Consider the following 47,640-nt stretch of genomic DNA (forward strand, 5'->3'; position numbering starts at 1 on the left):
TTACCCGGTTTGGAAATGCGAAGGCTTTTATGGGGTACACAGGTTTGGTGCCGCGGGAATACTCAAGTGGTCAAAGCCGATGGCAGGGAAGTATTACGAAATCAGGGAATACCCACCTTCGCCGTTTACTGGTCGAATCCGCTTGGAGTTATCGCTATACACCTGCGTTGAAAGGAGAGTTAAAGAAACGTCAACAAGGAAAATCGCCTGAAATACAGGCCATATCCTGGAAGGCACAGCATCGGTTACATCGAAAATATACGAAAATGCTGTCAAAGGGGAAGCCAAGTGGCAAAGCAGTTGTGGCTGTGGCGCGAGAATTAAGTGGATTTATTTGGTCGATTGCCAGAGAACTTGAAGAAAAAAGAATACATGGATGAGTCGCCTCTTTAACAGGACGCTTGTTATACCAAAGTTCAATTTTGTTGATTCAAGGTAATCCCATGCCTCCATCCGAACCCGCGAATATCAGACTGCTCACCGTTGATAGCTTTTGCCTTCTAGTTCAGCTTGTTCACCCCTCTTGTATAAAAAGGGGCAAGGGAAAACCAAGGGGAGTTACAAACTGCCTATTGACAGTCTCGTTCATATCAGCGATTGGAGGATCAAATGGACGCCGCAGCGGCCTTGTTCACCGCTCTTTTGCGAGTCTGTCCGACGAAAGTTGCCATTGCGCAGCATAGCGACTGAATCATGACTGCATAATTGGCCGCTAACGCTGCTTAGTTTCGGTCATTTGCATAGATACCTTACAACATGTTTCATCGGACAGACTGTTAGTGAAGAGAGAAGGAAGCAAGTTTGCTGCGCCGATTATTTGAATCCGCTTACAAGTAGGCTGGGCGAACCAATAAATACAGGGGGAGAGGGATCTATGTTTCAAGGGAATATTACGGCCCGGTTCAAAATGATTTACGGAATCGTATTTTTGATGATCATATCCGCTACGGTATGGCTGTCGTACTTAAGCTCCAAGAGCAGTCTGGAGGATCAGCTGAAAAATACGAATATCGCTCTGCTCAGCCTGGTTCAGCAGAAGATCGAGATGATGCTGCGGGAGATCGACACGAACACGATTAACTTTATTCAGGAGCCGGAGGTTGCCTTCCTCCTGAACGGGCAGTATACGACCGACGAATTGCGGTTTAACCACTTCAATATTTTGAATGCGAAGTTCAAGACGCTGATGAATGCGAACAGCAATATTTCGTCCTTTTACCTGTATTCCATCCAGAACAAAAGCATGCTGACCGACAGCACGTACGCCGACGAGGCCGACTTCTACGATATGAGCTGGCTGCCCGCGTTTAACGGGATGACGAGGTACCAGCAATGGCTCGACACCCGCCCGATTACGCAAATTAGCAATGCATTTCAATTGGAAAAAAATGTGATATCCCTTGTGCGCCAATTTCCGTTAATCAGCAATCCGCAGTTCCGCAAAGGCGCCATTATCGTGAACGTCGACGAGAGGACGATAGCGGATCTGATGGAGGACGTGGACAAGCAGCGGCTCGGCCAAACGCTGGTCGTAAGCGAGCAGGGAACGATCATCTCCTCGCAAAATAAACAGCAGCTGTACGCACCGCTCGACAGTTTGCCGGCGGCGCCCGCTCTGGAGCAAATGCAGGGCACCGGCTATGCGATTGAAGACACCCCGGAAGGCAGCTTTACGACCTTCTACGTATCCAGCGCCTATAACGGCTGGAAGTATATCAGCATCGTGCCGAACCCGGTCATGAATCGGCCGCTGGAAATTACCCGCAACCTGCTGCTGGCGATCGCAGCGGGGATGTGCCTCGTGGCGATTGCGCTTGTCTATGCGGTAAGCAGCTACACGTTCCGTCCGCTGGACCGCTTCTTTCGTTCGTTTGCGGGTAAGAAAATGGAGCGTCCCGGCGATTTGACGTATATGGAGAAATTTTTCAAGCAGATGATGTCGGATAACGAATCGCTGCAAAAGCAGATGCACGAGAGCCTGCCCGCGCTCAAGTGGAGGCTCATCATGAGTCTTCTGATGGCCGATACGACAAGCTATAACCGCATGGTTCAATATTTCGACGTGCTGGGCATCCGCTTCTACGACTCCCGCTTTGTCGTTATGGTCATCGAGCTGGACCGGATTCAGGAGATCGCCTCCCCGCGCGATGTTTATCTGTTCACCTATGCGATCAGCAATGTCGCCCAGGAGCTGGTATCGGGCGTATGCAGCGGAGTGGCGGTCGAGATCAGCGACGGCAGCGCAGCCGCCATTATGAGCTTCGAGGAGGACGATCCCAAGGCCAACCAGATTCAGGCGCTGCAGGCGGCCGATCTGGTCAAGGATTACGTGGAGACTCATTTCAAGCAGACGGTGACGATCGGCGTCGGGAGCCCTCATCTTCATCTGAAAGGGATTCACCGGTCATATCAGGAAGCCCTCAACGCGCTGAAGTATAAACTGATCATGGGAGAGAATACGGTCATTTCCGTCGACGATATTACCGGCAATCACAACGATCAATTTTACCGGATATGGGCGCTCGGTGATTCGGTCGTCGGACATATTCGCAACCCGGACGAAACGAAGCTGGAGGAGCAGCTGGATGTGCTGTTCGGGCAGATTATCGCAAGCAGCGTGCCTCCGGAAATGATCAAGCAAATGTGCATCCAGCTGATCATGAAGTCGATCAAGGCGGTTTCGGAGAAAGGGCTCGATATTAAGCGATTTCTCGATCCGAACGAAAATATTTATTACCGGATCGATTCCTGCGGCAGCGTGGACGAAATCAAACGATATATCGCCTCGTTCCTGAAGCAGCTTATCGTTCTGGCCGGCGAGAAGCGGGAAGGAAAAGGCAGCGGCGATACGATCGGACAGGTGATCCGTTATTTGGAGCAGCATTATATGGACAGCGATTTGTCGCTTAATCTGATGGCTTCGCAGTTCGGCCTGAGCGTGCCTTATTTGAGCAAGCTGTTCAAAGAGACGACCGAGACGAACTTCATGGATCACCTGATCCGCATCCGGATGGAAAAGTCGAAGGAGCTGCTCGCCGATCCGAAGCTGAAAATCGGAGCGATCGCAGAGAGCGTAGGCTACAACAATCCGCAAAGCTTTATCCGCATTTTCAAAAAGTATACCGGCCTAACACCCGGAGAATACCGGGAAACGACGCTCCATAGCGGTGAAAATCAAGATTAGGTTAAAAAAGGTGAGCGGATTAAAAAATGAGAACGGCGGCTGAAGGACAGCAACTTAAAGTCATAGAAAAAAAATAATCCCAAAATCCGGGCAAGAGCGTTCGCCCCGGTCCGCGGTGTTCGGCCCGTTCAAGGGCAAAGCAACGACCGGGGACAGCTGCGCCGGGAAGAACGATGGACGCCGCAGCGGGCTTTTTCGCCTCATTTCTATAGCCAAGGCTTAAAAACGGTGCAAAGGATTAAAAAGTGAATATTTCCAAGTTGCGCCCTCAGCGTATACGATGACAATGTAATCCGAGAGCGCAGAGAGAGGAGGTGGAACGCATGAGTTCACCAATCGGCGATATCGCAGAGCAAAGCCGGACCGTATCGTCCGCGCAGGCCGGAAGATGGAAGGCGGCATGGAAATATATCAAACGCGACAAATATTTATACCTGCTGCTCGTTCCGGTGCTGGCGTATTATTTGATCTTTAAGTACGCGCCGATGTTCGGCGAAATTATCGCATTCAAAAACTACCGGTTCGCGGACGGGATTTGGGGGAGCCAGTGGGCCGGGCTCAAGCATTTCCAGCGGCTGTTTACCAGTCCGGATTTTTTCAATGTACTGAAAAATACGCTGCTGCTGAATGTATACAGCATCGTCTTCGCTTTTCCCGTCCCGATCTTGCTGGCGATTTTGCTCAACGAGGTGCGGGTCGAGTGGTACAAACGAATGATACAAAATCTGCTCTATATTCCGCATTTTATTTCCTGGGTCGTTCTGGGCGGTATCGTCATCGCGCTGCTGTCGCCGTCCACGGGCATCGTCAATACCGTGCTGAAGCTGCTTGGGCTGGAGCCGGTCTACTTCATGGCGAGCAACTTCTGGTGGCCGATCATGTTTATTGTGTCGGGCATATGGCAGAGCGCGGGCTGGGGGACGATTCTGTATTTGGCGGCTATGGCGGGCATCGACCCGCAGCTGTACGAAGCGGCCAAGATCGACGGAGCGAGCAAGCTTCGCCGCATTTGGCATGTAACGATTCCCGGCATCCGCAGCACGATTGCGATACTGCTCATTCTCCGGGTCGGGCAGATGATGGACGTCGGCTTCGAGCAAGTCTTTATTTTGCAAAATAAAGCGGTATACGAAGTTTCGAACGTTATCAGCACCTATGTATACCATGTCGGACTGGAAGGGGCGCAGTACAGCTACACGACGGCGCTCGGGTTGTTTCAATCGGTCATCGGGCTCATTCTGGTCGTCGGCGTGAACAAACTGATTAAGGCCATGGGGGAAAACGGGCTATGGTAAGGAGGGAAACGAATGTCCGGTCACTCATCACCAGCTTCTCGATTGCTTTATAGTTTACTGTATGTCATCCTTGCGTCTTTGGCCGTCATGACTTTGTTTCCTTTCGTCAACGTGCTGGCTACTTCCTTAAGCGGTTCCAGAGCGATCAGCTCCGGAGAAGTGTTCTTGTGGCCGAAGGATGTTACCTTCGCATCGTTCAGCAATCTGATTCAGGACGGCCAGCTGCTGGTCGCGATGAAAAACACCGTCGTCATTACGGTCGTCGGAACGGCGCTCAATATCGCGATGACGATCATAGCGGCCTATCCGCTCAGCCGTAAGCGGCTTAAGGGACGCAGCGCGTTCCTGATGATCATCACCTTCACGATGCTGTTCGGCGGCGGGTTAATTCCGAATTATATCCTGATTAAAACGCTGGGGATTATGAACACCTATTGGGCGCTATGGCTGCCGGGACTGCTCAGCACGTACAACTTTTTCGTGATGAAGACGTTTTTCGAGAATTTGCCGGCGGAGCTGGAGGAATCGGCGTCGATCGACGGCGCCAACGATCTGGTCATTATATGGCGCATTATTCTTCCGCTGTCGCTGCCGATTATCGCTGCGCTGACACTGTTCTATGCGGTGGGCTGGTGGAATTCGTACATGAACGTGCTGATGTACATTACGAGCTCCGGCAAGCAGTCGCTGATGGTCAAGCTGCTGCAGATGATCGATACGACGAGCCAGAGCTTGCTCAATGCCGGCGCGACGAACGGAGGCGAGGGCGCGGTCATGCAGACGCTGGTTTCGCCGGAAGGCATCCGGGCGGCGGCCATCATGATTTCGGTGACGCCGATCTTATGCGTCTATCCGTTCCTGCAAAAATATTTTGTCAAGGGCGTCTTAATCGGTTCGTTGAAAGGATAAAGCGATTGCAGGTTATATAAACAGGAGGCGAAGTTATCGATGATCCAACGTAAACGTATGGCCGTTTTGCTGGGCACGACTCTGCTTACGACGATGGTTGCAGCCTGCTCCTCGGGGAGCGAGGAAGGACAGAGCGGCGACGGAAAAAAGGACGACGGCTCGAAAAAGCCCGAGGTCAGCATCTCGATCCTCGATCGCGGGCAAATCGCCAGCGACGAAGGCACCTACGAAAGCAATCGCGTAACGAAGTATATTAACGAGAAATCGGGACTTAACGTTAAATGGGTGCCGATTTTGCGCACACAGTCGACGCAGAAGCTGAATACGCTTATTGCGGCGGGGGAAGCGCCGGACTTGATGTGGGAATACGGGCGCGATTATATGTCGACGCTCAAGGATCAAGGCGCGATTCAGCCGATCGACGAGTATATTGAGAAATACAGCACTTCGTACAAGGCGTATTTGCAAGCGCATCCGGAGTTGAAGCCGTATACGATGTTCGACGGCAAGACGTATATCGCCACCAGCGCGCGCGGAATCGATGCGATAGCGAACCATGCGATGTGGATTCGGCAGGATTGGCTCGACAAGCTCGGCTTGAAGATGCCGACGACGATGGATGAACTGATGACGGTGCTGCGCGCCTTCAAAGATAAGGACCCTGACGGCAACGGGAAAAACGATACGCTCGGCGCCGCCTTCAATTTTAACTATACCGGGATTATTCAGGCCTTGTATGCGGCCCACGGAGGGCTGTGGTATCTGGAAGGCGACAAAATTGTCAAAGGCAACTTTACGGACAGATACGCCGATGTTCTGGCCACGCTGAAAGCGATGTTTGACGAAGGGCTGGTCGATAAGGAATATATTACCGATAAAAACTATCAAAAGGAACGGCAGCTGTTTGTTACGGGCAAGGCGGGCGTTTATTTTGCAAGCTGGAATATTCCGGCGGAGTACCGCGAGCTGAAGCAAAACGTGCCGGATGCGAAGCTCGTTCCCTTCGAGCCCGTCTCCACGAAATACGGCAAGTTCGGTCTGTACCAAGAGCCGCCTGCCAACAAGCTGATCGTTTTCAACAAAAATATGAAGGACCCGCAAGCCGCCATCAAGCTGCTCGACTGGATGATCGACAAAAACTGGTTCGACGTCCGCTTCGGTCAAGAAGGCGTGCACTACAAGCTGGTGAACGGGGTTCCGCAAGCGATCGACGCCGAGAAGAACAAAAAGGAGATCATCTATGCTCCTGAGTACGCCGTGCTCGATCAATACAGTCCGAAGCCGGAAGATTTCGCGATTATGGCGGCCCAGGATACCATCTCGCAAGAGTACGCCAAGTTGCAGGGCGAATCGCTGACGGTAGCGATGAAAAATAAATTCCGTCGGGACATTCCGTTCAACCCTACGTTCCCTGAGTTGAGCGAAATTCAAACGTCGTTCGCTCCGCTGTCGGAAGAAATTGAGACGAAGGTCATTACCGGAGGAACGCAGTACACGCCGCAGTGGGGGATGGAGCAGCTGCGCAAGGAATGGAAGCGTCTTGGCGGGGATAATGTCGACAAGATGGCGCAGGAATGGTATCAGAAAAATTTGAAGGGTCAGTGATGCGGGAGAACAAAGGCGCTTGACGGCCCGGTTAAGGCCGAGGCCCAGCCCGCAAAAGCGATCATGAGGCGTTCCGACACGGCGGCAGGTCCGCTGCGGAGCGGATTACGGACGCCTCCCTCTAATGAATTAATGTCATTAAATATTAATGATATAAATAAGGAGTGGAAACCTATGACGATCGATCATCATCGCATGCTGCTTAAGGAGCTGGAGCGCTGGCATCCCGACTACAATCCCGAGCTGCAGATGGTTCGCAGGCCGTTCAGTTCTCCCGGCTACCATACGACGCTGAAGCGGGAGCAGGTGACGCATACGCATCCGACCTTGGCGGCGCTTGTCTACGCGCTGGGGCTGCTCGACTCGGAGGACGAAGCGCTTGCCGCCCGGGCGTCGGATATTATCGGCAAGGTCATCGGCCTCCAGGATCAAAACCGCGAGAACGCGACCTTCGGCATTTGGTCGTGGTTTCTGGAGGAGCCGCTGTCCATGATGGCGCCGCCCGACTGGAACTGGGCCGATTTCTGCGGCAAGCGGCTTGTGCTGGCGGAGCAGCGCCACGGACAGCGCTTTAGCGCGGAGCTGAGAGAGCGGCTGCGCCACGCCGTATACTGCGCATGCGATGCGATCATGAAGCGCAACGTCGGCCCCGGCTATACGAATATAGCCATTATGGGAGCGTTCGTGACGCTGATTGCCGGCGAAGTGTACGGGGAAGAGCGTTACCGGGACTACGGCTTGGAGCGTCTGCGCAAGTTCAGCGACTATACGAAGGAGCTCGGGACGTTTCAGGAATTCAACAGCCCGACCTATACGGTCGTCGCGATTCAGGAGCTGTCGAGCATCCATACGTCGACCGGTCTGGAGGAAGCGAAGCGGCTGAGCGCCGATATGCTCGATGTCGCCTGGAGAATGGCCGCCGAGCATTATCACGTGCCGACGGGCGAATGGTCCGGCCCGCACAGCCGCAGCTACAGCACGGCGACGACGGATGCGGTCCGCTCCTTCCTCGAGCTGGCGTGTCCGGGCTCGCTGTCTCTGCTGCCCGAAGAACGGTTCGCCTACAATCTCGATTGGTACGGCAGCGGGATTCGCTGCCCCGAAGCGTACATATCCGCTTTCCGCCAGGCGCAAACCGGGGAATTCAGGCAGGTCGTGCAGAGAAGCGCCGCCGGTGAGCCGGTGAATACGGCGACGACCTACAAGGACGAGCGGATCAGCCTCGGCACGTTCAGCAGGGACGTCATGTGGAATCAGCGGCGCAATCTGCTCGCCTATGTGCCGAACGGGGAAGGCTTTACCTATATGCATCTGCGTTTTTTGCACGACGGATACGATTATTCGTCGGCCGTCTTCTACGGCGAGCAGCTGCAAAACGACGTTCTGTTCGGCATCGGCTTCTGCACGGACGGCGGGGACACCCATATCGGGCTCGATCCGATCGACGGGACGATCGAGGCGTCCGACCTGCGGCTGCGGTTGGAATTCGGCGGCAGTCAGGAAGGCGTTGCGGCGGATTTGACCGACGCTTGGAGCGAAGCCGCCGCTGAAGCGGGCACCGCGCTTGAAGCCGCTAGCGGCAGCGCCGCCGCAACGCGCGGAGGGGCGGATCTGCGGACGGCGAACGTGCGGCTGGATCGCGGGCTTGCCGTGCAGGCGCAGGTTTTGTTCGCTGCCTTCGACGGCGAACGCCCCGAATGGAAGATAAGCGCGGACGAAGGCAAATTATGCGTAGACTATGTGATCTACGCCGGAGCCAGGAAGCGCTTCGATTTTCGCGGCATGGAGCAGGCGCTGCTCGTGTTCGCCCTGCGTCTGGGCAGCGCAGCGGAGCCGGCGGGGCTGAACGCGTCCGCCGTGCCGGAGCGCGCCGCCGCCGCTGTTTCGGCTTCGGCCGAGAGGAAGCCGGAGGGCCCCGGCGCTGCGGCTCCGGAGGCCGCCGAAGCGGCTGAGCGCCGTCCGCGCGTGCATGCCGAATGGCATACGGACGGCGGCGGGACGCTGCGGCTGAGCCTGCCGCTTAAACCCGCGCCGAAGCAGGAGATGCTTCAGCCATAGCAAACGCGAAGAAAGGGGAGCTTCATATGTCCAAAGGAACTGTGGTAACCAATGAGTTTGCCGAATATACGGACGCATACACCGGCCGCAAGGTAACCAGGCTCACGTCGCCGGAGTATATGAGCCACCACCCTTATTTTTATTATAAAATGGTGACGGACGATAGCCGTTATCTTATTTACGCCAGCGACAGAGAAGGCGATGGAGCGCGCCAGCTGTACAAGATGGATTTGCACGACGGCACGGCGGTGCAGCTGACCGAAGGCGGCGGCGTCCATGATTTCAGCTGCTCGCTTACGAGCGACGACAAGCATTTGATCTTTTGCCGGGATCAGCGCGTAATCCGGATGGATTTGGCTTCCTTGAGCGAGGAGACGATCTATGAGACGCCGGCCGGCTGGCAGGCGAACGCCAATCCGGGATTGAGCCCGGACGACCGTTACCTGGTGCTGACCGAGATGAACGAGCGGGATGTCGTGCCCGAACGGGGCGATTGGTCGACCTTCGAACCGCAGTGGGCGGCGAGGCCGCACTGCCGGATCGTCTATGTGGACATCGAGCGCCGCACTTCCCATGTCGTTCATGAAGAGCCGCATTGCTGGCTCGGTCATCCGCAGATTCGGCCGGGCGATCCGTCGACGATCCTGTTCTGCCACGAAGGGCCGTGGAACCGGATCGACGCGAGGCTGTGGCTGATTCAAGCCGACGGCTCGAATATGCGCTGCGCGAAGCCGCAAACGCATGAAGAGCTGATCACGCATGAATATTGGCTCGCCGACGGCTCCAGGTTTGCGTTTGTTTACCGCCATCACGAGCAGGGACTGAAGGAGAGCATCCGGTTTATCGATCCCGCGACGCTGAAGGAAGAGATTTGGATGGAATGCTCCAAGTACTGCCATTTTATTTCCAACCGGGATCATACGTTCATCGTCGGCGACGGCCAGCTGCCGGAGGAGCATTTCATTTATCTCGTCGATGTACAGAAGCGGACCGAGGAGAAGCTGTGCTCTCACGGCACCAGCTGGAAAGGCTACGGCAACACGCAGGACGCCCATCCTCACCCGTCGTTTGCTCCCGACAGCTCCTTCGTTATTTTTACGTCCGACCGGGAAGGGATGCCTTGCATTTACCGGGCCGAGCTGTAAAATAAGGATTGCTATTATCTGAATTTTCTGATATAAAAAGATTAATGAAAAACGGACTGCGCGCGACTGGCGGAGCATGGGGAACCATGAGGGAGCGCGCAGCGGATGAGCCGTACGCCTGGGCGAAGTATTCGGTCTATTATGGACCGGATACTTTTTTTCGTTTTCCCGGGCACGCAGGAGCAACGGTTCCCGAGAACGGCGGGGAACAGGTCGACGTTGCCGGGAGCAACGGGAATTTGCCGTTATTTAACTTTTACTGTGAATGAATAGGAGAAGGAGGAAATTCGAATGAACATTCGCTGGCTGCAAGCAGAAGACATCCGTGAGGTAGAGGCGATGATGGCGGACTATCCGCTGCAATATCCGAAGTTTGTGAGGGAGCGCTATCCGTCCCGCTGGGCGGACCATTTGCGTACGAAAAACCGAAACGCATGCGGCTATGCCGTCGCCGTGTCGGAGGGGGAGCGGCTGATTGTCGGCCATGCGGGCTATGTGTTCAATCAGGAAGCCGGGATGTACGAGATCGTCGGAGTGGTCGTTTCATCTCGGTATGGACGTCAAGGGACGGGAAGAGCGCTGCTGCGATTCGTCGAAGAGCGGCTTCGCAGCGAGGGAGCGGAGCAGGTGTTTCTGCATACGCTGGGGCATCCCGGCAATGAAGGGACGCTTTGTTTTTATCGCAGTATCGGTTATTTTCAAACAAGCCATGAAATCGATTTCTTCAGGTCCGGTTACCACCGGGTTACGTTCGTCAGACGGCTTGCCCGCGATGAGACGGCGGAATCGGCTCTGACGATCCGGCCCGCGGTGAGCGAAGAGGAGCGGGAGACATTCGCTTCGATCCTGGAGGAAGGGGCGTTCTGGCTCGCCGATCGGGGAGCGGCAATGTGGACGAAGCGGCAGGTGACGGCGGAGTCCATCGCTGCAGCCTACGGCCGGGAAGGGCTGTACGTCGCCTATGTGAATGGACAGGCGGCGGGTGCCGTGATTGTGCAAGCCGGCCTAGACGGGGGCCAGCCAGACGGTCCGCAGGCAGACGCGCTCCGGCTGCACAAGCTGTGCGTGCGCCGGGCCTATGCGGGAACGGGCTTGTCCAGAAGAATCGTCGGTTGGACTATCGCCTATGCCCGTGAGAAGGGCTTGCGGCGGGTACGGCTGGACTGTGCCGCAGACAGGCCCAAGCTTTGCGCGTTCTACGAAAGCTTGGGATTTCGCAAGGCTGGCGAGACGCTAGTATTGGGCAAATACCCGACGGCTTTTTACGAGTACGGCTGGGAATAAGAAGGCGTGGGATTATTTTACATTTGCGCGAGCGGCTAGGTCCGTAGTATATAATAAGTTTACTATGACCGCGCATAACAGCATAACGCCGCCTGGTCTCTATATCGTAGAAGGGAAGAAGCAGGGTGAAGATGAAGCTTCCGGCCAGCTCGTTTCAGAACAAGCTTATGCTATCGTATCTCGTCATTATTTTAATTCCCGTTTTGTCCGCGCTGTTTATATTGGGGCTCGATTTTTACAACCAAACGAAGCGCAGCTACGAAGATATTATGAATCAATTGAACAAGCGGACCAACCTGATCGTATCCGATTTTTTTTCCAACATATCGCGTTATTCTTATTTTTATTTGACGGATAACCGCTTGAAGCGGATTTTGGAGAAGAAGAACGTGCAGAGCAATCTGGAATTTATCGACGACGCCAACTATATGCAGCAAGCGATGGATCAGAACCTGCTGATGAACGGGCAGCTCGTCGGCATTTCGGTCACGGGCGTTAATGGAAGGGTTTACAGCAGCACCGGCGCCAATACCGGATACCTTGACAAGCTGCTCGGCGAACTGCCTGCGGATAAACTGCGGAAGGGCAAAATTATTGTCACCAACGCTTATGAAAGCAATATTGTCAGCAATCAAGGGAAGGTCGTTTCCGTGCTGCGTTACTTATCGGATTTGGATCATGTGAAGGGGCAGGACGTCTACGCGAAGCTGGACATCAAGTTTAAGGTCATCGAGAATCTGTTCGGGGGGATTTCGGGGTCCAACAGCGAGGTGGGGACGATTGTGTTTGCAGGCGATAAACTGATTTACAACACGGCGGAATATTCGTTCGACGGCGAGGCGGTCAGCAAGATTATGGCGCAGTTTACAAAAGGCGGGGAGCATGAGAACCGGCTGGTGCAATTGACGTTGGGCGGCGAGAAGTATATGTTTACGGCGACCTGGAACGACATTACCGGCTGGTCGATCATCCAGTTTATCCCGTCGCGAGTCATTGACAACGCATTCAGCAAAAACGTAGGAAGGTACGTATCGATCAGCGTGCTCTGCGTGGCCGCTGCCGTCGCTCTGGCAGTGTTATTCTCCCGGCGTCTGCTGCAGCCGATTCACAATTTGATCAAAGCGATGAAGATCGTCGATTCCGGGTCGCTGGATCAAATGCTTGCCGACGAGCAGCGCAAGGATGAGATCGGCAAGCTGATTCAGAGCTATAACGTGATGATCGCGAGATTGAAGGAGAGCCGGGAGAAGGAGCGCAGAGCCGGAGAGCTGCAAAAACAAGCGGAAATGGGGATGCTGCAGGCGCAAATTAACCCGCATTTTCTGTACAATACGCTGAACACGATGCATTCCATTGCGGAGCTGCACCGCTTCGAGCCGATTTCGGTTATGGCCCGCTCGTTATCCGGCATGTACCGTTACAATCTGAAGTCCAAGGACAGAGTGACGGTGCGCATGGAGCTTGAGCAAATTAACAACTATATACGCATCCAGCAAATCCGGTTCGTCGATAAATTCGACGTGAAATACGAGATCGATGAAGCGATAGCCGACTATCGCATGCTGAAATTTTTGCTGCAGCCGATCGTTGAAAATTCGTTTCATCACGGTCTTGAGCCCAAAGGGGGGAAAGGGACGCTGGTCTTGTCCGTCCGCAAGCAGGGCCATACGCTGCATATCAAGATTCAAGACGACGGCGTAGGGATGAGCGAGCGGCGGCTGGAGGAGCTGAACCGTTCGTTGCGGCAAGCCGATGGAGCGGAGCCTTCTCAGGGGAACCGCCATATCGGACTGAGCAATGTGAGCGCGAGGATCAAGAATTTTTACGGAGAAGATTACTGGCTGCGGATTACTTCCCGGCTGCATGAAGGGACCTGTGTGGAAATGCTGATTCCGGCGGATAAGGAGGAGGATACGAATGAGAATCCTAGTCGTTGACGACGAATATTACGCGCGCAAGGCGCTGCTGCAGACGATCCGGGATTGGGACCCCGAAGCGGCCTTGGACGAAGCCGAGGACGGGGAAGAGGCGCTGGGGAAATTGCGCGCGCAGCCGTACGAGCTGCTCTTCTCGGATATTCGCATGCCGAAGCTGGACGGGCTGCAGCTCGCTGCCGCCGTTCACAGCGAATTCCCGTCCGTATTCAATGTGATTATTAGCGGCTATGACGATTTTCAATACGCACAAAAAGCGATCGTATACCAAGTGAAGGATTATCTGCTTAAGCCGGCGGACAAGACGGCGATATGGTCCATACTGGAGAAAACGCGGGCCTGCACGGAGCAGGCTGAGCAGGAAGCGATCAGGCAGCGCTTGGGCGACCTGCTGTATACCGAAAATGCGGACGGGATTCATGCCGCTGATTTACCGCCGCTTGCCTGCTACCGGACGGTTATCGCTCAAGCGGACGATCTGCAAGAAGCGAGATTGGTCCGCTTTCTGCAGGAAATCTTCGGTGCGAAGGCGGCGCCCGTCTATGCATTCCGCGACCGGCGATACCCGGACCGGATCGTTGCGGTGTGGGCGGGCGAGACGCCGTCCGCCGATGCGAGCCCGGGCTGGCCGGCTAAATGCCAAGCGGCGTTCAGGAAGCTTGCGGGGGAAATCGGCGGCCCCGTATTCATCGGCATCAGCGCCGCGCACAGCGCCCCGGAAGAGCTGTGCGCCTCGTACCGGGAGGCCAAGTCTGCGGTTTTGTACAAGTTTTTTGGCGAGGACGGCCGCGGGATATTCATCTTCGAGGAGGTGTCCCGGAACAAGCGGTACAATTACGAGCTGCTGGACGAGCTGCTGCCGCCGCTGTACAACAAGTTAATACGGGGCCAACAGGACGAAGCTGCGGCGATTGTGGACCGGCTGTTATCGGCGGCCATCGAGTCCGGGATGTCGGTTCATGCGCTGGCAAGCACTTGCTCCAAAATCATCGCGGCGTTCAATTCGGTCATTGAGCATATCAACGAGAATCATTCCGAGTCTGTCCCTTATCTCGAACCGGCCGATTTGCATCAATTCCGCGATGCACGGGAGCTGCGGACCTATTTTGACCGGAAGCTGGTTCTGCTCGGGGAGCGGATCGCCTCGTTGCGGAAAAAAGAAGACGTGGTCGAGCTGATCAAAGACTATGTGGAACGAAATTACCGGTATAACATTATGCTGGACGATATGGCCAAAAACATGTTTTATACCGACGCTTCCTATCTCAGTCGGCTGTTTAAGAAAAAAAACGGGACGAGCTTCTCCCAGTTCCTTCTGTCGGTCAGAATGAGAAACGCCAAAAAGCTGCTGGAAACAAGCACCGCGCTCACGGTTGCGGAGGTCGCCAACGCCGTCGGCTTCAACGATTATTCGTATTTTATTCAAATGTATAAAAAGTTTTACGGGGAGACGCCCGGGCAAAGCAAGAAACGAGAGCAAAGCTGACAAGGGGAAGGAACATGACGCCAACGATACGTTGTATAATTGCACTTATTTTCGTTATGATGACGGCCGGCTGCTCGCCGTCTCCCGAGCCGCAGCAGCCGGCCGCTCCGCGCGTAACGCTGGAGCTGCTGTCCAATAAAGGCGATACGGCGGAGGCGGTAGATCAGATCATCGCCGCCTTCGAAGAGCGGCATCCTCTTGTCAAGATCGAGCAGGATGCGCCTCCGAATATGCTGAAAGTGTTATCCATGCGCTTTTCTACCGATACGGCTCCGGACCTGTTTACCGTGTATCCGTCGGCTCCGAGCATACGCCAGCCCATCAAGGAGGGGTATTTGGAGGATTTGACGGGAGATCCGTTATTGCAGCGCGTGAAGCCGGAATTTATCGAGTTCAGCCAGACGCAGGGACGAAATTACGCGATTCCTTATGCGCTGGAGGGCTACGGAATTATTTACAACACGGCGATATTCCGCGATTTGAACTTAAGCGTGCCGCAAACGTACGCGCAGCTGATTCAAACCGCCGAGACGCTGAAATCGGCCGGCATTACGCCGTTTCTGTTCCCGGATCAGGACTACGCTTACTTGCGAAAAGTATCGGCCGTATTGCTGGGCTTGGACGATCCGGACATCATTCCTTATTTCGAAGACGTTATTGCCGGCAAGCGGCATATAACGGACAGCCCGCAGCTGCTGCGGCTGGCCCAAAAAACGCTGCAGCTGCGACAGTATGGACAGCGAGATTCGCTGGGCACCTCCAACGAAACCGCCGTTCACGATTTTGCGGACGGCAAGGCGGCGATGTTCTTCACCGGGATGTGGGAAGTGAGCACGATCAAACGGCTGAATCCCGGCATCGATGTCGCCATGTTCCCGTTTCCCGCCGACAACCCGGACGATACGCGGGTCGCGATGCAGGTGGGAACGGCCTTCGGCATTCCTCGGAATTCGAGAACGGCGGTGCAGGCCAAGCAGTTTCTGGAGTTTATGACCACCCGGGAAATGGCGCAGCTGTTCGCCGACGAAACCGGGAATATCTCGATCATACAAGGAGTCGAGCACCGCGTGAAGGAGAACAAGGGCATCGCCGATTACGCGTTGGCGGGCAAATTGTTCCGTGCGGCCGATTCGCCGTGGACGCCGTCCATGCAGGACGATTTCGGCAAAGCGGTGCAGGGGCTTATAGCCGGAAACGATACGAAGACGCTGATGCAGAAGTCGGAAGATATTTTCTATAACGCCGATAAGTGAAGGAAAGGGTAGCGGACGAGCCGTTATCCTTTTTTTTGCTGAGATGACAGAGCTTAGCGATTTCAAGGCTAATTTGTCTATCCACATATTTCTCATATGCGCGAAGTCAGTTTATTCATATCCATGGAAAACGCAAATTGTTAGGATTGTAAGCGTAACCAAAACAATATAACCATGGGGGTAACGCAGATGAAACAAAGACGCGCATGGCAGCAAATCGCAGCTCTGGGAACCGTCGTAGCCTTATCGACGACCGCAGCCTGCTCGAACGGAGGAGAGCCGGCCAAAGGGGCGGCGGACGGCGGCGGACAAAAGGTCAAGCTGGAGCTGTTATCCAACAAATCGGACGTAACGGATACGCTGAACAAAATTATCGCCAAGTTTCACGAGCAAAATCCCGGCATTGAAATCGAGGTCAACGCGCCGCCGAATATGCTGAAGGTGCTGGCGATGCGGATCGCCAATAACGATGCTCCGCCGTTGTTCACGGTCTATCCGTCGGCTCCGAGCATGCGCCAGCCGGTGAAGGACGGCTACTACGCCGATCTGACGGGCGATGCCGAATTGTTCAAAAACGTCGTGCCGAGCTTCGTCGATTTCAGCAAGACGCTCGGGAAAAACTACACGGTGCCTTACGCGTTGGAAGGATACGGCGTAACGTATAACGTCGATATGTTCAAGGAGCTTGGACTGAGCATTCCCAAGACGTATGCGGAATTGATTCAGGTCGCGGAAAAAATCAAAGCGGCCGGCAAGACGCCGTTCCTGTTTCCGGATAAAGATTACGCGATCATACGCCAAACCTCGGCGGCTTTCCTCGGCCTGGACATTCCCGACGCCAGCCAATATTTCGACGATGTGATCAACGGCAAGAAGCATATCGCAGACAATCAGGAGGTTCGCAAGGTCGCTCAAAAAATAGTCGATCTCCGCAAATACGGGCAAAAGGATTTGCTCGGCACCTCCAGCGATAACGTCGTCAGGGATATGGCCGCAGGCAAAGGCGCGATGTTCTTCCACGGCATGTGGCAGGCTGTCGCGATTAAGAAAGCCAATCCGAATATGAACGTCGATATTTTCCCGTTCCCTGCGGAAAAAGCGGAGGATACGAAGGTTGCGATGCAGGTGGGCACGGCGCTCTCCATCCCGAAAGACGGCAAATACAATAACGAGGCCAAGAAATTTATGGAATTTTTTGCGACGACGGAGATGGCGCAGATGTACGCGGATGAAACGGGCAATATTTCGGTTATTAAAGACGTCAAGCCGAATTACAAGGAGAATAAAACGCTGGCCGAGTACGCTTTATCCGGCAAGCTGTACCGGGCTGCGGATTCCGCCTGGACGCCGGCGATGCAGGACGATTTCGGCAAGGCGACGCAGGAGCTGATCGGCGGGGGCACGATTGACGATTACATGAAGAGACTGGAAGAGATTTTCTACAATAAAGGAAACTGATGAGCGTCTTACATCATAGGTTTGGAGGATGACAGAATGGAAGCGATCCATAGGGCGCAGAGTCGGCCGGCAGGCTCCAAGAGCACGGGACTGCGATCGAAGAAGCTGACGGTTTATGTGTTGTTTACTTTGCCGGCGCTTCTCTTGTACATCGGATTCTTTTTTTACCCGACGCTGATGGGGTTCAACTACAGCCTGACGAATTGGGACGGCATGGCGCGAACGTATCGTTACATCGGCCTGGACAATTACGCCGCCATATTTCGGGACAGCCGTTTTCTCCATGCGCTGCAATTTACGTTCAAGTACACGCTGATCGTCGTTATCGTCAAGACGGCGATCGCTTTGGGCCTGGCCATGCTGTTAACGAGCGGCATCCGTATGCGGGGGTTTTTCCGCTCGATTTACTTTTTTCCCGCCGTGCTCAGCCTGATTACGATCGGCTTGATTTTTAACGAAATTTTCTTTACGATCCTGCCGAAGCTGGGCGAATCTCTGGGCATCGAAGTGTTATCGAGGAATATACTGGGCAATAAGGACACGGCGCTTTACGGCATCTTGATCGCTAACGTGTGGCACGGCGTCTCCGTTCCTATGGTCATTTTCATGGCCGGGCTGTCGAGCGTGCCGAAGGATTTGCACGAAGCGGCGACGATCGACGGAGCATCGCGTACACAGCGATTTTTCTCCATTACGTTTCCTTTTTTGATCCCGATGCTGAATGTAAATCTGGTGCTATTGATTAAAGGCGGGCTCACCGTATTCGACTCCATTGTCGCCATGACCGACGGGGGACCGGGAACGTCGACCGAATCGATCGGCTTTCTGATCTACAGGCACGGTCTGCTTGAAAATAAATTCGGCTACGCTACGGCGGAATCGATCTTTATTTTTGCCTTGATCGGATTGATCTCCTTCATTCAGATGAAATGGCTGGGGAAAAAGGAGGTCGGTCAGCAATGAAGGAAGGGCGTATCGTTCAGGCTATCCAATATACCGTCCTCGCGCTGGGCGCGATTCTCGTTCTGATTCCGATGTATTTGACGGTCAATCTATCGTTCAAGACGCAGATGGAGTCGGCCCAAAGCTTTTTTGCTCCGCCGTCCGGCCTGTTTCTCGGCAATTTTGCGGCGGTGATGAAAGGGAAGTTCTGGATTCATATGGGCAATTCCGTGATGATCACGCTGGTATCGATGCTGTTCATCATGATTCTCGTCCCGATGGTATCGTTCGCCATTTCCCGAAACTTCAAGCGCGGATATTTCAAGTTCGTCTTTTACTTTATTCTCTCCGGCATCTTCGTTCCGTTTCAGGTCATTATGCTGCCGGTGCTGAAGCATATGTCGAGCATGCATTTGTTAAACCAGATGGGGCTCATCATTATGTACGTCGCGCTTTCGTTTACGCAAGGCATTTTCTTAAGCGTTGGTTTTCTAAAAAATATCCCGCTCGAGCTGGACGAAGCTTCGACGATCGACGGCTGCGGCATCGTGCAAACGTTCGTCCGCATTATTTACCCGCTGATGCTGCCGATTATCGTGACGATCGTCACGCTGAACAGCCTGTGGATATGGAACGATTTCCAGCTGCCGCTCATTTTGCTGAATCGAAGTCCCAACTACTGGACGCTGCCGTTATTTATTTATAATTTCAAAACGGATTACGGCTTCGATTATAACGTCGCTTTTGCCGGATTTCTGATCACCATGCTGCCGATCATTGTGCTGTACGGATTTATGCAGCGCTATCTGATAAGCGGCTTGACGGAAGGAGCTTTGAAATGAGAGATGCCGGGAATGAAAGGCCGATCAATGCCGAACAGAAGCTGCCCCGGTCCACGCCGGAGGAGCAAGGGGTCGCCGCCTCCGGCATCGCCGGATTTCTGTCCGCTGTGGAAGCGAAACGGCTGGAGCTTCACGGTCTGATGATCGTTCGTCACGGGCATGTCGTAGCCGAAGGCTGGTGGGCTCCGTACAACTCGGAGCAGCCTCATATGCTGTTCTCCTTATCGAAGAGCTTTACCTCGACTGCGGTCGGATTCGCCGTCGCCGAAGGACTGCTGACGGTGGAGGACAAGGTTGCCTCCTTTTTTGCCGGGCAACTGCCGGAGCCTCTGGATGAACGGCTTGCGGCCATGCGCGTCAAAGATTTGCTGACGATGAGCGCCGGGCATGCAAGTCCGATTATGGGCGGAGAATGGCGCCGGACGGAAGGCGATTGGGCGCGGTATTTCCTATCGAGACCGATGGACCACGCGCCGGGCAGCCGGTTTATGTACAACAGCGGAGCGACGTATATGCTGTCGGCCATCGTTCAGAAGGCTGCAGGTCAAACGCTGCTCGATTATTTGCTGCCCCGGCTGTTTCAGCCGCTCGGCATCCGCGTATCCGGCTGGGATACTTGTCCCTCCGGCATTAATACGGGGGGCTGGGGATTGAGCCTGACCACGGAGGATTTGGCCAAGTTCGGACAGTTCTATTTGCAAAAAGGCGTATGGCGCGGTAAGCGGCTGCTGCCCGAAGCATGGATCGAACAAGCGACGTCCTGCCAAATTGCCAACAGCGCCGGAGAGCGGATCGATTCCAGGCAAGGTTACGGATACCAGTTTTGGCGCTCTCGCCATAATTCGTACCGTGCCGATGGGGCGTTCGGGCAATTTTGTATCGTCATGCCGGAGCAGGACGCCGTTATTGCGATCCATGGAGGGCTGTCGGACATGCAGGGAGTCATGGATTCGCTCTGGGAGCATCTGCTGCCGGCGATGTCGGAAGAGGGGCGCCTTCCCGGTGATCGAGTGGCCGAGGCGGCATTGCGCGATAAGCTTCAGCGGCTGGCATTGAGCTTGCCTCGGCTGCAGACGGATTCTCCGCTTGCGGCCCGAATATCGGGTAAGCGGTACGCGTTCGGCGCCAATCCGCAGCGAATCGAATCCGTTACGTTTGAATTCGGGGAGCACGGCTACCGGTTTCATCTAACGGATCACAGGGGAACGCACCGGATCGATTGCGGCTTGGGGCAGTGGCACACCGGAGTGACAACGATGACCGGGGGCGAGCTGCATCACCGGTATGAGCCGGATACGCTGCGGGTGGCGGCGAGCGCTGGGTGGCGGGACGATGCTGCGCTTGTCATGACATGGTGCTTCGTAGAGACGCCGTTCACCGATACGGTCGTCTGCCGGTTCGAAGGGGGCCGGCTTCGCTTGGAGCGCTCCGTTAATGTGAATAGCGGGGAGACGGAGCTGCCGGTCGTATGGGGCGAGCTGGTGTGAGAGACTGCGCTGCGGCGCCTTTGACGGCTGCCTCCCCGAGCTGTCGATGCCTGCGCTATTAGTAATGATTGTATCACCGAAGAAGAGCCGCCGGCTAAAGCCTGCGTCTGCATGTTTAGGGTGAGCCTAAGCATGGGGGTGCAGCTTAAGTCCGGCGGCTCTCTTATGTACGCAAATTCGAAGGTAAATGAAGGAATTTTGCTCATTGACGATTTGGGGGGAGAATTGCTATAATCAACTTAACGTTATATGGTCTGACGTTAAGATGAAATGAATATCCGAAAGTGGAGGGGATTTTAGTATGGCGGTATTCACGGAACATGTTAAAACCTACGAGCTGTATATTAACGGAGAATTCAGAGCTTCGACAAACCCGGAAATGTTAACGGTTACAAATCCGGCGACGGGAAACATCATCTCGCAAGTGCCGAACGCGACGATCGAGGAAACGCGTGAGGCGATAGCGGCGGCCGAGGCGGCGCAGCGGTCGTGGGAGAAGCTGCCGGCCGTCGAGCGGGGCAGGTATTTGCGGCAAATCTCGCAGAAAATACGGGAGAACGCGGAGGAGCTGGCGCTGACGATTTCGCGGGAGCAGGGGAAGATTCTTAGCCTGGCGACGGTGGAAGTTCATTTTACGGCGGATTATATCGACTACATGGCCGAATGGGCGAGACGGTACGAAGGGGAAATTATCCAGAGCGACCGGCCGAACGAGCAGATCTTTATGTTCAAGTCGCCGATCGGCGTCGTCAGCGGCATCCTGCCCTGGAACTTCCCGTTCTTCCTGATCGCGCGCAAGCTCGCGCCGGCGCTGATCACGGGCAATACGATCGTCGTCAAGCCGAGCGCGGAGACGCCGAACAACGCGTTCGAATTCGCGAAGCTGGTCGCGCAGACGGATTTGCCGAAGGGCGTGTTCAACCTCGTCTCGGGCAGAGGAAGCACGGTCGGGCAGGAGCTGTCGTCGAATCCGAAGATCGGGATGGTCAGCTTCACGGGAAGCGTGGAGACGGGGTCGCGGATTATGGCGGCGGCAGCGGAGAATATCATCAAGGTGTCGCTGGAGCTGGGGGGCAAGGCGCCGGCGATCGTGATGGACGACGCGGACTTGGATCTGGCGGTCGAAAGCGTCAAAAACTCGCGGATTATCAATACCGGGCAAGTATGCAACTGCGTGGAGCGGGTCTATGTGCACGAGCGCATCGCGGAGCAATTCATCGAACGGCTCGGGCGGGCGATGAGCGAGGTCACCTACGGCGATCCGATCGCGGAGAACGTCGATATGGGACCGCTGGTTAGCGAGCAAAGCCTGGCGTCGGTGGAAGCGATGGTCAACCGGGCGATCGCGGAAGGAGCGCAGGTCGTTACGGGAGGAAAACGGTCGTCGCGCGCCGAAGGTTATTATTACGAGCCGACCGTGCTGGTGAACGTGAAGCAGGATTCGGAGATCATGCAGAAGGAAATTTTCGGCCCGGTCGTTCCCGTAATGACGTTCCGCGATTTGGACGAAGCGATCGAGCTGGCGAACGATTCGGAATTCGGGCTAACTTCGTCGATCTATACGCAAAATCTGGACATTGCGATGAGGGCGTGCCGGGAGATCAAATTCGGGGAAACGTATATTAACCGGGAAAATTTCGAGGCGATCCAGGGCTTTCATAACGGCTGGAGAAAATCGGGCATCGGCGGAGCGGACGGCCGGCACGGACTGGAAGAGTTTTTGCAAACCCGGGTCGTCTATCTGCAGTACGATTTGAACAAGAAATAAGCTTTTATTTCGCTCTTGGTTGTAAGCGTTTCCCTTTATGTTGATCTGTAAAAACCGTGGAGGTGCCGGCAAAATGAAAGCTTCTCAGATGGAAGAATCTTTAGCGAAGAAATATAAACAGCCCAAAGGGGTAGAGCAGTTCGGGATTGAAGCCGTATCGGATGAGCTGAGGACGGTCCGCTGGTGGGACACCTTTCTTATCGTATTGAATTTTATCGTCAATCCGGGGACCATTGTCATCAGCGGCTCTTTGATCGCTGCGGGGATGTCGTTCTGGGAAGCGATTTTGACCGGCTTCTTCAGCATTGTCATCGGCTTCTCCGTCTATCTTGTCGCGGCGACGGTCGGGGTCGATTACGGCATCCCCGGATTGGTCAGCCTGCGCAGAGTGTTCGGAATTCGCGGTTCCTGGATCGCTTCCGGCTTAAGAGCGGTGTCCAGCGTCTACTGGTTCGCCTTCCAGACTATCGCCGGGTCGATCGGGCTGTCGGCCGTGCTGGAGGCGCTCATGCATCGGCCGGTCAATCTCGCCGTCATCAGCGTTGTGTTTGCTTTGTTCCAGGTAGCGGTGGCAACTGTAGGGTATAATTCGTTAAAAATTTTATCGCGATACACTTTCGTGCTGAAAATAGTATTTTCCATTATTTTGATGGTCGTGCTGATGAATTACCCGCAAGCTTCGTTCCATCCTTCCGCCGTATTCTCCTTCGCGACCGGAGAAGGGGCGAAGTGGGGGCTGATCGCGCTATGGTCTACGGGGATGGCGGCCGCCTGGTTTTCCAACTTTACGGATGCGGCCGACTTTTGCCGGTATTCCAAAACCCGCGTCGATATGTGGATCGGCACGTTTCTGGCGGCGGTGATCGGGCAGATTATTTGCTCCTTCGTAGGCGGCTACGCAGTGGCGGCAGTGCTCGGAAAAAGCAGCAACGCGTTCGATGTCATCGTTCAAACGGCCAACGGCGCCGTCTGGCTGCTAATTCTGATCTTCGTCTATATCGTCATGGATAACTGGACCATCAACGTGCAGAATCTGTACACGGGGGGCCTTGCGATCAGCAATATTTTTACCTCTTTAGGCCGATTCTGGGGTACAATTATCGTCAGCGGGTTCGGCGTGTTCTTATCGCTGCTGCCCCAGCTTGTCAACGGGTACATCGGATATATGTCGGTGCTCGGCGACTTATTCGCGCCGATGGGGGCCGTCTTCGTCGCCCATTACCTGATCTTCTCGCGGGGGAGAATCAATGTTCCTGCTTTATACGACAGGAGCGGACAATATTGGTATTGGAACGGCTTCAACTGGATAGCGTTCTTCTGGATGGTGGTCGGTTACTTCATTAACAAAAGTATTCCCCAAAGCATGTTGAACATCGTCTGCACGACGGTCATCGTCGGCTTTCTATATTGGCTGAGCGTCGCCATCATCCGCAAAAAATCCGCTGCGCTGCTTCATGCAATCGAGCATCAACCGAAAAGCCATCAAGAAAGCGGCGGTATCGGCAGCTCGACCAACATCCATTTGACTTAATTCGAAAGGCGCCCTTCATACCGCGGAGAACGGGTGAAGGGCTTTGTTAGTTTTACAAACGTGGTGAAAAATTCCGCTGCGGCGTCCATTTGATCGTCCATTCGTTAAATCCGTTTTCAGAGGCGAACGCTTACGCTTTTCCAGATTCAAATGGCCTCTCCGCTAGTTTTTCACCGGACTTTTAAAAGCATGTATTCGGAAAAGAAGGAGCGGCAATCGATGAACAATTCGCGTTTACTGTTCGCCAATGTGCGTTTGCCCGGAGGCGGCAATCTCAAAACGATTGAAGTGGATGACGGGAATATTATCCGAGTCAGCGATGCGGCTGCGGGGCCGCAGACGGATCAAGACGGTTATATGGATATGGGAGGAAGGCTGCTGCTGCCCGGAATGGTGGACATTCACATGCATTTGGACAAAGCGATGACTTGGCCCGCGCTCCCCAACGCATCGGGTACGCTGCTGGAAGCGATACGGCGATTTGCCGATGCGCAGCCGCTTATGGAGACGGAAGATTTGATCGAGCGGATGACGAGGACGATTCGCCTGGCTCTGCGCCACGGGACGACAACGATCCGGACGCATCTCGATTACGGTTCGCCGTCTTACTGCGCCAAGGCGGTGGAGGCTTATCATACGGTCAAAGAACGGTTCCGGCGCGAGCTGGACCTCCAGGCGGTATTGATGTGTCCGCCATGTATGGACGAAGAAGCCGAGGCGGTCATTCGGCGGGCCGCAGCCGACGGAGCAATAGACGCGATAGGCGGAGCGCCGCATTTGGCCGATGCGCCGGAGCGTCAGCTGGATCGGCTGTTCGACATGGCCGTTTCGCTGGATGTCGATCTGGACTTGCATATCGACGAGTCGGACGACCCGAAGGTGAATCATCTGCCGTATTTATGCCGCAAAACGGTCGAGGCTCATTATGAGGGCCGGGTCATTGCCGGTCACTGCACTTCCTTGTCCGCGATGGAAGAGAGCGAGGCGCTAGAGATTATGGCGGCCGTCAAGGAGGCGGGGATCGGCATTGTTACGCTGCCGGCTTGCAATTTATTTTTGCAAGGGAGGCAGGACAAGGGACTTGTCCGCCGGGGCTTGACGAGAGTGAAGCAGCTGGCCGGCATGGGCGTTCCCGTAGCCATAGGGTCGGATAATGTGCGAGATCCGTTTCATCCGTACGGTAACGCCGATTTGCTGCACAGCGCTCTGCTGGCCAGCTACGGGGCGCATATGACAACGGAGGAAGAGATGAACAAGCTGATCGCGATGATTACGTCGGTTCCGGCTGCGCTGCTCCGGCTGGAGCATTACGGGCTGCGCCCCGGCGGCCGGGCGGACTTCGTGCTTCTGGACTGTGAGGATGCTGGCAGCGCTTTGGCCGTGCAGCCTGCGGCGCGGGAGACGTGGAAGCGGGGGCGGCGGGTGTGCCGGGTGACGGAATCGGTGACATGGGAGGAGCCGTAAAATCGCGTGCGGGAAATGGGTAGTTTACAATTCGTCGCAAATTTTATATATTCATAGTATTATTTGATTGTCAGATATTAAGACTACTTTAAGATCGAGGGGAGTGAGAATGAGAATGTTGGAGGATAAGATCAATCCTATTAAGAAAACGACTCTTTCTCAAGATATCGTACAGAAATTAATCGAATTGATTGTCAACGGAACCATCGGGCCGGGCGAGAAGCTGCCTTCGGAGAAGCAGCTGATGGAGCTGTTCGGCGTCGGACGCAGCAGCCTGCGCGAATCGATACGCGCTCTGGTGGCTTTGGAGCTGGTGAAAGTGAAAGTTCCCGAAGGAACCTTTGTGTCCAAATCGTTCGGTAATTTTTTTACCAAGCACCTCGAGCTTATGTCGAAGATTAGCTTTGATAACATCGTCGAACTGGTGGAAGCAAGGCTCAAGCTGGAAGTCGATTTGGCGGAGCTGGCGGCGCTGAAGGCTTCCGACGAAGAGCTGCGGCATCTGGATGCGATCATCGCCACGATGAAGCAGGCCAAGGATAACGAGGAGTTTCTGAACGCCGACCTTGAATTTCATATTCATATCGCTCAGATGGCGCATAATTCGTTTATGTTTCAAGTGCTGTCCATATTGCGCGATATTACGAGAGAGTGGATCTACCGAGTGCTGCAGTCCGAATCGGCCAGAGAGATCAGCCTCGCTCAGCATGAGCGGATTGCCCGCGCCATTCAGCGGAGAGATCCTGCCGAAGCCGGCGAGAAAATGCGCGAGCACTTGGAGACGGTCGGCGAAATTCTGCTGAACATTTCCAATGCGTCGGCGGAATCATCGAATGAGTGACAAGAGCCTGGATACAGAGCCCGTTTTGAAGACGAGCCGCTGTCCGGGCTTTTTTTCTTTTTATGGATTGACGTTCCATTGGTTCGTTGCTATAATCAACTTAACGTTAGATGGTCTGACGTTAAGATGAAATGAATATCCGAAAGTGGAGGGGATTTTAGTATGGCGGTATTCACGGAACATGTTAAAACCTACGAGCTGTATATTAACGGAGAATTCAGAGCTTCGACAAACCCGGAAATGTTAACGGTTACAAATCCGGCGACGGGAAACATCATCTCGCAGGTGCCGAACGCGACGATCGAGGAAACGCGGGAGGCGATAGCGGCGGCCGAGGCGGCGCAGCGGTCGTGGGAGAAGCTGCCGGCCGTCGAGCGGGGCAAATATTTGCGGCAAATCTCGCAGAAAATACGAGAAAACGCGGAGGAGCTGGCGCTGACGATTTCGCGGGAGCAGGGGAAGATTCTTAGCCTCGCGACGGTGGAAGTTCATTTTACGGCGGATTACATCGACTACATGGCCGAATGGGCGAGACGGTACGAAGGGGAGATTATTCAGAGCGACCGGCCGAACGAGCAGATCTTTATGTTCAAGTCGCCGATCGGCGTCGTCAGCGGCATCCTGCCCTGGAACTTCCCGTTCTTCCTGATTGCGCGGAAGCTCGCGCCGGCGCTGATCACAGGCAATACGATCGTCGTCAAGCCGAGCGCGGAGACGCCGAACAACGCGTTTGAATTCGCGAAGCTGGTCGCGCAGACGGATTTGCCGAAGGGCGTGTTCAACCTCGTCTCGGGCCGGGGGAGCACGGTCGGCCAGGAGCTGTCTTCGAATCCGAAGATCGGGATGGTCAGCTTCACGGGGAGCGTGGAGACCGGCTCGCGGATTATGGCGGCGGCAGCGGAGAATATCATCAAGGTGTCGCTGGAGCTGGGGGGCAAGGCGCCGGCGATCGTGATGGACGACGCGGACTTGGATCTGGCGGTCGAAAGCGTCAAAAACTCGCGGATTATCAATACCGGCCAAGTATGCAACTGCGTGGAGCGGGTCTATGTGCACGAGCGCATAGCGGAGCAATTCATCGAACGGCTCGGGCGGGCGATGAGCGAGGTTACCTACGGCGATCCGATCGCGGAGAACGTCGATATGGGGCCGCTGGTCAGCGAGCAAAGTCTGGCGTCGGTGGAAGCGATGGTCAACCGGGCGATTGCGGAAGGAGCGCAGGTCGTTACAGGGGGCAAACGGTCGTCGCGCGCCGAAGGCTATTATTACGAGCCGACCGTGCTGGTGAACGTGAAGCAGGATTCGGAGATCATGCAGAAGGAAATTTTCGGTCCGGTCATTCCCGTAATGACGTTCCGCGATTTGGACGAAGCGATCGAGCTGGCGAACGATTCGGAATTCGGGCTAACTTCGTCGATCTATACGCAAAATCTGGACATTGCGATGCGGGCGTGCCGGGAGATCAAATTCGGGGAAACGTACATTAACCGGGAAAACTTCGAGGCGATCCAGGGCTTCCATAACGGCTGGAGAAAATCGGGCATCGGCGGGGCGGACGGCCGTCACGGACTGGAGGAATTTTTACAAACCCGCGTCGTCTACCTGCAGTTCGATTTGAACAAGAAATAGAGCAATTTTCCTTTCATAACTATACAGAATGGAGCATGCGTCATGGAAAAGACGGTTTATCAGCCGGTAGTCAGCAAATATAAAGATGTGAAGCCTTTTGAAATGGACCAAGGGGTGCTGTTTCATGATATGATGATACAAGAGATGGGGCCAAAAACGATCATCGTCGGACTTGCCACCTTCGAGCCCGGCAAGAGCTTGCCGTGCCATATCCATAATGTCGAGGAGTCGGTGACGATTTTGAAGGGCAATGCCTTTTGCGATGTGGAAGGGGTGCGCACGGCTCTGGAGCCTTACGACACATCGTTCATTCCGGCATTCATTCCGCACCGTTTCGTCAATGCCAGCGATACGGAGGAACTCATTATTTTATGGGCGTATTCGCAAGTGGACGAATCGCTCAAGCATGTCGACGTGGAACGCATCATCGTGGAGACGGACCGCTGCATGCTGCCCAAGAACCGGCCTTAATCGGCCCTAAACGTCCGGTGGACACGAAATCACCACACTTCTAAAAGCGTGGTGAAAAAAGAGCGAAGGGGCCGTTTGAATCTGGAAAAGCGATAGCGTTCGCCTTTGAAAGCGGATTCTCTCAAATGGGCACCGCAGCGGACTTTTTCACCACCCTTCTAAACCGTACGAAAAAGGAGAACGTCGTCGATGGAGAGAAGATATAACGGGAGCGCATGGCATGACAGATTTTTACCGAGACTAACTTCTTCGGAAGTGCAAGCGCTTCCGAAGGAGGAGGCGCTGGTCGTGCTGCCGATCGGCGCCGTGGAGCAGCATGGTTCCCACCTGCCGGTGTATACCGACACTTTGCTGGCCGAGACCGTACTGGACGAAGCCTGCAAGTGTTTGCCGGAACAGTACGCGGTTTGGCTGCTTGCGCCGATGCCATACGGCATTAGCAGCGAGCATAGCGGAAGAGCGGGGACGATTTCCTTGTCGATTCCGACGCTTCAAGGGGTGCTGATGGATATTGCCCAGGGCGTTCGCGAGAGCGGATTCAGACGGCTGCTGCTCTTCAACGGGCACGGCGGGAACAGCGCGCTGCTCAATCTAATGGCGCGGGAAGTGCGGCTTAAGACAGGCTTGATGGTATTTTGCCTGAATGTCGGGGGCTTGACCATTGAGGAGGGCTTGATTACGGAAAAAGAACGGCTGCTCGGCATCCACGGAGGCGATTATGAAACGTCGCTGATTATGGCGTCATACCCCGAATGGGTGCGCGAGGAGCGGCTTGGGGCCGAATATCCGCGGCTGGAGGAGCATTCGCGCTACCTCCGGTTTCAAAACGCAGGCTTCGCATGGACGATCGACGACGTGTCGGAGAGCGGCATTCTCGGCGATGCGCGAACCGCATCCGCAGACAAGGGCAAGCTGCTGTACGAGCGGCAGGGCAGGCAGGTGGCTGATATATTGATGGAGCTGACCTCTTTCGAAATCGGCAAGCTAAGGCAGCAATGAACCGTTACAAGCTCCGGCCGATCGCCGGAGACAGCAATCTGAAGGGACTGAGGCAGAATGAATCGTTTGTTCGGCGAATTAATCGCGTTACTGGGCGACGACCGTGTGGTGCTGGAGCTGGCCTCCAGAGAACAATTGTCCAAGGACTTTTATTGGTATTCTCCGATTTTAACGGAATTGCTCGACGGCAAGACGGCGGATGTCATCGTCTATCCTCTGAACGAGGAGGAAGTGAAGCGGGTGTTGTCACTGGCTGTCCAGCATGAAGTGCCTGTCACGGTCAGAGGAGCGGGCACCGGCAATTACGGCCAGATCGTACCGCTGCAGGGCGGCGTTCTGGTCGACGTGAGCAGGATGAACCGGATATTGGATATAGGGGAAGGGTATGTCCGGGTCGAGCCGGGGGTCAAAATATCGACGCTGGAGAAGACGCTCCGCGAACAGCGGCAGGAATTATGCATCATTCCGAGCACTTACGCCAAATCGACGGCGGCCGGCTTCGTCAGCGGCGGCTCGGGAGGCATCGGCTCCATCAGCTGGGGTCTTCTATGGGACGGCAATGTCATTGAAGCGACGATTATTACGGCGGAAGCGGAGCCTCGCGTTATCCGATCCCGCGGAGACGATCTGCTGAACTATATTCACAGCTACGGGACGACCGGCGTCATTACCGAAGTGATCTACCGGGCGGTGCCCAGAGTCGAATGGGCGCAATGCATCGCCTCGTTCGCGGATTTGGAGGATTCGCTGCGCTTCTCCGAGACGCTCGCCCAGGACGAATCGATTCCGAAGCGCTCCGTTTCGACCTGCGAATGGCCGATTCCGTCCTATTTTCGCCCGTTGAAGAAAGTGATCCAAGATCAGAAGCATGTCGTCATCCTGGAAGTGGACGAAGCCTCGCTGGAACGGCTGCAGCCGCTGCTGGAGAGGTATAACGGGACGATTACGCACGCGATCCCGGCCGCCAATTATATGAAAGGTCAAGGATTGGCCGAGTATACGTGGAATCATACGACCTTGTGGGCGCTCAAGGCGGACGAGAGCATGACGTACCTGCAAGGAAGCTTCTCGCTGGACCGCTATATGGAGCAGATCGGGCTGATTAAAGCGAAGTTCCCGGATGAGTTCTACAATCACTTCGACTGGATGCGCAGCGGCGGCGAGCTGATCCCGCAGCAAATCCCGCTTGTGCGCTTTACGACCAAGGAGCGGCTGTACGAAATGATCGATTTCTGCGAATCCATCGGCGTCAAAATTTTTAATCCGCATACGTATTTGCTAGAGGAAGGCGGATGGGAAGCGCATATTCAGCGGGTGATTCGAACGAAAAATCAAAATGACCCCAAAGGGCTGCTGAACCCGGGTAAGATCGGCTTGCCGTTAAAAGCCCCTTCGGTATAGGAGTCTGTCCGATGAAACATTTTCAACGATTATGTATCCGCCATGACTGAACAAAACGTGATTTACGCTGCATGAAAGGGTCCATTGGGGATAAATATTCGTAAATTTCAATCCGTCGGACAGATATCTAGCAGCCCGGTCATCACCGTCCTATAGAAATGCGGCGAACAGAGCAGACGAAACAAGCGGGAACAATCTGCAAAAAGCTGAAAAAATGTCCTAAAGGAGGAATACGCCCATGCTGGAACAAGTAACGGTGATCGGCGCCGGAGTCATGGGGCATGGCATTGCCCAAACGGTGGCGGCAGGCGGGATTCCCGTGAAGCTGTACGATCTTGCGGCGGATACGCTGCGGCGCGCCGAAGCTTCCATTAACGATAATTTGAACCTGTATGTGCAGCAAAAGGCCCTATCCGCGGAGCAAAAGCAGCAGATTTGCAAGCGCATTCAATATACGACGGATCTGGACGATAGCCTGCTCGGCTCCGGTATGATTCTCGAGGCGATTCCCGAAGTGCCGGATTTGAAGCGGCAGCTGTTCGCGAAGCTGGAGGAGCGGTGCGGACCCGAGGTTATCATCGCTTCCAATACGTCCACATTGCCTCTATCGACGCTGATTCGGCATGCCGTTCATCCCGAACGGTATATCATCGCCCACTTCATTAACCCGGCGCCGCTCATCCCGCTGGTGGAGGTGGTCAAGCACGAGCTGACTTCCGAATCGGCGCTGCAAGCGACCGTAAATCTGCTGAATCGGATCGGCAAATCGCCCGTCGTGCTGAAAAGAGAGGTTCCCGGCTTCATCGCTAATCGTCTACAGGCAGCATTGCTGCGAGAAGCGATGGCGTTGATCGAGCAGGGCGTCGCCGACGCTCCGGATATCGACCGGGTCATCAAGGACGGTCCGGGCTTCCGCTGGGCGTTCATCGGACCGGTGGAGACGGCCGATTACGGCGGGCTCGACACCTGGAAGCGCGTGCTCGATAACTTGCTGCCCGATCTGGACAAGGGGGAGAAAGCGCCGGAAACGATCAACCGTCTTGTGGCCCGCAACGATCTGGGCGCCAAAACGGGCAGGGGCTTATGCTCTTACGAAGGCGTGTCGGTAGAGGAACAATTGCAAGCGCGCGATACGTCGTTCATCAAGCTGCTGCAAATGAAGCAAGCGTTAGCGCGATCGCAAGGATCGTGAAGCCGGGTATAGCAAGTTCATGTTGGTAGGCCGCACAGCGTTTGCGGTCTTTTTTGTTGTTTAGGAAATGATGCGCAGCAAATTCCTGTGGATATCCGGGGGCTCCCCCGAAAGGAATGTCTACCCATAGAACGATCCCAGAGGAAGGGTTAGACGCCGATCCAGCCTAGGCTGGATGCGGACGGAATAAGCTTCAGAGCATCACGTCACTTTTGGGGGATTTGTTCCGTTTCGGTGAAGGCGGTGAATCGGATTGCGTCGCTAACGGACGCTACGGCAGTTAATGGGACTGAATGCAGCGGTTTTAAATGGTAACGGACAGGACGGCGCTTAATTAGCTCCGAATCCGCTGTCTAACGGGGCTTTTCGGCAATTAGACGACGAGGCGCAGCTATGTCCATTAAAGCTCCGGAAAGCGATATGGATCTGAATAAGGGATTTGGCGTCCGGTAAAGTTATGTAAAACGAAATCTTCCGGTAACGTTGGCCGCCGTTTATGGTAAAATCGGGAAACAGGCGAGAGCTCGCGAGTTGTGCCGGTTGGCCCGACAAAAGGCCCGCGCATCGCGCATACTGAATGCTGGACGCACGCATCCGCATTCTTGTCGCATCCGCCGGCTTGGCACGTCGTCAGGGCTGCCGATAGCTCGCCGACGCTTTCCGCCGAAACCGAATGAGGTGAACCCTATGAACGACTTGAACCGCGCGATCGAGCGGCAAATCGGCTCGGCTTATTTTGAACCGCCTGCGGCGGTAAGCACCAGCCCGGTCGCCTACGGAGTCAACAATCAAACCTGCTATGCCGATTGCAACGGCCATCGTTACGTCTTCAGAGTATATATGAATAAACGCGATTCGGAGCTGATCCGTTACGAGCTGGATGTGCTGTCCGAGCTGCAGAAGCAGCCGCTTTCGTTTCAAATTCCCGCCGTCGTGCCGAATTTGCGAGGGGAACCGGTGACGCTGACGGACAACGGACGATGGGGAGTGCTGTTTCACTATATCGAAGGAGAGCGGCCCGGCAGCGGCGATGCGTACGAGGTAGGCCGTGCGACGGGGGAGCTGTCGAAGGCGCTTGCCCGGCTGAACGTCGGGCGGACGGGGCCTTACCGAGGGTCTTATCATCTGTATGAGATTCACCCTCATGCGACCAGGGAGCGTCTTCATTCCTTCTTATCCGGCCCGCCTGAAGGCGCGGACGTCCGGATGGCCGAAGCGCTTCTGCATGAACTGGACGCTATGGAAAGGAAGCGGCTGCAATGGGCTGAGCTGCCTCATCAGCTCGTTCACGGCGATTTGCTGTTCAGCAACTGGCTGGTGAATAACGGGCGGATCAGCGGCGTGCTGGACTTTGAATTCGTCTCGCCCGACCTTAGAGCGATGGAGCTCGCCATTGGCTTGACACAGCTGATCGACGACGGAGCGCTGCAGGAGGAACATGCGGAGCGGCTGATCGCAGGATATAGCTCGGAGACGGAGCTGACCGATGAGGAAATACGGGCGATGCCGGATTTGCTGAAGCTGCGCTATATGGGATCGTTCATTCATCATTTCGGCCGTTACATGGCGGGCGTCGGTACGCTGGAAGGCGTGCAGAGACGGCTCCGAGCGCTGGGCAGGCTGGAGGAGGGAATGGCGCAAACAAGCCGCAAACTAAGCGGCCTCTGCTATCGTTATTTTCACAAACGGTAATACGGAAAATGAAGAGGAATCCCGCCTTGAACCGGCGGAAAACACACAGACCGGCTGCCTTAACAGGAGGCCGGTCTGCTGCCGTTAATATGAAGTTTGCCGCATGATGAAGCGGAGCCAGCCGGGCTACCGCACCGCCACCTGTCGGCTCGGCTTGCTGTCCGCCCGGAAGCTCATCATCGCGCCGAGCAGGCCGAGTACGGCGAGAACGGCGGACAGCCACGGAACCGAAGTGAGTTCCGAGTAGGTAATCGTCAGGCCGCCGAGATAGGCGCCCGCCGCATTGCCGAGGTTCAGCGCCGAGTGGCTGGATGTGGCGGCGAGCATCGGCGCTTCATGCGCCAGGTTCATAATGCGCAGCTGAATGCCGGGCATGATGCCGAAAGCGGCGACGCCCCAGCAGAAGACGGTAATGACGGCGAGAACCGGATGATGGATCGTCACCGTGAGCAAGGAAAGAATGACCGCCAGCAAGGCAAAATTCACCATAAGCGACGGCATCAGCTTCCAGTCGGCCAGCTTGCCGCCCAGTATATTGCCGATCGTTACCCCGAAGCCGAACAGGACGAGAATCCAGGTGACGCTATGCTCGGCAAATCCGCTAAGATTCTCCAGCATCGGCGTAATGTAGGTGAAGACGGAAAATAAGCTGCCGCAGCCGAGCGCTCCGGTAAGCAAAATCAGCAAAACCTGCGGATGGAACAGCCCTTTGACCTCTTGCATGAGACTGGACGCCTTGTCCTGCCCGATAACCGGGATGAAGCGAATAATGCCGAATAAAGAGACAATGCCTAGAATCGTGATCGCGCCGAAGGAAGCTCTCCAGCCAAGCTGCTGGCCGATGAACGTGCCGAAGGGAACGCCGATAATATTGGCGACGGTGAGTCCGGCGAGCACCATGGAAACGGCGCCGGCCCGTTTCTCCGGTCTCACGAGCCGGGCTGCGATCAAGGAGCCTACGCCGAGGAACGTCCCGTGAGCGAAGGCTGTCAATATTCTGGCGGCGATCAGCAAGCCGTATGTCGGCGCGATCGTGGACAAGGCGTTGCCGAGGATGAAAATGGCCATGAGCAGCACGAGCAGTTTCTTTTTCGGAATGCTGTGGGTGAACAGCGTCAGCACAGGCGCGCCGACGGCTACGCCGAGCGCATAGCTGGTAATCAGCTGGCCGGCCTGCGGGATGGTGACATTCAAGTCGGCTGCGACATTCGGCAGCAGTCCCATAATAATAAATTCGGTCATGCCGATGGCAAACGCGCCGACGGTGAGACACAACAGAGACAGCGGAAAGCGGTCGCTCTGGTGCGGCGATGCTGTCTTGTTCTTGGATGAATTCATAACGAAGTTCCTCTTCCTATCCTGACTTGATTTTGCGTGCACGGTTTATTTATGTTAAGCACACACAGCAGGTTCTCTAAGCATGAGTATATCACCCTTGCCGCGAGAGGGGAATATAGGGGTTTACGATAATAAACCGGAAGGGCGCGAAGGCGCACCCGTCAGGAGGCGAGGATAGAACAGGCGGCGTCGGGCCGCCTGCGAAGAACGCCGGAGGAATGACTGATGAATTAGTAAGCTTGGGCCTGTACCGGAACTGTCTTGGACGGGCCATATTGCAGTTACTTTCCGTTAACGGGTAATTGTTTGTACGCTCAGGGATGGCGGAAAGCCTATTATTCGTCCCGCGGTATGGGGCGAAACTGTAAAGGTTGCCTTTGCATTGTAATGCGAGGGGGGAGCGCAAGCGGCTTGCAAAGCGGCCGAGGGAAGGATGCGCAGAAAAAGCTCCCGGTCCGCATTTGACCGGGAACCTTCGAGGCGGCTATCCGCTGCTGTTGATTTTGGCACAGTGTCAGAAGCATTCGCCGCTTGTTTTCAGCTCCCATGCGGTGTTGACGATTCCGCTGCCGCTGCGCGGCACCGCGCGGAACGCCTTGTCGGCCGCAGACTTCAAGCTTTGCGTTTGCGGCTGCCGCCGATCAGAGCGTAAGCTCCGAGAGCCATAAGGACGATGCCGAAGATCGGGCCTTTGACAACCAGTTGATTATAGAGCGCGCCGAGTGTAAACACGGCAAAGAACAGCAGGGACAACGCTGCCAAAATGTTGATCGGAATCAGCAGGTAGCGGTTTCTTGCGCTGAACCAGTAAAATTCCAAAAGCCCGACGGCGACGGCCATAATGAATCCGGGCCAAGTCACGTCCCAGCTGTCGAACAGCATAGAAACTTGGCAGACGATCCCCGCCGTAAACAGAATGCCTCCCGGTATCAACAGCCCTGCGGCTCTGGGGGCCGTCATACTGAAGTAGAGCCAGTGGAAAAATAAGCCGAGCGGAATGACGAACAGGCTGGGCCAGTAGTACCCGAACAGCTCTCCCAACCCGACGGGATGTCCCTGATTCAAGTACAATCCCCCTCCAAGTAAAATGAACACGATGCCGATAATGATTCGATTCATAGGTATGTAAGCTCCTTTATTAGGTTTCTTGTGAGGCAATTGTAGCACGGATCGGAAACGGATTACGCCCTTCCTTGGGGCAGTCCGAGCACTGGACTTAAGTCCAGTGTTACACGTTCACCCGGTAAAATAATGAGAAAGGACCATGTGTTCGCATAAATGAGCCGGTATAATAGAAGGTAGCCTTTACCGTCATATCGGAGGAGTGAGGAGGATCAGGCAGGTGTAACGTCTCCATCGGAAGGGCAAGGGGCTTGAGCGCCGATTCTATTTGAAAGTCTATTTTCCAGCTTTTATAATACATAGTAGGTTATAGAAAATGATAGGAGGAAGAGTTATGTCCGAATTAAAATTATCGATAGATTACGATCAGTATGAGGGTGGCGTCAAAATGGTAGATTTGATTGAGAAGGCCGCGGACAGCGAGGAGGGCCGGCAGCTCGAAAGCTTGATTATCGGCGATTGGGGAGGCGCCTATGAGAACGACTCCGGCGAAGTCGTGGAGGCCTTGGTCCGTCTCAGCGGCAAATTCCCTAAGCTGCGCAAGCTGTTTATCGGCGATATGTCGTTCGAGGAATGCGAAGTGTCCTGGATTAACCAGACGAATCTGGCGCCTTTGCTTACGGCTTACCCGGAACTGACTTCGCTGACGATCAAAGGCAGCACCGGGCTGGAGCTTGACCCCGCCCGCCACGAGAAGCTGGAGGAGCTGACGATTATTTGCGGCGGTTTGGGCAAGAATGTGCTCGCCAGCATTCGTGAGGGAAGCTTCCCCGAGCTGCGCAAGCTGGAGCTGTACTTGGGCGTGGATGAATACGGCTTTGACGGCGGTCTGGAAGACGTTCTTCCGCTCATCGAACCGGGCAAATTTCCGAAACTGAAGTATTTGGGATTAAAAGACAGCGAAATCCAAGACGAAATCGCCATCGCCGTAGCGGACGCTCCGATTGTGAGCCAGCTGGAAACGCTGGATTTGTCGATGGGAACGCTGACGGACAAAGGCGGCGAGGCGCTATTGCGGAGCGATAAAATAAAAGGGCTCAAGCTGCTTGATCTCGGCTACCATTATATGTCGGACGATATGATGAATCGTTTGAAGCGATTGGACATTCAGGTCGACGTCAGCGAGCAGCAGGACGGCGACGACGATGAGGACTTCCGTTATCCGGCTCTGACCGAATAACGATGGAACGAATGATTCTGATCGGCAACCCGGGAAACCGGCGCACCTCGGGGCTGCAGGCGGCCAGGCTCAAGATGGGCCTGCCTCCGGCGCTGGAGCTAAGCTATCTGGAGCTGCTCGAAGGGGAAGCCTCCTTGGCCCGAGCCGCCGAGCGGGCGGGGTACGCCGGCATAAGCGAGCCGCCGCTGCTGCGGCTTGATGCGCCGGGAGAGCTCTTTGAGGTCGAGCGGGCGCTGATCGCGCTGGGCGCGCCGGACGCGTGTTCCGCAGAGGAAGCCGATCGGCTGCTGCCATACGGCGGCGAGGATTGGCGGCCGCTGTCGAGGAATAATGCGCTGCGCATGCAAGAGCAGCATGGAAGGCTGTACCATCCTTCGCAGTGGTTTCGCGGCTACTGCCGTCTGCTGGCGGGGCTGGAGCAGGAGGCGCGCCGGCTATGGGCGGCGCCGCGGTGGGTGAATGCGCCGGGCGATATCGCCGTCATGTTCGACAAGCGGGCGACGCACCGCCTGCTGACGGACGCGGGCATTCCGATGCCGCGGCTGCTGGCTGCTCCCGAAGAGCTGCCCGATTACGAAGCGCTGCGCGAGAAGATGGCGGCGAAGCGGATGCACCGGATTTTTCTGAAGCTGGCTACCGGCTCGGGGGCGTGCGGAGTGATCGCTTATCAGACGCATCCGGCGACCGGAGCCGAAGTGGCGGTCACCACGATGGGCATGGAGCATTATACGGCGCGCCCTCCTTCGATATTCAGCGTGAAAAAGCCGTATCGCTATACGGACGCGAAGGTGATTAAACCGCTGGTCGATTGGCTGTTGAAGCACGGGGCGCATGCCGAGCAATGGATACCGAAGGCTTCTTACAAAGAGCGGACCTTCGATATCCGCCAGCTCGTCGTGCGGGGAGAGGCCTGCCATCAAGTGGCGAGAGTGAGCGGCACTCCCATTACGAATCTGCATATAAGGAACGAGCGGATGACGGCGGAGGAGGTCGGGCTGTCCGAAGCCGACCGGCGGGCTGCCAGGGAGTGTGCGGAAAGCGCGCTTGCCGCATTTCCCGCTTCCTCGGTCGCCGGCATCGATATTGCGCTCAGCAACGGAGCCCGTCGCCCCTATGTGCTGGATGTCAATCCGTTCGGAGATTTGCTGTATCGAGTGCAGTATCGGGGATATGATCCTTATGAATGGCAATATAAGAAAATTTAGCGTAAGAACCGTCATGACAGCCGAGAGCAGAGAGGAGAGAAATGACAGTGACGGATATGAATCAAATCGTCGGCAGCCACGACATTCTGATGATTACGCTCGATACGCTGCGGTACGACGCGGCGGTTCTCGAAGAGGAGAACTGCCCGAATTTATGCGGCGGCGGGCATTGGGAGAAGCGGCATACGCCGGGCAGCTTTACCTATGCCGCGCATCATGCGTTCTTCGGCGGCTTCCTCCCGACGCCGGCGACGACGAACAAGTCGGAGCACGTCCGGCTGTTTCATTCGAGGAATACGGGGCTGAAGACCCATCCCCATACATGGCTGTTCGATACGCCGGATATCGTCTCCGGCTTGCAGGCGGAAGGCTACCGGACGATATGCATCGGCGGCGTTATTTTTTTTACTAAGAAAGTGCCTTTGGCCAAAGTGCTTCCCGGCTATTTTCAGGAAAGCTACTGGAGAATGACGTTCGGCGTGACGAACCCGCGTTCTACGGAGCACCAGGTGAATCACGCGCTGAAGCTGCTGGAGCGGTCGAGTCGGGAGGAACGCTTATTTCTGTTCATCAACGTGTCGGCCATTCACGGTCCGAATCATTACTTCGTCCCCGGCGCCAAACAGGATTCCGTACAGACGCAGCGGGCCGCGCTGCGCTATGTCGACGGGGAGCTGGGTAGATTGTTCGAGGCGTTTCGCAGGCGGCAGCGTCCAACCTTTTGTATGGCGTTCTCCGACCATGGTACTGCCTACGGAGAAGACGGCTATATGGGCCACAGGCTGGCGCATGAGGTCGTCTGGAACGTGCCGTACCGGGAATTTATTATACGGCCGGAGCATGAGGACAGAGCCGGAGAGGAGAGTTCACCATCATGAACCGAACTGACATTCCCCCGTACCGGGAGGATATGCTCGGCGATGCGGCCGCCCTCCGCGACTGGAAAGCGGCGCTGACCGCGGAGCCGTACCGCTCTTATTTATATTCGTACCCGCATAAAACATCGTATCGGCCGCTGGAGCGGAAGCTTCCGCTTGCGGAGCTGTGGAGCGGCGAGCCGGCGGAAACGTTCTTTTTGTATATGCATATTCCGTTCTGCGGAGCGCGCTGCGGATTTTGCAATTTGTTCACGCTGCCCGACAAACGAGCCGACGTGCATCAGCGGTACGTCGACGCGCTGGAGCGGCAGGCGGAGCAGTGGGCGCCGTTTTTGCGCAGCAAGCCGATAGCCCGGTTCGCGATCGGCGGAGGGACGCCTACGCTGCTGGAAGCGGAGCAGCTGGACCGGCTGTTCCGGATCGCGGAGGAGACGATCGGGCTGGACCCGCAGACCGCCTCGATTTCGGTCGAGACGTCGCCCGAGACGGTGACGGAAGAGAGGCTGGCCGTTCTCGGGCAGCATCGCACCGACCGCGTCAGCATGGGCATCCAAAGCTTTATCGAAGCGGAGGCAGCGGCGATTTACCGGCCGCAAAAGCCCGATGAGGTGGAGCGGGCGCTGGGCGTTCTGAAACGGTTTCGCTTTCCGATTCTCAACTTGGATCTGATTTACGGCCTTCCCGGGCAGTCGGTCTCGTCGTGGCTGTACTCTCTGAACCGGGCGCTGGAATACGAGCCGGAGGAGCTGTTCATTTATCCGCTGTATACGCGGGATCATACGATCGTGAAGCCGGAGACGGTCCGGCAGAGCGGCGAAGATTTGCGGCTCGCCATGTACAAGGCGGCGCGCGATCGGCTGCTGGACCGAGGCTATGTCCAGTACTCCATGCGCAGATTCGCCAAACCCGAGGCGGGCTCCGGCAAGCCGCTGCTTCCTTACGGCTGTCAGGAGGAAGGGATGATCGGCCTCGGCTGCGGCGCCCGCTCTTATACGCGAAGCGTTCACTACGCCTCGCGTTATGGCGTGAGCCGGCAAGCGACCGAGAGCATTATCGCCGACTATGTAGGCACGGAGGACTATACGGCGGCGGATTACGGCATCGTGCTGAGCGAGGCGGAGCAGCGGCGGCGTTTTATCATCAAAGCTATTTTGCACGCGGAGGGACTGGAGCTTAGCTCGTACTTCGGCCGTTTCGGCCGTCAGGCTGCAGAGGATCATCCGGAGCTGGATTTGCTGCTGCATACCGGACTGGCCGAGCTGAAGGAGGGCGTTCTGCGGCTCACCGGCGAAGGGCTGGCTTATTCGGACGCGATCGGGGACTGGCTGATTTCGCCGGATGTGCGGGAACGCATGGAAAGCTATGTGCTGACATGAAAGCGACGCTCTATTACCGGGGAAGTCTGACCTCCTGCAATTATGACTGCCCTTATTGCCCGTTCAGCAAAAACAAAGACTCCGCCGCGACATTGGCTAAGGACAAAGCCTATATCGGGAAATTCGTCGATTGGGTCCGGCGGCAGGGCGAGGAAGGACACCGGCTTTCCGTCTTTTTCAACCCGTACGGCGAAGGGCTCGTACACCGGTGGTACCGCGCGGCGATGATAGAGCTCTCCCGCATGGAGCATGTGGATAAAGTGGCGATTCAGACGAATTTGTCCGTCAAGCTGGACTGGACGGCGGACTTGAATCCGCAGAAAGCGGCTTTCTGGGCGACGTATCATCCGGGGCAGACGGAAGAAGCCGCCTTCCTGCGGCAGTGCGGCGAGCTGTACCGCCGGGGCATCCGCTTCAGCGTCGGTTCCGTCGGACTTAAGAGCGCGTTCCAAGCGCTGCGGTCGCTTCGCAAGGCGCTGCCGCCCGATGCGTACATGTGGGTCAATGCGTACAAGGATCGCCCGGATTATTATGCGCAGGACGATTTGGAGCTGTTGCAGAGCATCGATCCGCATTTTATGCTGAATGCGGCCGACTACGAGAGCCTCGGCCGGCCATGCAAAGCCGGCTGCGACGTTTTCTACGTGCAGGGCGACGGCCGCGTGAAGCGCTGCTACAAAGACCGGCAAATTATCGGCAATTTGTACCGCGACGGTCTGGAAGGGCTCTCCCGGCAGCGCGCTTGCCGGATGGCATGCTGCGACTGTTATATCGGCTATATTCATATGCCGGAGCTGAAGCTGGATTCGGTATACGGCAATGGATTGCTGGAGAGGATCGCGCCAATGGCGGAACGGGAGGGAGGAGATGAAGGTGCAGCCGAAGCGGCATCCTTATGCGATATGGTTGACCGGACTGCCCAGTTCCGGTAAGACGACGACGGCTCTGGCCCTCGCCGGCGCGCTTCGCAGCGAGGGTATCCCCGTGGAATGTCTGGACGGAGACGAGCTTCGCAAGCATATCGGCGGAGGACTCGGCTTCAGCCGCGGGGACCGGATGGAGAATGTGCGCCGAGCGGCATATGTAAGCGGTCTGCTGAACCGCAACCAAGTGACGACCGTCGTCTCGATGATTACTCCTTATGAGGAAATGAGGGAGTATCTCCGCCGCGAGCTGCCTCATTATATTGAAGTTTACGTGGAGTGCCAGCTTGAAGAATGCGTCCGCCGCGATGTGAAAGGGCTGTATGCCAAGGCGCAGCGCGGGGAAATTCCGGCCTTCACCGGTATATCCGACGTCTACGAGCCTCCGCGCCGGCCGGATGTGGTCATACGAACCGACCGCAGCGGCAAGGAAGACAACGTGCGCATCATCATGGATTATATCGCTCTTTGTTCACCCTCCGTTTAAGGCGTTTCGATAATATGGCCGGTCAGCGCATGTACCATCACGATATCGACGTACCGCGACGTTGAATCGGGTCCCGCCGAACCGCCTTCAAACCGGACGACATAGACGAGAGGATTGCCTTTGCGCGAGGGCAAATACATCAGGCTGACTGTGGCAGGCAGATTGCGCGAAGCCGGATTGGACAATGCCGCCCGCGCGGTTTGCACCGCCTGCTTGTCCGAAACGGCGGCATGAAGCGGACGATAAAAATGTTTCTTCTCCAGGTCGGAGTGGAAGGTGCCGTATATTCGGCGGACGATGCCGCTTGGGTCGATCTCTGCGACAAGCTCGTCGCCGTAAACCGGCTTTCCGTAAAGAAGATGCCGGAAGATGACGTAGCTGCCGCCGGACGGCAGCGTCCCGCTCCCGGCGATGACCAAATCCTGCTCCGGCCGGCGAATGCCGTACACATTCTTCAAGTTGTTCATCGTCTGCCTGGCGATCCAGGGATGCGAATGCGCGGAAGGGGGCGATAGCGTGCCCTCGATCCGCGAGGGCGTTTGCAGAGCTTCATTCCATTGGATTTTCGTTTCCTCGCCGAAGCTCGCGGAAAGCCTGTTCCAGGCGTCCAGGCGCTCCTTCGGCCCGTGCGCCGCCGCGATGACGGCGAGACACAGCGACAGCTTGGCTAATAGAGTGTACATCGGCTCGGCCTCCTGTTTTTACCATCGTAATAGCTTACTAGCAGTATGGGGTATAACGGGCGCCGGTTATACGCCGCTTTACTTTTTTTCCCGGAACCAGTATTATTATCGTTGTATAAATTACATAAGGGAAACACTTAGGAGGAGCCTGTCAACAAGGGCTCCTCTTTGTCTTTTTTCTCATGCGAGCTTACTTATCGGGAGGATGTTATGGAACAGCAGGCGATTTGGGCAATCATCATCTTTATTGTGATTTACGGACTTATTGTTTCCGAGAAAATTCATCGGACGATTCTGGCCATGATCGGGGCCGTTCTGATGATCGTGTTTGGCATCGTCAGTCAGGAGACGGCGATTCACCATATTGATTTCAATACGCTCGGACTGCTCATCGGCATGATGATAATTGTGGGCATTACGGCAGATACCGGACTGTTCAAATATGTGGCGATCAAGGCGGCCAAAGGAGCCAAAGGTCATCCGCGGAGAATTCTGATCGCTCTGACGGTTCTAACGGCTATCGGTTCGGCATTTCTGGATAACGTCACAACGGTGCTGCTGATGGTGCCGGTAACCTTCAGCATAACCAAACAGCTGCGCGTAAACCCGGTTCCCTTCCTTATTGCGCAGATCATCGCTTCCAATGTCGGAGGGACGGCCACGCTGATCGGCGACCCGCCGAACATTATGATCGGCAGCGCCGTGAAGGAATTGACCTTCATGTCCTTTATAAGCAATTTAACGCCGATCGCAGTTATCATTATGCTCGTCTATGTGCCGCTGTTTCTTCTTATGTTCGGCAAGCAAATCAAGTCGACGCCCGAACTTCAGCGCAGCATTATGGAGATGGACGAGAGGAGCGTCATCACGGATCGGAAGCTGCTCCGCAAATGCCTTCTGGCGCTCGGTCTGACCATCCTCGGATTTTTCCTGCATCAGTCGCTGCATTTGGAATCGGCGACGGTTGCGTTGGCGGGGGCATGTCTGCTTCTGCTGCTGACGGGGGAACCGATGCTGGAAAAAGCGTTCCACAGCGTGGAATGGATTACGTTATTTTTCTTTATCGGGCTGTTCGTCCTCGTATCCGGTCTGGTGGAAACCGGCGTGATCGCCAAGCTGGCAGCCGAAGCCGTCGATCTGACCGGAGGCAATATGGTGGCGGCTTCGATGTTGATCTTATGGCTTAGCGCGCTGGCCTCTGCTTTTCTCGACAACATCCCTTTCGTAGCGACGATGATTCCGATGATTCAGGAAATGGGCAATATGGGGGTTGCCAATCTGGAGCCGCTGTGGTGGAGCCTGGCTCTGGGGGCGTGTCTCGGCGGCAACGGAACCTTGATCGGAGCGAGCGCAAATTTGATCGTAGCGGGTCTTGCCGGCAAGGAAGGGCATCCGATCACGTTTGTTCGTTATTTGCGATACGGCTTTCCGTTAATGATTTTGTCGATCATTTTGGCTAGCGTGTATATTTATGTAAGATATCTCATTTGAACAGGGAGGACGGCTCCGTGCTAACTTATGCTTATGATGTGCAGAACGTAGAGCTTCAGGAATCGGTCAACGGAGAGGACGTCGAGTTTCGAATTCGGTTGATTGGAGATGCGTCGTTGGACGAGCGGATGCGGAATATCCAGAAAGACTTTGAACAAAATGACGTCTTGACCGATGTCATGTCCTACGCCTTCAAAAATCGCACCTACCAATTCATAGTAAGGAAAGATTTCTACGTCGATTTCGTTTTATCCTTGATGAAATACCGGATACTGCTTCGGGTGGAATGGGATCAATAAGGATGGCATACAGCCGCAGGCTCTATTTGCGAGGCCCGTTTTAAGCCGCTCCGGCGGTTTGAAGCGGGCTTTTCGCTCGCTCCGGTAATCGGCCACCCGAGGTGGTAGGAGTGTGAACTTCACCTGAAAGTTATTTACATGCAGCCTATATTGTGTTACTTTCTAAAATAAATGTGACACGATTTTACCTGATTTAGGATGAATGCTAGACAAGAGGAGAGAGCCTATGAACCAGCTGTCAGATGATTTTGTTATCAGGGAGATTGAATGGGAAGAGGTACCTGCGGCGATCGATTTCGTCATGGACATTATCCGGGAAGTATTCCCGATGCTCGATCCGAATGCGCTGCCGCCCGATATGGTTTCATTTCGGGAAGTGTATTACCGGTCGGACCGAGCGGCGTTTCTGGCCGCCTTCGACAAAGAGGGAGCTATTGCGGCGACGGCCGCCTTTCTCGGCTATGATGACCGGATTCGAGAGATAAAGGGACGTTACCCCCGGCAAACGACGGCCGAGCTGGTCAAATGCTACGTAAAGCCGGAGCTCCGTCATCAGGGGATCGGGACGCGGATGGTTGAGCGATTGCTTCCGCTTGCGCTGGGCAAAGGCTACGAGACGATGTATTTGCATACGCACCGGTTTTTGCCGGGAGCGGTGCGGTTCTGGGAGAAGCAGGGCTTTTGCTTCCGGCTGGAGCCGTTCGATTCTTTTGAAACGGTACATATGGACAAGCTTTTGCTGCGGGCTTGAGGGCATTTCCAAGGATCAAATGTTCGATGCCGAACAGCAAGAAGAGGCAGAGGGAGCGGACGCGATGTCTACAAAATCGATGAAAGAAAGAATTATAGAAGATTGGAACTGGAGATCCCGCGAGTACACAGGGCGCAGCGACATGTATTTACAGACGGAGCGGCAGCAGCGATTATGGAAGGAGACGTTAACCGGATTGCTGCCGGCCCGCGGCGAAGAACGGCTTGATGTGCTGGACGTAGGGACGGGACCGGGATTTTTGGCGCTTCAATTCGCGAGTATGGGGCATACGGTAACAGGGCTCGATCTGTCGCCGAGCATGCTGGAGATCGCTGCCGAGAAGGCTGCCGTCTTGGAGCTGCCGTGCAGCTTTATTGAAGGGGATGCGGAGTCGCTCCCGTTCCCGGATCATTCCTTCGATGTCGTAGCCAATCGGCATTTGCTGTGGACGCTGCCGAATCCGGGGAGGGCGATTCGCGAATGGGTCCGCGTGCTCAAGCCGGGCGGCAGGGTGCTTGTTATGGACGGAGATTGGACTAATAAGCAGCTGACCTATAAGCAAAAAATGCGCATTTTTATGGGGCATTCGCTTACCTTTTTCACCAAAGGGAAGATTCCGTGGAAAGGAAAGGGCAGAGGATACGACGATTTAGCCCATATGCTGCCGTTCAGCGGGGTCGATCCGGGCAAAGTGATTGCGCTCATGGAAGCGGCGGGGTTAAACGGCGTACGGGAGCATGATGTGCAGCATTTGCTCGACGCGGATGCGGAATCGTTTCCCCTCGCTTACCGGTGGAGCTTTATCGACAGCCACAGGCGGTTTATCGTCGCCGGGAATAAGACGGGTTCGATTTAGCGCGAACGAGTCATCCGCGTGCCCGGTTCGGGCGGGATGAGCCACGCCCACGATCCGGACGCTTCTCCGAAGCTTATCGGGACACCGTTGCGGCAAAGCGCCGATAAATCCGGGCACGCCCAAAAACGGCTCGCTTCCCGGTTTTCCGGGTAACGAGCCGCAATAGTTCCGGTGCAATCCTTGATGGCGAGTCAGTTCCTCAGCCGGCCATATTATTGATCGAATCTTGAGGCGAGAATACTGAGATATGATCCACTTTACCGGTCGATTTCGGAATGATGAATTTCAGTTGAAACTGATCGTTCGCTTTATAAATGTAAATCATGTCCTCCCCGTTAACCTTCGTATCCTGAGGCTTGCCTAACGTCTTCTCGATTTGATCGAGCTTAAGCTTCTGCAGCTCGGGATCATCCGAGCGGACATCGAAGATTTGGCTGCCTTTATTAAAGCCGAAGACGGCGTGCTTCTTGCTGTAAGTGGCGTAGAGACCTTTGCCTGCGCTGTCGGTCTTGTCCGCCTTGCCCCACGATTTCTCCACTTCGTCGATCAGGCCCGTATGCGCGGCATATTCAATGTGAGGGACTTTGCCTTGTTTGGCGAGCTTCAGCAGCTCCTGCAGCTGTTTCTCGGCTTCCGCAGCCTCTTTGGTTTCCGAAGAGCCGGCTGCCGTACCCGCCGTACCGCTAGAACCGGATGCGCCCTTATTGCCCGACGAATCTGCAGCGGCCGGCGTTTTGCCGGGGGCTGTGCTCGCGCCGGTATCGGAAGCATTAGGCGCCGGCGGGGTTTGCGCCGCGTCCCGGTTGTCGGAGCTGCATGCTCCTAACGCCAGCATGGCGCCGAGGACGACGACGCAAGGGATGATCTTAGCCTTAACGTTCATGGAAGTATTCATGATGATGTTCATCTCCTTGATTCACTCGTTGTCCGCAGGAGTTACGCCCGGCGGAACGTTCATCCAGCGCTGCGTGCCGGAAGAGGCGGCTCCGCCTTGCTCCTCCTCGATTTGTTTAGCTATCTGTTCCTGCTTCTCATAAAGCGCGATAGCCTTATATAGGGCTTGCTGAACAAATCAAAAATTCAACAGTAACAAGGGTTTGGCGCCTCTTTTGTCGAATTTAGGTGCAAGGAAAACGAAGGCTAACCCGTGAAAAACCTTGCACTTGGAGGCGTCCGAATTG

39 protein-coding genes and 1 riboswitch are annotated in these 47,640 nt (G+C 55.4%); of the genes, 35 read left to right on the forward strand and 4 right to left on the reverse strand.

Annotation, left to right across the window (positions count from 1 at the left end; translation table 11 throughout):
- From N0M98_RS27980 to N0M98_RS28100, 25 genes are all read left to right on the forward strand, one after another.
- On the forward strand, positions 1-380 hold a 380-nt coding region (locus N0M98_RS27980), incomplete at its 5' end, for a transposase (protein WP_259618533.1).
- A 494-nt stretch (positions 381-874) separates the two neighbouring features.
- Positions 875-3,184, forward strand: a complete 2,310-nt coding sequence (locus N0M98_RS27985) for a helix-turn-helix domain-containing protein (protein ID WP_249863663.1) — start codon at positions 875-877, stop codon at positions 3,182-3,184.
- 323 nt (positions 3,185-3,507) lie between these two features.
- The gene (locus N0M98_RS27990) at positions 3,508-4,479 is read left to right on the forward strand and encodes an ABC transporter permease (RefSeq protein WP_249863662.1); all 972 of its coding nucleotides are present in this window, start codon (positions 3,508-3,510) and stop codon (positions 4,477-4,479) included.
- 12 nt (positions 4,480-4,491) lie between these two features.
- Positions 4,492-5,388 carry a carbohydrate ABC transporter permease gene (locus N0M98_RS27995; RefSeq protein ID WP_259619816.1) on the forward strand — a complete coding sequence of 299 codons (897 nt, stop codon included), beginning with the start codon at positions 4,492-4,494 and terminating at the stop codon, positions 5,386-5,388.
- Positions 5,389-5,427: 39 nt separating this feature from the next.
- A complete protein-coding gene (locus tag N0M98_RS28000) occupies positions 5,428-6,993 on the forward strand; it encodes an extracellular solute-binding protein (RefSeq protein WP_259619817.1) in 1,566 nt (521 codons plus the stop codon).
- A 174-nt stretch (positions 6,994-7,167) separates the two neighbouring features.
- Positions 7,168-9,051 carry a DUF8769 domain-containing protein gene (locus N0M98_RS28005; protein ID WP_259619818.1) on the forward strand — a complete coding sequence of 628 codons (1,884 nt, stop codon included), beginning with the start codon at positions 7,168-7,170 and terminating at the stop codon, positions 9,049-9,051.
- Positions 9,052-9,077: 26 nt separating this feature from the next.
- Positions 9,078-10,196: an oligogalacturonate lyase family protein gene (locus tag N0M98_RS28010; protein WP_249863658.1), complete on the forward strand. Its 1,119-nt coding sequence runs from the start codon at positions 9,078-9,080 to the stop codon at positions 10,194-10,196.
- Positions 10,197-10,248: 52 nt separating this feature from the next.
- Positions 10,249-10,327: riboswitch (ZMP/ZTP riboswitch) on the forward strand.
- 160 nt (positions 10,328-10,487) lie between these two features.
- Positions 10,488-11,480, forward strand: coding sequence for a GNAT family N-acetyltransferase (locus N0M98_RS28015; RefSeq protein WP_259619819.1), 993 nt, complete (start codon positions 10,488-10,490; stop codon positions 11,478-11,480).
- A gap of 131 nt (positions 11,481-11,611) precedes the next feature.
- On the forward strand, positions 11,612-13,417 hold the full coding sequence (locus tag N0M98_RS28020; protein WP_249866155.1) for a sensor histidine kinase: 1,806 nt from the start codon (positions 11,612-11,614) through the stop codon (positions 13,415-13,417).
- Positions 13,398-14,900, forward strand: a complete 1,503-nt coding sequence (locus tag N0M98_RS28025; RefSeq protein WP_249863656.1) for a response regulator — start codon at positions 13,398-13,400, stop codon at positions 14,898-14,900. Before N0M98_RS28020 ends, N0M98_RS28025 begins: the two co-directional genes overlap by 20 nt.
- Positions 14,901-14,914: 14 nt before the next feature.
- Positions 14,915-16,153, forward strand: coding sequence for an ABC transporter substrate-binding protein (locus N0M98_RS28030; RefSeq protein ID WP_249863655.1), 1,239 nt, complete (start codon positions 14,915-14,917; stop codon positions 16,151-16,153).
- A 189-nt stretch (positions 16,154-16,342) separates the two neighbouring features.
- Positions 16,343-17,611 (forward strand): ABC transporter substrate-binding protein, encoded by a 1,269-nt coding sequence (locus N0M98_RS28035; RefSeq protein WP_249863654.1) that lies wholly within the window; start codon positions 16,343-16,345, stop codon positions 17,609-17,611.
- Positions 17,612-17,647: 36 nt separating this feature from the next.
- Positions 17,648-18,574, forward strand: a complete 927-nt coding sequence (locus N0M98_RS28040) for a carbohydrate ABC transporter permease (RefSeq protein WP_249863653.1) — start codon at positions 17,648-17,650, stop codon at positions 18,572-18,574.
- Entirely contained in the window at positions 18,571-19,395 is an 825-nt protein-coding gene (locus N0M98_RS28045) for a carbohydrate ABC transporter permease (RefSeq protein ID WP_249863652.1), read from the forward strand. Before N0M98_RS28040 ends, N0M98_RS28045 begins: the two co-directional genes overlap by 4 nt.
- Positions 19,392-20,882, forward strand: coding sequence for a serine hydrolase domain-containing protein (locus N0M98_RS28050; protein ID WP_249863651.1), 1,491 nt, complete (start codon positions 19,392-19,394; stop codon positions 20,880-20,882). The genes N0M98_RS28045 and N0M98_RS28050 overlap by 4 nt, the downstream gene beginning before the upstream one ends.
- Positions 20,883-21,183: 301 nt before the next feature.
- Positions 21,184-22,650: an aldehyde dehydrogenase gene (gene aldA / locus N0M98_RS28055; RefSeq protein WP_249863650.1), complete on the forward strand. Its 1,467-nt coding sequence runs from the start codon at positions 21,184-21,186 to the stop codon at positions 22,648-22,650.
- A gap of 73 nt (positions 22,651-22,723) precedes the next feature.
- Positions 22,724-24,181 (forward strand): purine-cytosine permease family protein, encoded by a 1,458-nt coding sequence (locus N0M98_RS28060; RefSeq protein ID WP_259619820.1) that lies wholly within the window; start codon positions 22,724-22,726, stop codon positions 24,179-24,181.
- Between the two features lie 219 nt (positions 24,182-24,400).
- Positions 24,401-25,645, forward strand: a complete 1,245-nt coding sequence (locus N0M98_RS28065; protein ID WP_259619821.1) for an amidohydrolase family protein — start codon at positions 24,401-24,403, stop codon at positions 25,643-25,645.
- 109 nt (positions 25,646-25,754) lie between these two features.
- Positions 25,755-26,486, forward strand: coding sequence for a FadR/GntR family transcriptional regulator (locus tag N0M98_RS28070; RefSeq protein ID WP_259619822.1), 732 nt, complete (start codon positions 25,755-25,757; stop codon positions 26,484-26,486).
- Between the two features lie 162 nt (positions 26,487-26,648).
- The gene (gene aldA, locus N0M98_RS28075) at positions 26,649-28,115 is read left to right on the forward strand and encodes an aldehyde dehydrogenase (RefSeq protein WP_259619823.1); all 1,467 of its coding nucleotides are present in this window, start codon (positions 26,649-26,651) and stop codon (positions 28,113-28,115) included.
- Positions 28,116-28,157: 42 nt separating this feature from the next.
- Complete coding sequence (locus tag N0M98_RS28080; protein ID WP_249863645.1) at positions 28,158-28,586, forward strand: cupin domain-containing protein; 429 nt, start codon at positions 28,158-28,160, stop codon at positions 28,584-28,586.
- Positions 28,587-28,775: 189 nt separating this feature from the next.
- Entirely contained in the window at positions 28,776-29,585 is an 810-nt protein-coding gene (locus N0M98_RS28085) for a creatininase family protein (protein WP_259619824.1), read from the forward strand.
- A 57-nt stretch (positions 29,586-29,642) separates the two neighbouring features.
- A complete protein-coding gene (locus tag N0M98_RS28090) occupies positions 29,643-30,986 on the forward strand; it encodes an FAD-binding oxidoreductase (protein WP_259619825.1) in 1,344 nt (447 codons plus the stop codon).
- A gap of 238 nt (positions 30,987-31,224) precedes the next feature.
- Positions 31,225-32,178: a 3-hydroxyacyl-CoA dehydrogenase family protein gene (locus tag N0M98_RS28095; RefSeq protein WP_259619826.1), complete on the forward strand. Its 954-nt coding sequence runs from the start codon at positions 31,225-31,227 to the stop codon at positions 32,176-32,178.
- 687 nt (positions 32,179-32,865) lie between these two features.
- Positions 32,866-33,870: a phosphotransferase gene (locus tag N0M98_RS28100; RefSeq protein WP_249863641.1), complete on the forward strand. Its 1,005-nt coding sequence runs from the start codon at positions 32,866-32,868 to the stop codon at positions 33,868-33,870.
- A gap of 126 nt (positions 33,871-33,996) precedes the next feature.
- On the opposite strand, the gene N0M98_RS28105 is transcribed toward N0M98_RS28100, so the two are convergent.
- Positions 33,997-35,208, reverse strand: a complete 1,212-nt coding sequence (locus tag N0M98_RS28105) for an MFS transporter (protein ID WP_249863640.1) — start codon at positions 35,206-35,208, stop codon at positions 33,997-33,999.
- Positions 35,209-35,820: 612 nt separating this feature from the next.
- A complete protein-coding gene (locus N0M98_RS28110) occupies positions 35,821-36,327 on the reverse strand; it encodes a hypothetical protein (protein WP_259619827.1) in 507 nt (168 codons plus the stop codon).
- 337 nt (positions 36,328-36,664) lie between these two features.
- Here N0M98_RS28110 and N0M98_RS28115 point away from each other — a divergent pair, with 337 nt between their 5' ends.
- Genes N0M98_RS28115 through cysC form a run of 6 tightly spaced genes read left to right on the forward strand, consistent with a single transcriptional unit; the run spans position 36,665 to position 42,379 of the window.
- A complete protein-coding gene (locus tag N0M98_RS28115; protein ID WP_259619828.1) occupies positions 36,665-37,510 on the forward strand; it encodes an STM4015 family protein in 846 nt (281 codons plus the stop codon).
- 2 nt (positions 37,511-37,512) lie between these two features.
- The gene (locus tag N0M98_RS28120) at positions 37,513-38,715 is read left to right on the forward strand and encodes an STM4014 family protein (protein ID WP_259619829.1); all 1,203 of its coding nucleotides are present in this window, start codon (positions 37,513-37,515) and stop codon (positions 38,713-38,715) included.
- Positions 38,716-38,762: 47 nt separating this feature from the next.
- On the forward strand, positions 38,763-39,593 hold the full coding sequence (locus N0M98_RS28125) for an STM4013/SEN3800 family hydrolase (protein ID WP_259619830.1): 831 nt from the start codon (positions 38,763-38,765) through the stop codon (positions 39,591-39,593).
- Positions 39,590-40,969, forward strand: a complete 1,380-nt coding sequence (locus N0M98_RS28130) for an STM4012 family radical SAM protein (RefSeq protein WP_249863635.1) — start codon at positions 39,590-39,592, stop codon at positions 40,967-40,969. The genes N0M98_RS28125 and N0M98_RS28130 overlap by 4 nt, the downstream gene beginning before the upstream one ends.
- Positions 40,966-41,901 carry an STM4011 family radical SAM protein gene (locus N0M98_RS28135; RefSeq protein ID WP_249863634.1) on the forward strand — a complete coding sequence of 312 codons (936 nt, stop codon included), beginning with the start codon at positions 40,966-40,968 and terminating at the stop codon, positions 41,899-41,901. Before N0M98_RS28130 ends, N0M98_RS28135 begins: the two co-directional genes overlap by 4 nt.
- Entirely contained in the window at positions 41,837-42,379 is a 543-nt protein-coding gene (gene cysC / locus N0M98_RS28140) for an adenylyl-sulfate kinase (RefSeq protein WP_259619831.1), read from the forward strand. The genes N0M98_RS28135 and cysC overlap by 65 nt, the downstream gene beginning before the upstream one ends.
- On the opposite strand, the gene N0M98_RS28145 is transcribed toward cysC, so the two are convergent.
- The gene (locus tag N0M98_RS28145; RefSeq protein ID WP_249863632.1) at positions 42,376-43,062 is read right to left on the reverse strand and encodes a hypothetical protein; all 687 of its coding nucleotides are present in this window, start codon (positions 43,060-43,062) and stop codon (positions 42,376-42,378) included. The genes cysC and N0M98_RS28145 overlap by 4 nt on opposite strands.
- Before the next feature lie 210 nt (positions 43,063-43,272).
- Here N0M98_RS28145 and N0M98_RS28150 point away from each other — a divergent pair, with 210 nt between their 5' ends.
- The 4 genes from N0M98_RS28150 to N0M98_RS28165 all read left to right on the forward strand — a co-directional run bounded on the left by N0M98_RS28150 (position 43,273) and on the right by N0M98_RS28165 (position 46,459).
- A complete protein-coding gene (locus N0M98_RS28150; protein WP_249863631.1) occupies positions 43,273-44,553 on the forward strand; it encodes an ArsB/NhaD family transporter in 1,281 nt (426 codons plus the stop codon).
- A 17-nt stretch (positions 44,554-44,570) separates the two neighbouring features.
- Complete coding sequence (locus N0M98_RS28155) at positions 44,571-44,852, forward strand: hypothetical protein (RefSeq protein WP_249863630.1); 282 nt, start codon at positions 44,571-44,573, stop codon at positions 44,850-44,852.
- Between the two features lie 226 nt (positions 44,853-45,078).
- Positions 45,079-45,603, forward strand: a complete 525-nt coding sequence (locus tag N0M98_RS28160) for a GNAT family N-acetyltransferase (RefSeq protein ID WP_249863629.1) — start codon at positions 45,079-45,081, stop codon at positions 45,601-45,603.
- Positions 45,604-45,667: 64 nt separating this feature from the next.
- Entirely contained in the window at positions 45,668-46,459 is a 792-nt protein-coding gene (locus N0M98_RS28165; protein ID WP_259619832.1) for a class I SAM-dependent methyltransferase, read from the forward strand.
- A gap of 199 nt (positions 46,460-46,658) precedes the next feature.
- Here the strand turns inward: N0M98_RS28165 and N0M98_RS28170 are convergent, their stop codons facing one another.
- On the reverse strand, positions 46,659-47,342 hold the full coding sequence (locus N0M98_RS28170) for a YjgB family protein (RefSeq protein WP_375295557.1): 684 nt from the start codon (positions 47,340-47,342) through the stop codon (positions 46,659-46,661).
- Positions 47,343-47,640 lie beyond the last annotated feature (298 nt).

Origin of the sequence: Paenibacillus doosanensis (assembly GCF_025060755.1) — a bacterium.
In the GTDB taxonomy this organism is placed as follows: Bacteria; Bacillota; Bacilli; order Paenibacillales; family NBRC-103111; genus Paenibacillus_S; species Paenibacillus_S doosanensis.

What these genes read in the sequence shown, in the direction of transcription:
- N0M98_RS28085 (WP_259619824.1), top strand. Translation starts at nt 28,776, where the DNA reads ATGGAGAGAAGATATAACGGGAGCGCATGGCATGACAGATTTTTACCG.
- N0M98_RS28150 (WP_249863631.1), top strand. Translation starts at nt 43,273, where the DNA reads ATGGAACAGCAGGCGATTTGGGCAATCATCATCTTTATTGTGATTTAC.
- N0M98_RS28040 (WP_249863653.1), top strand. Translation starts at nt 17,648, where the DNA reads ATGGAAGCGATCCATAGGGCGCAGAGTCGGCCGGCAGGCTCCAAGAGC.
- N0M98_RS28165 (WP_259619832.1), top strand. Translation starts at nt 45,668, where the DNA reads ATGTCTACAAAATCGATGAAAGAAAGAATTATAGAAGATTGGAACTGG.
- N0M98_RS28070 (WP_259619822.1), top strand. Translation starts at nt 25,755, where the DNA reads ATGAGAATGTTGGAGGATAAGATCAATCCTATTAAGAAAACGACTCTT.
- N0M98_RS28105 (WP_249863640.1), bottom strand. Translation starts at nt 35,208, where the DNA reads ATGAATTCATCCAAGAACAAGACAGCATCGCCGCACCAGAGCGACCGC.
- N0M98_RS28170 (WP_375295557.1), bottom strand. Translation starts at nt 47,342, where the DNA reads ATGAACGTTAAGGCTAAGATCATCCCTTGCGTCGTCGTCCTCGGCGCC.
- N0M98_RS28095 (WP_259619826.1), top strand. Translation starts at nt 31,225, where the DNA reads ATGCTGGAACAAGTAACGGTGATCGGCGCCGGAGTCATGGGGCATGGC.
- N0M98_RS28000 (WP_259619817.1), top strand. Translation starts at nt 5,428, where the DNA reads ATGATCCAACGTAAACGTATGGCCGTTTTGCTGGGCACGACTCTGCTT.
- N0M98_RS28005 (WP_259619818.1), top strand. Translation starts at nt 7,168, where the DNA reads ATGACGATCGATCATCATCGCATGCTGCTTAAGGAGCTGGAGCGCTGG.
- N0M98_RS28020 (WP_249866155.1), top strand. Translation starts at nt 11,612, where the DNA reads ATGAAGCTTCCGGCCAGCTCGTTTCAGAACAAGCTTATGCTATCGTAT.
- N0M98_RS28060 (WP_259619820.1), top strand. Translation starts at nt 22,724, where the DNA reads ATGAAAGCTTCTCAGATGGAAGAATCTTTAGCGAAGAAATATAAACAG.
- N0M98_RS28115 (WP_259619828.1), top strand. Translation starts at nt 36,665, where the DNA reads ATGTCCGAATTAAAATTATCGATAGATTACGATCAGTATGAGGGTGGC.
- N0M98_RS27985 (WP_249863663.1), top strand. Translation starts at nt 875, where the DNA reads ATGTTTCAAGGGAATATTACGGCCCGGTTCAAAATGATTTACGGAATC.
- N0M98_RS28090 (WP_259619825.1), top strand. Translation starts at nt 29,643, where the DNA reads ATGAATCGTTTGTTCGGCGAATTAATCGCGTTACTGGGCGACGACCGT.
- N0M98_RS28135 (WP_249863634.1), top strand. Translation starts at nt 40,966, where the DNA reads ATGAAAGCGACGCTCTATTACCGGGGAAGTCTGACCTCCTGCAATTAT.
- N0M98_RS28145 (WP_249863632.1), bottom strand. Translation starts at nt 43,062, where the DNA reads ATGTACACTCTATTAGCCAAGCTGTCGCTGTGTCTCGCCGTCATCGCG.
- N0M98_RS28010 (WP_249863658.1), top strand. Translation starts at nt 9,078, where the DNA reads ATGTCCAAAGGAACTGTGGTAACCAATGAGTTTGCCGAATATACGGAC.
- N0M98_RS28015 (WP_259619819.1), top strand. Translation starts at nt 10,488, where the DNA reads ATGAACATTCGCTGGCTGCAAGCAGAAGACATCCGTGAGGTAGAGGCG.
- N0M98_RS27995 (WP_259619816.1), top strand. Translation starts at nt 4,492, where the DNA reads ATGTCCGGTCACTCATCACCAGCTTCTCGATTGCTTTATAGTTTACTG.
- N0M98_RS28050 (WP_249863651.1), top strand. Translation starts at nt 19,392, where the DNA reads ATGAGAGATGCCGGGAATGAAAGGCCGATCAATGCCGAACAGAAGCTG.
- N0M98_RS27990 (WP_249863662.1), top strand. Translation starts at nt 3,508, where the DNA reads ATGAGTTCACCAATCGGCGATATCGCAGAGCAAAGCCGGACCGTATCG.
- N0M98_RS28025 (WP_249863656.1), top strand. Translation starts at nt 13,398, where the DNA reads ATGAGAATCCTAGTCGTTGACGACGAATATTACGCGCGCAAGGCGCTG.
- N0M98_RS28035 (WP_249863654.1), top strand. Translation starts at nt 16,343, where the DNA reads ATGAAACAAAGACGCGCATGGCAGCAAATCGCAGCTCTGGGAACCGTC.
- N0M98_RS28030 (WP_249863655.1), top strand. Translation starts at nt 14,915, where the DNA reads ATGACGCCAACGATACGTTGTATAATTGCACTTATTTTCGTTATGATG.
- N0M98_RS28080 (WP_249863645.1), top strand. Translation starts at nt 28,158, where the DNA reads ATGGAAAAGACGGTTTATCAGCCGGTAGTCAGCAAATATAAAGATGTG.
- N0M98_RS28100 (WP_249863641.1), top strand. Translation starts at nt 32,866, where the DNA reads ATGAACGACTTGAACCGCGCGATCGAGCGGCAAATCGGCTCGGCTTAT.
- cysC (WP_259619831.1), top strand. Translation starts at nt 41,837, where the DNA reads ATGAAGGTGCAGCCGAAGCGGCATCCTTATGCGATATGGTTGACCGGA.
- N0M98_RS28045 (WP_249863652.1), top strand. Translation starts at nt 18,571, where the DNA reads ATGAAGGAAGGGCGTATCGTTCAGGCTATCCAATATACCGTCCTCGCG.
- N0M98_RS28110 (WP_259619827.1), bottom strand. Translation starts at nt 36,327, where the DNA reads ATGAATCGAATCATTATCGGCATCGTGTTCATTTTACTTGGAGGGGGA.
- N0M98_RS28130 (WP_249863635.1), top strand. Translation starts at nt 39,590, where the DNA reads ATGAACCGAACTGACATTCCCCCGTACCGGGAGGATATGCTCGGCGAT.
- N0M98_RS28065 (WP_259619821.1), top strand. Translation starts at nt 24,401, where the DNA reads ATGAACAATTCGCGTTTACTGTTCGCCAATGTGCGTTTGCCCGGAGGC.
- N0M98_RS28120 (WP_259619829.1), top strand. Translation starts at nt 37,513, where the DNA reads ATGGAACGAATGATTCTGATCGGCAACCCGGGAAACCGGCGCACCTCG.
- aldA (WP_249863650.1), top strand. Translation starts at nt 21,184, where the DNA reads ATGGCGGTATTCACGGAACATGTTAAAACCTACGAGCTGTATATTAAC.
- N0M98_RS28160 (WP_249863629.1), top strand. Translation starts at nt 45,079, where the DNA reads ATGAACCAGCTGTCAGATGATTTTGTTATCAGGGAGATTGAATGGGAA.
- aldA (WP_259619823.1), top strand. Translation starts at nt 26,649, where the DNA reads ATGGCGGTATTCACGGAACATGTTAAAACCTACGAGCTGTATATTAAC.